The 49,528-nt window shown below is 60.5% G+C and carries 46 protein-coding genes, 5 tRNA genes and 1 pseudogene (1 of these 52 only partly in view); 32 read left to right on the top strand and 20 right to left on the bottom strand.

The genetic code is table 11. The features are described 5' to 3' along the window. The 3 genes and pseudogenes from GSQ75_RS19205 to bla form a co-directional block, all read left to right on the top strand. Nucleotides 1-246 (top strand): annotated as a pseudogene (locus tag GSQ75_RS19205) (sulfotransferase); the annotation flags it as partial. A gap of 33 nt (nucleotides 247-279) precedes the next feature. Continuing rightward, nucleotides 280-990, top strand: a complete 711-nt coding sequence (locus tag GSQ75_RS13440) for a glutathione S-transferase N-terminal domain-containing protein (RefSeq protein ID WP_158755376.1) — start codon at nucleotides 280-282, stop codon at nucleotides 988-990. Between the two features lie 130 nt (nucleotides 991-1,120). Beyond that, complete coding sequence (gene bla, locus GSQ75_RS13435) at nucleotides 1,121-1,993, top strand: class A beta-lactamase (protein ID WP_158755375.1); 873 nt, start codon at nucleotides 1,121-1,123, stop codon at nucleotides 1,991-1,993. Between the two features lie 12 nt (nucleotides 1,994-2,005). On the opposite strand, the gene GSQ75_RS13430 is transcribed toward bla, so the two are convergent. Continuing rightward, complete coding sequence (locus GSQ75_RS13430) at nucleotides 2,006-4,255, bottom strand: penicillin acylase family protein (protein ID WP_158755374.1); 2,250 nt, start codon at nucleotides 4,253-4,255, stop codon at nucleotides 2,006-2,008. 336 nt (nucleotides 4,256-4,591) lie between these two features. On the opposite strand from GSQ75_RS13430, the gene GSQ75_RS13425 reads away from it, so the two are divergent. Beyond that, complete coding sequence (locus GSQ75_RS13425) at nucleotides 4,592-6,274, top strand: hypothetical protein (RefSeq protein ID WP_158755373.1); 1,683 nt, start codon at nucleotides 4,592-4,594, stop codon at nucleotides 6,272-6,274. A 199-nt stretch (nucleotides 6,275-6,473) separates the two neighbouring features. Here the strand turns inward: GSQ75_RS13425 and GSQ75_RS13420 are convergent, their stop codons facing one another. Then, nucleotides 6,474-7,310, bottom strand: a complete 837-nt coding sequence (locus GSQ75_RS13420) for a DUF4097 family beta strand repeat-containing protein (protein ID WP_158755372.1) — start codon at nucleotides 7,308-7,310, stop codon at nucleotides 6,474-6,476. Nucleotides 7,311-7,414: 104 nt separating this feature from the next. Continuing rightward, nucleotides 7,415-9,490, bottom strand: coding sequence for a M13 family metallopeptidase (locus tag GSQ75_RS13415; RefSeq protein ID WP_158755371.1), 2,076 nt, complete (start codon nucleotides 9,488-9,490; stop codon nucleotides 7,415-7,417). Between the two features lie 211 nt (nucleotides 9,491-9,701). On the opposite strand from GSQ75_RS13415, the gene GSQ75_RS13410 reads away from it, so the two are divergent. Next, nucleotides 9,702-10,379, top strand: a complete 678-nt coding sequence (locus GSQ75_RS13410; protein ID WP_158755370.1) for an NAD-dependent epimerase/dehydratase family protein — start codon at nucleotides 9,702-9,704, stop codon at nucleotides 10,377-10,379. A 68-nt stretch (nucleotides 10,380-10,447) separates the two neighbouring features. On the opposite strand, the gene GSQ75_RS13405 is transcribed toward GSQ75_RS13410, so the two are convergent. Further along, the gene (locus GSQ75_RS13405; RefSeq protein WP_158755369.1) at nucleotides 10,448-11,173 is read right to left on the bottom strand and encodes an SH3 domain-containing protein; all 726 of its coding nucleotides are present in this window, start codon (nucleotides 11,171-11,173) and stop codon (nucleotides 10,448-10,450) included. 432 nt (nucleotides 11,174-11,605) lie between these two features. Between GSQ75_RS13405 and GSQ75_RS13400 the strand changes: the two genes are divergently transcribed. Together GSQ75_RS13400 and GSQ75_RS13395 are read left to right on the top strand one after the other, a co-directional pair. Further along, the gene (locus GSQ75_RS13400; protein WP_158755770.1) at nucleotides 11,606-12,382 is read left to right on the top strand and encodes an iron-containing redox enzyme family protein; all 777 of its coding nucleotides are present in this window, start codon (nucleotides 11,606-11,608) and stop codon (nucleotides 12,380-12,382) included. 68 nt (nucleotides 12,383-12,450) lie between these two features. Continuing rightward, on the top strand, nucleotides 12,451-15,210 hold the full coding sequence (locus tag GSQ75_RS13395) for an EAL domain-containing protein (protein ID WP_254058572.1): 2,760 nt from the start codon (nucleotides 12,451-12,453) through the stop codon (nucleotides 15,208-15,210). A 30-nt stretch (nucleotides 15,211-15,240) separates the two neighbouring features. Here GSQ75_RS13395 and GSQ75_RS13390 read toward each other — a convergent pair whose 3' ends face one another. Further along, nucleotides 15,241-17,040 carry an aminopeptidase P family protein gene (locus GSQ75_RS13390; RefSeq protein WP_158755368.1) on the bottom strand — a complete coding sequence of 600 codons (1,800 nt, stop codon included), beginning with the start codon at nucleotides 17,038-17,040 and terminating at the stop codon, nucleotides 15,241-15,243. Between the two features lie 145 nt (nucleotides 17,041-17,185). Between GSQ75_RS13390 and GSQ75_RS13385 the strand changes: the two genes are divergently transcribed. The 7 genes from GSQ75_RS13385 to truD are packed head-to-tail and all read left to right on the top strand — an operon-like array spanning nucleotide 17,186 to nucleotide 23,645. Further along, nucleotides 17,186-18,856, top strand: coding sequence for a CTP synthase (locus GSQ75_RS13385; RefSeq protein WP_158755367.1), 1,671 nt, complete (start codon nucleotides 17,186-17,188; stop codon nucleotides 18,854-18,856). Then, the gene (gene kdsA, locus GSQ75_RS13380) at nucleotides 18,853-19,689 is read left to right on the top strand and encodes a 3-deoxy-8-phosphooctulonate synthase (protein ID WP_158755366.1); all 837 of its coding nucleotides are present in this window, start codon (nucleotides 18,853-18,855) and stop codon (nucleotides 19,687-19,689) included. The genes GSQ75_RS13385 and kdsA overlap by 4 nt, the downstream gene beginning before the upstream one ends. Nucleotides 19,690-19,749: 60 nt before the next feature. Further along, complete coding sequence (gene eno, locus GSQ75_RS13375; RefSeq protein ID WP_158755365.1) at nucleotides 19,750-21,048, top strand: phosphopyruvate hydratase; 1,299 nt, start codon at nucleotides 19,750-19,752, stop codon at nucleotides 21,046-21,048. 18 nt (nucleotides 21,049-21,066) lie between these two features. Next, nucleotides 21,067-21,399: a cell division protein FtsB gene (ftsB, locus tag GSQ75_RS13370; protein WP_158755364.1), complete on the top strand. Its 333-nt coding sequence runs from the start codon at nucleotides 21,067-21,069 to the stop codon at nucleotides 21,397-21,399. Further along, the gene (gene ispD, locus GSQ75_RS13365) at nucleotides 21,396-22,091 is read left to right on the top strand and encodes a 2-C-methyl-D-erythritol 4-phosphate cytidylyltransferase (protein WP_158755363.1); all 696 of its coding nucleotides are present in this window, start codon (nucleotides 21,396-21,398) and stop codon (nucleotides 22,089-22,091) included. Before ftsB ends, ispD begins: the two co-directional genes overlap by 4 nt. Then, on the top strand, nucleotides 22,091-22,564 hold the full coding sequence (gene ispF / locus GSQ75_RS13360) for a 2-C-methyl-D-erythritol 2,4-cyclodiphosphate synthase (protein ID WP_158755768.1): 474 nt from the start codon (nucleotides 22,091-22,093) through the stop codon (nucleotides 22,562-22,564). Before ispD ends, ispF begins: the two co-directional genes overlap by 1 nt. A gap of 46 nt (nucleotides 22,565-22,610) precedes the next feature. Further along, on the top strand, nucleotides 22,611-23,645 hold the full coding sequence (gene truD / locus GSQ75_RS13355; protein ID WP_158755362.1) for a tRNA pseudouridine(13) synthase TruD: 1,035 nt from the start codon (nucleotides 22,611-22,613) through the stop codon (nucleotides 23,643-23,645). 89 nt (nucleotides 23,646-23,734) lie between these two features. Here the strand turns inward: truD and GSQ75_RS13350 are convergent, their stop codons facing one another. Beyond that, nucleotides 23,735-24,280, bottom strand: coding sequence for a Smr/MutS family protein (locus tag GSQ75_RS13350; protein ID WP_158755361.1), 546 nt, complete (start codon nucleotides 24,278-24,280; stop codon nucleotides 23,735-23,737). Nucleotides 24,281-24,420: 140 nt separating this feature from the next. On the opposite strand from GSQ75_RS13350, the gene surE reads away from it, so the two are divergent. Genes surE through GSQ75_RS13330 form a run of 4 tightly spaced genes read left to right on the top strand, consistent with a single transcriptional unit; the run spans nucleotide 24,421 to nucleotide 27,580 of the window. Continuing rightward, complete coding sequence (gene surE / locus GSQ75_RS13345; protein WP_158755360.1) at nucleotides 24,421-25,215, top strand: 5'/3'-nucleotidase SurE; 795 nt, start codon at nucleotides 24,421-24,423, stop codon at nucleotides 25,213-25,215. Between the two features lie 3 nt (nucleotides 25,216-25,218). Beyond that, nucleotides 25,219-25,914 (top strand): protein-L-isoaspartate(D-aspartate) O-methyltransferase, encoded by a 696-nt coding sequence (locus GSQ75_RS13340; protein ID WP_158755359.1) that lies wholly within the window; start codon nucleotides 25,219-25,221, stop codon nucleotides 25,912-25,914. Beyond that, the gene (locus tag GSQ75_RS13335; protein ID WP_158755358.1) at nucleotides 25,914-26,519 is read left to right on the top strand and encodes a VTT domain-containing protein; all 606 of its coding nucleotides are present in this window, start codon (nucleotides 25,914-25,916) and stop codon (nucleotides 26,517-26,519) included. The genes GSQ75_RS13340 and GSQ75_RS13335 overlap by 1 nt, the downstream gene beginning before the upstream one ends. 53 nt (nucleotides 26,520-26,572) lie before the next feature. Further along, complete coding sequence (locus GSQ75_RS13330) at nucleotides 26,573-27,580, top strand: peptidoglycan DD-metalloendopeptidase family protein (protein ID WP_158755767.1); 1,008 nt, start codon at nucleotides 26,573-26,575, stop codon at nucleotides 27,578-27,580. A 28-nt stretch (nucleotides 27,581-27,608) separates the two neighbouring features. Here the strand turns inward: GSQ75_RS13330 and GSQ75_RS13325 are convergent, their stop codons facing one another. After that, on the bottom strand, nucleotides 27,609-27,986 hold the full coding sequence (locus tag GSQ75_RS13325; RefSeq protein WP_158755357.1) for an Mth938-like domain-containing protein: 378 nt from the start codon (nucleotides 27,984-27,986) through the stop codon (nucleotides 27,609-27,611). 11 nt (nucleotides 27,987-27,997) lie between these two features. Continuing rightward, nucleotides 27,998-28,294 carry a YhbY family RNA-binding protein gene (locus GSQ75_RS13320; protein WP_077446100.1) on the bottom strand — a complete coding sequence of 99 codons (297 nt, stop codon included), beginning with the start codon at nucleotides 28,292-28,294 and terminating at the stop codon, nucleotides 27,998-28,000. An 81-nt stretch (nucleotides 28,295-28,375) separates the two neighbouring features. Between GSQ75_RS13320 and rlmE the strand changes: the two genes are divergently transcribed. From rlmE to GSQ75_RS13280, 8 genes are all read left to right on the top strand, one after another. Then, nucleotides 28,376-29,026, top strand: coding sequence for a 23S rRNA (uridine(2552)-2'-O)-methyltransferase RlmE (gene rlmE / locus GSQ75_RS13315; RefSeq protein WP_158755356.1), 651 nt, complete (start codon nucleotides 28,376-28,378; stop codon nucleotides 29,024-29,026). Continuing rightward, nucleotides 29,023-30,981 (top strand): ATP-dependent zinc metalloprotease FtsH, encoded by a 1,959-nt coding sequence (ftsH, locus tag GSQ75_RS13310; RefSeq protein WP_174236732.1) that lies wholly within the window; start codon nucleotides 29,023-29,025, stop codon nucleotides 30,979-30,981. Before rlmE ends, ftsH begins: the two co-directional genes overlap by 4 nt. A gap of 282 nt (nucleotides 30,982-31,263) precedes the next feature. Beyond that, a tRNA-Arg gene (locus GSQ75_RS13305) sits at nucleotides 31,264-31,340 on the top strand. Nucleotides 31,341-31,517: 177 nt separating this feature from the next. Further along, nucleotides 31,518-31,594 (top strand) — tRNA-Pro (locus GSQ75_RS13300). A gap of 28 nt (nucleotides 31,595-31,622) precedes the next feature. Then, nucleotides 31,623-31,699: transfer RNA gene (locus tag GSQ75_RS13295), tRNA-Arg, on the top strand. 15 nt (nucleotides 31,700-31,714) lie between these two features. Continuing rightward, nucleotides 31,715-31,791 (top strand) — tRNA-His (locus tag GSQ75_RS13290). 36 nt (nucleotides 31,792-31,827) lie between these two features. Then, nucleotides 31,828-31,903 (top strand) — tRNA-Lys (locus GSQ75_RS13285). Between the two features lie 118 nt (nucleotides 31,904-32,021). Beyond that, nucleotides 32,022-32,618 (top strand): hypothetical protein, encoded by a 597-nt coding sequence (locus GSQ75_RS13280; protein ID WP_158755355.1) that lies wholly within the window; start codon nucleotides 32,022-32,024, stop codon nucleotides 32,616-32,618. Nucleotides 32,619-33,040: 422 nt separating this feature from the next. On the opposite strand, the gene GSQ75_RS13275 is transcribed toward GSQ75_RS13280, so the two are convergent. Beyond that, on the bottom strand, nucleotides 33,041-34,075 hold the full coding sequence (locus GSQ75_RS13275) for an Abi family protein (RefSeq protein WP_158755354.1): 1,035 nt from the start codon (nucleotides 34,073-34,075) through the stop codon (nucleotides 33,041-33,043). A gap of 630 nt (nucleotides 34,076-34,705) precedes the next feature. Between GSQ75_RS13275 and GSQ75_RS13270 the strand changes: the two genes are divergently transcribed. Next, complete coding sequence (locus tag GSQ75_RS13270; protein ID WP_158755353.1) at nucleotides 34,706-36,391, top strand: MobA/MobL family protein; 1,686 nt, start codon at nucleotides 34,706-34,708, stop codon at nucleotides 36,389-36,391. A 45-nt stretch (nucleotides 36,392-36,436) separates the two neighbouring features. On the opposite strand, the gene GSQ75_RS13265 is transcribed toward GSQ75_RS13270, so the two are convergent. The 3 genes from GSQ75_RS13265 to GSQ75_RS19070 form a co-directional block, all read right to left on the bottom strand. After that, nucleotides 36,437-38,137 (bottom strand): AAA family ATPase, encoded by a 1,701-nt coding sequence (locus GSQ75_RS13265; protein WP_158755352.1) that lies wholly within the window; start codon nucleotides 38,135-38,137, stop codon nucleotides 36,437-36,439. Nucleotides 38,138-38,395: 258 nt separating this feature from the next. Then, on the bottom strand, nucleotides 38,396-39,445 hold the full coding sequence (locus GSQ75_RS13260) for a DUF4238 domain-containing protein (protein WP_158755351.1): 1,050 nt from the start codon (nucleotides 39,443-39,445) through the stop codon (nucleotides 38,396-38,398). Next, a complete protein-coding gene (locus GSQ75_RS19070; protein WP_216840684.1) occupies nucleotides 39,409-39,750 on the bottom strand; it encodes a hypothetical protein in 342 nt (113 codons plus the stop codon). Before GSQ75_RS19070 ends, GSQ75_RS13260 begins: the two co-directional genes overlap by 37 nt. Before the next feature lie 204 nt (nucleotides 39,751-39,954). Here GSQ75_RS19070 and GSQ75_RS13255 point away from each other — a divergent pair, with 204 nt between their 5' ends. After that, complete coding sequence (locus tag GSQ75_RS13255; RefSeq protein WP_158755350.1) at nucleotides 39,955-41,439, top strand: HEPN domain-containing protein; 1,485 nt, start codon at nucleotides 39,955-39,957, stop codon at nucleotides 41,437-41,439. 488 nt (nucleotides 41,440-41,927) lie between these two features. Here the strand turns inward: GSQ75_RS13255 and GSQ75_RS13250 are convergent, their stop codons facing one another. The 5 genes from GSQ75_RS13250 to bamE form a co-directional block, all read right to left on the bottom strand. Continuing rightward, complete coding sequence (locus GSQ75_RS13250; RefSeq protein ID WP_158755349.1) at nucleotides 41,928-42,662, bottom strand: ATP-binding protein; 735 nt, start codon at nucleotides 42,660-42,662, stop codon at nucleotides 41,928-41,930. Continuing rightward, nucleotides 42,656-44,167, bottom strand: a complete 1,512-nt coding sequence (gene istA, locus GSQ75_RS13245) for an IS21 family transposase (RefSeq protein WP_158755348.1) — start codon at nucleotides 44,165-44,167, stop codon at nucleotides 42,656-42,658. The genes GSQ75_RS13250 and istA overlap by 7 nt, the downstream gene beginning before the upstream one ends. A 325-nt stretch (nucleotides 44,168-44,492) precedes the next feature. Further along, nucleotides 44,493-44,861 (bottom strand): hypothetical protein, encoded by a 369-nt coding sequence (locus GSQ75_RS13240; protein ID WP_158755347.1) that lies wholly within the window; start codon nucleotides 44,859-44,861, stop codon nucleotides 44,493-44,495. Nucleotides 44,862-44,874: 13 nt separating this feature from the next. After that, entirely contained in the window at nucleotides 44,875-45,441 is a 567-nt protein-coding gene (locus GSQ75_RS13235) for a hypothetical protein (RefSeq protein WP_158755346.1), read from the bottom strand. An 11-nt stretch (nucleotides 45,442-45,452) separates the two neighbouring features. Then, nucleotides 45,453-45,806 carry an outer membrane protein assembly factor BamE gene (gene bamE, locus GSQ75_RS13230; RefSeq protein ID WP_158755345.1) on the bottom strand — a complete coding sequence of 118 codons (354 nt, stop codon included), beginning with the start codon at nucleotides 45,804-45,806 and terminating at the stop codon, nucleotides 45,453-45,455. Between the two features lie 188 nt (nucleotides 45,807-45,994). Between bamE and GSQ75_RS13225 the strand changes: the two genes are divergently transcribed. Continuing rightward, nucleotides 45,995-46,297, top strand: coding sequence for a helix-turn-helix transcriptional regulator (locus GSQ75_RS13225; RefSeq protein WP_158755344.1), 303 nt, complete (start codon nucleotides 45,995-45,997; stop codon nucleotides 46,295-46,297). 205 nt (nucleotides 46,298-46,502) lie between these two features. Here GSQ75_RS13225 and GSQ75_RS13220 read toward each other — a convergent pair whose 3' ends face one another. The 3 genes from GSQ75_RS13220 to GSQ75_RS13210 form a co-directional block, all read right to left on the bottom strand. Further along, nucleotides 46,503-46,763 (bottom strand): hypothetical protein, encoded by a 261-nt coding sequence (locus tag GSQ75_RS13220; protein ID WP_158755343.1) that lies wholly within the window; start codon nucleotides 46,761-46,763, stop codon nucleotides 46,503-46,505. Between the two features lie 67 nt (nucleotides 46,764-46,830). Continuing rightward, nucleotides 46,831-47,208 carry a hypothetical protein gene (locus GSQ75_RS13215; RefSeq protein ID WP_158755342.1) on the bottom strand — a complete coding sequence of 126 codons (378 nt, stop codon included), beginning with the start codon at nucleotides 47,206-47,208 and terminating at the stop codon, nucleotides 46,831-46,833. Between the two features lie 9 nt (nucleotides 47,209-47,217). Beyond that, complete coding sequence (locus tag GSQ75_RS13210; RefSeq protein WP_158755341.1) at nucleotides 47,218-48,123, bottom strand: RHS repeat-associated core domain-containing protein; 906 nt, start codon at nucleotides 48,121-48,123, stop codon at nucleotides 47,218-47,220. A gap of 350 nt (nucleotides 48,124-48,473) precedes the next feature. Between GSQ75_RS13210 and GSQ75_RS13205 the strand changes: the two genes are divergently transcribed. The 3 genes from GSQ75_RS13205 to GSQ75_RS13195 form a co-directional block, all read left to right on the top strand. Further along, entirely contained in the window at nucleotides 48,474-48,800 is a 327-nt protein-coding gene (locus tag GSQ75_RS13205; protein ID WP_158755340.1) for a hypothetical protein, read from the top strand. A 193-nt stretch (nucleotides 48,801-48,993) separates the two neighbouring features. Continuing rightward, a complete protein-coding gene (locus tag GSQ75_RS13200) occupies nucleotides 48,994-49,284 on the top strand; it encodes a hypothetical protein (RefSeq protein ID WP_158755339.1) in 291 nt (96 codons plus the stop codon). Between the two features lie 125 nt (nucleotides 49,285-49,409). Continuing rightward, nucleotides 49,410-49,528, top strand: partial view of a hypothetical protein gene (locus tag GSQ75_RS13195; protein ID WP_158755338.1) — the 5' portion only. The gene runs 109 nt beyond the window's last position; only the first 119 of its 228 coding nucleotides appear in the window; its start codon is at nucleotides 49,410-49,412; its stop codon lies off the right edge, out of view.

Below are 49,528 nucleotides of genomic sequence, written 5' to 3'. Positions count from 1 at the left end.
GATTACGAGACGCTGGTGGAGTCGCAAGAGGCGAGTTCGCGCCAATTGCTGGAGTTCTGCGGTTTGTCCTGGGACGATGCCTGCCTGCGTTTCGAGGACAATCCGGCGCCTGTCGCCACGGCGAGTGCTGTGCAGGTGCGCAAGCCCATGTACCGCAGTTCACTGAAGCGCTGGAAACACTACGAGGCGCAAACGGCCGAGCTGCAGAAGCTGTTGATCGACGCGGGTATTGCGCTCAGCCCGTAGCTCGCCATGATCCCGATGATGCAGGAGCACAACGTGTCCAACCTCTCCAGCTTCCCAATTACCATGCGCTGGCCGGCACAACATCCCGACCGTATCCAGCTGTATTCGCTCAACACGCCGAACGGCGTGAAGGTGTCGATCATGCTGGAGGAGACGGGGCAACCCTACGAGCCGCACCTCGTCGACATCATGAAGGACGAGAGCCATACCCCGGCGTTCCTGTCGCTCAACCCGAACGGCAAGATTCCCGCGATCATCGATCCGGCTGGCCCTGGTGGGCGGCCGCTCGGGCTGTTCGAATCCGGTGCGATCCTGCTGTATCTCGCAGACAAGACGGGCAAGTTCATTTCGGCTGATCCGATACAGCGCTGGGAGACCATCCAGTGGGTGTTCTTCCAGATGGCGTCGATTGGCCCGATGTTCGGCCAGGTCGGCTTCTTCAACAAGTTCGCCGGCAAGGAGATTGCCGACAAGCGGCCGCTTGAGCGCTATGTTGCGGAATCAAAACGCCTGCTTGGCGTGCTCGACACCCGCCTCGACGGTCGCAGCTGGATCATGGGTGACGACTACACGATCGCCGACATCGCCACGATCGGCTGGGTACGCAACCTCATCACGTTCTATGAGGCACGTGAACTGGTGGGATACGACAGCGACAGCTTTGCCAACGTCGCCGCATGGCTCGACCGCGGGCTGGCACGTCCAGCGGTGCAGCGTGGCCTGGAAATTCCCAAGCGCGGCTGATGCCATCGCGCCGGGTGACTGTCCCGGGATTGCCTCATCGCTAGCTGCAAAAAGCCAGCACCGATGGCTAGGGTGAGGCGGTTCGCTTACAACCACGCCGCTTTTCCACTTCCTGCACAAAGGTGATCGCATGAACCGTCGAAGCCTGCTGAAAGGCGCCCTGATGGGTGCCTCGGCACTCGTTCTTCGCCCCACGTTTTCCCTTGCTGCCGAAGCGGGTGGTGCCGCAGCACAGCTGGCTACGCTGGAACGTCAACGAGGCGGGCGGCTCGGTGTGGCCATTCTGGATACCGACAACGGCCGCCGCATCGGGCATCGTGCCGATGAACGCTTCCTGATGTGCAGCACGTTCAAGCTGCTGGCGGTGGCGGCGGTACTGGCACGTGTCGATCGCGGAGTGGAGCGGCTCGATCGGCGCATTGTCTTTGGCAAGGAGGCCGTGCTGGCGTATGCGCCGGTGACCAGTCAACGCGTCGGTGCGCCGGGCATGACGGTGGCCGAGCTGTGCCAGGCGGCGATCACTCTGAGCGACAACACGGCGGCCAACCTGTTGCTGGCCAGCCTGGGCGGACCTGCTGCGGTGACCGCATACGTGCGCAGCCTCGGTGACGACGTGACCCGGCTCGACCGGATCGAGCCCGAGCTCAACGTGGGCAGGCCGGGTGATCTGCGTGACACCACCACGCCGAGCGCCATGCTGGCGGACCTGCACACGCTGCTGTTGGGTGAAGTGCTGTCCGCGACATCACGCGAGCAACTGACCACATGGCTGTGCGCCACCAGCACCGGTACCGAGCAACTGCGTGCTGGTATGCCAGCCGGCTGGCGTGTCGGCGACAAGACCGGCAGCGGCGCCAACCGTGAAACCAACGACATCGCCATCATCTGGCCACAGAAACGCAAGCCGTTGCTCGTGACGGCTTACTACGCAGGGTCGACGGCGGATACCGGCGAACGCCATGCCGTACTGGCCGAGGTGGGCCGCATCGCCGCATCGATATAGCCGCATGCGTGGTCAATCACCTTGTGCGCCCGGATGATAGACGCGCTCGGTATGCCCCACGAGTTGTTCCGGCCAGAAGTAGACCGTGCGCAGGTTGCCGATGGTATAGCGCTCAGCCTCGTCGTTGAAATGTTTGGAGCCCGGATGGCCGCTCTCGCCGCCGGCGGTGATGGCACGAGCGCTGACCTTGGGCCCGAACTCGACCACCGCGACGAAGCTGTTACCACTGGTGCCGTAATAGCGCTTCGTCCCCGGCCATCGATGGGCACCAAAAGACGCGAGCGAGCCCCAGCGTGACGAGGTGAACGGCACCGGGATACTGGGCTTGGCATCATCGAACGGCTGCACGATATCGCCGTTGATGCGCTGATAGCGATTGATCTCGTCCCATGGAACGCCCCAGCTGCCGAAGTCTTTCTCAAGCCGGTCGGATGCTTCGAGCAGCGCGTCCAAGCGCACCTTCGGCCCTGCTTTCTCGGCCATGTAGTCGTAGATCGACAGGCCCTCGGCCGTGTCGGCCTTATCGACCTTGTCCCACAAGGTGTCGCCCCAGAACACGGCGAGCGAAGTCGGCATCGAGGCAATACCCCAGCGATAGTCCCAGTTGCGCAGCAGCGCGATCTGGCCGGCCAGCTTGTGCTTGAGCGGATCGCTGGTGGGCAGCGCGTCGTAGTCGGCCACGAGGATCGGGATCTGCCGCGCGAAGGCTGGCAGGTAGGAATCGAATGCGGCGGTGATCAGCGATGGCAAGGTGAAACCCCGCTGGCCGGTCAGCACGCGGGTGGCGTGGATGCCGCGAGGATTCTCGCCAGAGGTGTCCATGTAGCGGGGGTAATCCGCGCGCTTCGGGCTGTAAGGTCCGGCGGCGGAATAGGGCCAATCGTTGGTGTTGAAGATCCAGCCGTTCGGCGGATTGAGCAGGTGCGGTGCCTTGTCCAGTGGCAGCAGTCCTTGCCAGTCGGTGGCCGGATCGCTGCCGTCGACCGGCTTGGTGTAGTCGAAGCGGTCGTCGCGTTTCGGGATGAACTGCGGATGCAGATAGGCGATCTCGCCCTTGTCATCGGCGAAGATCGTGTTGTTCGACGAGTTGGCCTTCAGCTCGGCGACCTTCAAATAGCTGGCGTAGTCGCTGGCCTTCGTGCGCAGCCAGCTTTGCTCGAGTGCTTCGAGCGGCTTGTTCATCAGCGCGATCGCGATCCACTTGCCGTCGGCCTCGCGCACGATCGGGCCGTGATGCGTGGCATACACGGTGAAGCTGCGCTGGGCCATCGAGCCGTCGGCGGCGCGGTAGGGCACGCTGATCGTGCGCGTGCTGACCGGGCGCAGTTCCTGGCCGTAGCGATAGAACAGCTTGCCGTCCTTGTGCACGATCGTCTCGGCGAACTGGTCGACCGCATCGAGTCCGGTGGATGTGTGCATCCAGCCGATATGATGGTTGAAGCCCTGATAGATGAAGAACTGCCCCCAGGTGACCGCGCCATAGGCGTCGAGCCCGGCGTCGCTGGTCATCTGCAACTCGGAGCGGAAGAAGAACGAGGTATGCGGATTGATCAGCAGCAGTGCATGACCGTTGGCGCTGAGCTTGGGTGCTATCGCGATGCCGTTCGATCCCGTCGGTTCCGCCCAGCTCGACGGCGGCTCGGCGCGAGCCAGTGCTTGCCGGTCATGGCCGTAGAAGGCTTCGAGCTGGTTGAGTGATACGCGTTCGATATCGCCGCCGATGCTGCCTTCGCTGAAGCTGAGCGCCATCCACGGTTCGAAATGTTGGATGACACGTGGATGCACGTCGGGATGCGTGGCGAGGTAGTAATTCAGCCCGTCGGCCCAGCTGTTCATCAGCGCCTGCAGCCAGCTCGGGCTTTTGGCATAAAGCGTTTTCAAGGTGATCGGATCGATGAACAGCTTCATCCGCAAGTCCTGCCAGATCGCGGATTCACCTTCGGTCTCGGCGAGCCGACCCATCGCATTGAGGTAGTTGGTCTCGACGCGGTTGAAGTCGTCCTCAGCCTGGGCATAGGCCATGCCGAACACGGCGTCGGCGTCGGTCTTGCCGTGGACGTGCGCGATACCCCAGTCGTCACGGGTAATCGTGACCGCCTGTGCCTCGTGCTGCCAGCGTGTTTCGTCGGGCGTGCTCGCCTGGGCGGTGATCACAACGCCAAGCGCGAGCAGCGCGAGTATCGGCAGCAAATGCCGCGCATGGTCGGGACGCTTCGTGGAGCGTGCCGCCCGGGCAACGTCTTTCGCTTTGGGTGCCAACATTAGCTTTCCGGTATCAAGGTTCTTGGAACGAGGCGTACGCAGTCAAGAGAACGATCACAGACGTTATCGGTTGTGCCATGGTCATCTGCTAAAGGACATCCCATGCGGATTGCGCTGTTGCGCCCGAGCATGGCGCATCTTTCCGCGGTCCGGTAGATCCGCTGGCGCTGTGCCTCCATGAAACATGCGATGGCGCCCCGCCGCTGATTTCGATTACCAACGCGATCACACCACGCTTGTCGACGACGACTGTCAAGAGCCCGTCACCTCTCCCTAATACCGTGGCCCCGCTTTGCGTACGTGTTTGGCGCTTTCGTACCCACTCCGGAGATCACGATGACGAAGACCTTGTTCAGCCGTTCAAGCCGCCGGCAGGTTGCCGCGGTCCTGGCGCTTACCGTTCTCGCGGCCAGTGCCTCAGCTTATGCCGGTGATTTTTCGCAGGGCCGGGACTTTCATTACTGGCCGGGTAACCTGGTGGTCAGTCGCAGCGTCTACGACAACAAGCCCAGCAATGTGCAGGTCGGTATGATCCTGCCGGTGAATTGCGCAAACACCACCGGTGGTTGTGGCGCATCGACCGGTGCACCGTATGACGGCACCTATCCGTATGTGTGGAACGATGTGCTGTACGACGGCAGCTTCGGCATTACCGCGCGTATTTATCTCGACCAAATCACGCCTGGTGGCTCGCTGGTCGATTCGCTGGAAGTACCGAACAGCCAGCTCCCGGCTGCCATGGAAGGTGAGCTGGTCACCAGCTTCAGCTCGAAATCGGAACTCTCGCTGCACCTGTCACTGGATCACAAATACCTGACCTTCATGGGCTACGTCGCGCCGGTCAACGCGCTCGACGTGTCGAATGCGAACACGCCCGGCGCCGTCGACCCGACCAATCCTGACGGGCAGAACTTCTACCGTGCCGTGGCTACGGTAGACCGCGATGGCCGCTTCAATTTCACCGAGACCAATGCGTACAGCGGCGACAACGGCCGTGCAGTGATCCTGAATGATCGCGATGGCGCAAATTATTTCTACACCGCGGGCAATGCCGGCAATGGCAGCAATCCGCAGCCTGCCGGTGTCGTTCTGGGTGCTGGTGCGCAGTTCATCACCCCGGCAGGTATGCCCGAAGTGTCGCAGACTCCTGGTGCCAACACCCCGCTGGCCAGCTTCTCCGTCACCGTGCTGGGCGACAAGGCTGACAAGATCGGCAAGGACGACAATTTCCGCGGCATGACCGTGTTCAACAACGTGGTGTATTACACCAAGGGCAGCGGCAGCAACGGCGTGAATACGGTGTATTTCGTCGATACGACGGGCACAGCATGTCCGAAGGGAGTTGGTGTGCCGGTGGCCGGCGCGGCGCTTCCCACTGCAGCGCTTTCCTACAATGCAGCCACATTGTCGACTGCTGGCCTGCCGACCAACATGTGCATACTCGCCGGATTCCCGTCGACGCCGGTCAAGACGGCGACGACGTTGACCTATCCGTTCGCGTTGTGGTTCGCCGATGCGAACACGCTTTACGTGGCCGATGAAGGTGACGGCTACGCAGGCGGCACCGATCTGTATGCGCACGCCGCGGCACAGACCACGGCCGGCCTGCAGAAGTGGGTGTTCAACGCCACCACACAGAGCTGGACGCTGGCTTACACACTGCAGGCAGGTCTCGAGCTGGGGCAGCCTTACACGGTGCGCGACTACCCGACCGGCAACAACCCGGGCACCAACCTGCCGTGGGCGCCGGCGACCGATGGTCTGCGCAACATGACTGGTCGCGTCGATGCAGATGGTCACGTCACGATCTGGGCGACGACCTCGACCACCAGCGGTGGCGGCGATGTCGGTGCTGACCCGAATCGTCTGGTAGCGATCCGCGACGACCTGAAGAACACCAGTGTGGCCGGTGCCTCACAGGAAAAGTTCGTGACGCTGCGCTCGGCAGCCTTCGCGGAAGTGCTGCGCGGCGTGTCGTTCACCCCGGACTCGGATAAACGTCACGACGGCGGCCACTGAGTCCATCGAGGTTCGGGGTGTCGGTGCACAGGTACCGGCACCCCGAGATTTCTCCCCATCGGAAATACCGAAGCAGTCCGCTCATTCCATAGCAGTTGAAATACGGTCTCCGACTAAACGGTGTTTCCCGATGTCTGCGTGAGCAACTGATCGCGTGGCTGGCCGCCACGATCATTGGATCCCGGCAGTGTGCCCTGACTCAGTTGTCGTCACTTTTCGGCACGCTGACCTTGCCTTTGATGTTCGTGTAATGGACATCGCCGCTGCCGTTGGCGCCCACGGTGAAATCGCCACCGACACCATTGGCGTTGATGTCGCCGGAGCCGATGCTGCCGACCTTGGCGTCACGGCCGATGTTGTTGAGCGTGATGTCGCCGGAACCGGTAGCACCGACATTGACGCTGCCGTTGACGTTGTTGAAGTCGAGATCGCCGGAGCCGGCATGATCCGCCTGGATGTCGCCTTGCACGCTATTGACACGTACGTCGCCGGAGCCGGTTTCGTGCAGGTCGACACTTCCAACGTGGCGCGCCTTCGCATCAGCCGAGCCGAGTTTCAGGGTCAGGGCACCCGCAATGTGGTCCGCGATCAGGTCGCCCGAGCCGGAATTGAAATCCAGCGAGGCGAGGTTGGCTGCGTTGACGTCGCCGGAGCCGCTCTCGACGTTGATCGCCAATGTTGAAGGCACGCGCACCTGCAGTTTCAGATAGGCGTAGCTGGAGCCGAACAGGCTGAACGTATCCTCGTGATGGTCGTTCTGTGCGGCCACGGCGGCGCGATCGCCGTTGCGGCTGGTGCCGATCTGCACATCCTTCAGCCATGCCGCATTCGAAGCGCAGGCGGTGCCGCGCACCTCGACCCTGGTCAGGCCCGGGGTGCTCTGTATATCCAGGTCGGTGGAGCCCAGCTTCAGCAGCAGACTGTTCAGTCCGGCGGCATCGAGGTCGGCATTGCGCGGCGCGCTGTAACGGCATTCCATCGCACTGGCGGCGAGTGGCAGCGTCGTCAATAACAAGGCAAGGATGGTTTTACGCACGATGTCTACTCCCAGGGTTGGCAACATCCGTCAGATGCGCGAAGTGCGTCCAGCGTTTATATGGAATCCGCAGGCGGGCCCGATAGATGACGTTTGGCCATGCCTCACCAGATCCGCACGCGGTCAGCCGGCGCAACATACAGCTTGTCACCCGGCTTGACGCCGTAGGCGTCGTACCACGCATCGAGGTTGTGCACCACGCCGTTGACACGGAACGCGCGCGGCGAGTGCGGGTCGCTGGTGACCTGGCGACGGATCGCATCGTCGGTCAGCTTGCCGCGCCATGCCTGTGCCCAGCCAAGGAAGACGCGCTGGTCGCCAGTCATGCCGTCGATCACCGGTGCAGGCTTGCCATGCAGGGAGGTGTGATAGGCGTCCAGTGCCAGGGTGAGTCCGCCCAGATCGGCGATGTTCTCGCCCATGGTCAGCTCACCGTTGATGTGCACGCCAGGTAGCGGTTCGAACGCGGAATACTGCGCGCCGAGTTTCTTTGCACGTGCCTCGAACGCCTTTGCGTCGGCGGCCGTCCACCAGTCACGCAGTGCGCCGTCGGCGTCGATCTTGCGGCCTTCATCGTCGAAGCCGTGGGTGAGTTCGTGTCCGATTACGGCACCGATCGCGCCGTAGTTGATCGCCGGATCGGCGTTCGGATCGAAGATCGGTGGCTGCAAGATGCCGGCCGGGAACACGATGTCGCGCAACGAGCCGTTGTAGGCATCGTTGGTCTGCGGCGTCATCGACCAGTCGCTGCGATCCACCGGGCCATTGAGGCGATCCACATAGAATGCCCAGTCCGCGCTGGCCGCACGCGTCACGTTGCCGGTCAGGTCATCGTTGCGCACCACGACTTGTGAATAGTCACGCGGATGATCGGGATAGCCGACCTTGATCGTGTAGGTATCCAGCTTGCGCAGTGCCTCCTGTTTCGTCGGCGGGCTCATCCAGTCGAGTTTCTCGATGCGCGCGTGGTAGGCGGTCTTGAGGTTGGCCACCAACTGCTCGATCTTCGCCTTGGAGGCGGGTGGGAAGTACTTGTCGGTGTACAACTGGCCGACGGCCCAGCTCAGGTTGCCGAAGCAGTCCAGCCGTTCGCCGACGCCACAGTCGCCACCCGAGACGGCATGCACACCGCGCTTCCAGCGCACGGCCTGTACCTGCTGGCCGGACAGCGTCTTGTCGTGCATATCGAAATACGCGTCCTGGAACGGCTGGGACAGGTAGAACGCGGCGTTGTCGGCAATGCGCGCAGCCTGCCATGCCTGGATCGTCGCCACCGGTGTATGCGCATACAGCGCGGCGAGTTTCGGAAATGCGGTTTTCTCGCCGACCACGATGCGCTGCAGATCACCCAGCCGCTGCGCTTTCAGGAACGCCGGCCAGGCGAAGCCGGGCGCGAGCTGCTGCAGCTCGGCGATGCTCATCGGGTTGTAGGTCGCCACCGGATCGCGCTGCTCGACTTTGCTCCAGCTGGCCTGGGCGATCGCCGTCTCGAATGCAACCACGTCTTTCGCAGCTGCATCCGGATGGGTCCAGTTGGACAGCGTCAGCAGGGTGGTGACATAGGCCTCGTAGGCGGCTTTCTGTTTCGCGAATTCGGGTTTGAGGTAGTAGTCGCGATCGGGCAGGCCGAGTCCGCCCTGACCGATGTAGACAGCGTAGTGTTTCGGGTCCTTCAGGTCGACATCGATGCCGATGTTGAACAACGAGCCGTCGAAGTCGGTGTTGGTATGGCCCATCAGTGCGGCCAGCGCATCACGCGTGGTCGCATGACGCACGGCATCAAGTTCCGGCGCGATCGGCTTGGCGCCAAGCGCCTCGATACGCGCGTCATCCATGAACGACTGGTAGAACGCGCCGACCTTGTCCTGCAGCGTGGCAGGTTGATCCGTTGAGTGTGCCGCCGCCGACTCCATGATGGCGTGCAGGCGCTGCTCGGTCAGGTCGGTCATGGCCAAGCGCAGGCTGACGGCAGGCTTGTCGGCCGGGATCGGCGTGCGATCCAGCCAAGCGCCGTTGGCGTAGCGGAAGAAGTTGTCACCCGGCTTGATGCTCATGTCGGCACCGGCCTGGTCGAAGCCCCAGCTGCCGTACTGCGGCTTGGTACTTGTCGCATCGCCGGCATGAGCCGCACCTGCGACCAAGGCACCCAGACAGACCACGGCGAGAATCCTGCTGTTCATGACGACCCCGACATATGTGACGTGCCTTGGATGGTCGCATGTTTGAACGTGGTTGCCGGAGTGACTTTCGGCATGTTCCAGCGATATGTCCCGACCAGTATCCGGCTCAGCGATGGTTGACCCGTGCACCTTTCTCGCAAGGGCGAGGCCTCGGGACTCATCGTACGATCTATCCTGCATCTACCTTGAGCGCCATTGAAGGAACCGAGCCATGAACGTGTTGATCTTTGGCGCCACCGGCATGGTTGGCCGGGGCGTATTGCGTGAATGCCTGCTTGCCGGCGATGTGGCACGAGTGCAGGCGATCGGCCGTACGGCGACTGGGCAGTCGCATCCGAAGCTCCGGGATCTGGTGCACCAGAATATGTTCGACTACAGCACGATCGAAGCCGACCTCACGAACCTGGACGCATGCTTCTTCTGCATCGGCGTGACTTCGTCCGGCATGGCTGAGGCGCAGTACACACGGCTTACATACGAGCTCACACTATCCGCTGCGCAGACGCTGGCACGACTCAATCCGCAGATGACGTTTGTCTATGTTTCCGGCGCAGGTGCGGACAGCAGCGAAGTAGGCAAGGTGATGTGGGCGCGAGTGCGCGGGCGACTCGAAAACGCGTTGCAGCGCCTGCCATTCAAGGCGGTGTACGTGTTCCGGCCCGGCATCATCCAGCCGCTGCATGGTATCCGCTCCAAGACGGGTTCCTACCGCTGGTTGTACACGTTGACCCGGCCGCTGCTACCACTGCTGCGCATGCTGATGCCGCAAACGGTGTTGAGTACGGAAATCATGGGCTGCGCGATGCTGGCCGTAGCTCGGCACGGTGCACCCAAGGCGGTGCTGGAAGCGGCGGATATCAGCGAACTCGGGCGCTGCGAAACGGTTTGAGCGACGTCAGCGTTTGATGCGCGATGAGCCGGATGCACACTGTGCATCCGGCTCATCGCGACAAACGCCTATTGACCACCTTTGTCATCGGACGGCTTGGGTCTGCCTTGCTGTTGTCCCTTGGGTGGAGTGGCAGGACGATTACCGGCAGGACGGGCGGGCTGGCCGTTGCCCTGGGCAGGTCGCTGTTGTTGCGGTCGCTGATTGGTTTGCGGCCTCGGCTGCGGCTGCGGTCGGGTCACCGCCGGGCGGGGTTGCGGTTTTGGCCGGTTATTGGCCGGAGGCTGCGGACGCGGCGTGGGGCGATTCACGGGTGGCCGCGGTCTGGCGGGTGGCGGCCGCTGGCCTTGCCCTGGCCGGTTGATCGGCCGCGGTGGCGGCCGGTGCGGCATCGGGCGGTTGAACCAGGTGTTGCGTTGACTGTAGAACGGCCGGCTCCGGTAGTAATTATTCCAGTACGTGCCGATCACGAAACTGACGATGGGGATGCCGATTTGCGCGCCGTAGGCGGGCAGCAGCACGGGCTGATTCTGATACTGGTATTGAATGAAGTTGCCGGCTACCCAGCCGCGGCTACCAGAGGAGGAGGAGATGACGTCGCACCATTCCCAGCCGTTCGTGCAGCCCTGGACGGATACCCCTGTTCCGGCCGGGAGCTGGTCGACCAGGGGGTACTCCACGTCGGGGCCGGCACGCATATTCACGTTGCCGGTGACGTAGCCGTCCGCTGCATATACCGCCAGCGGGGCAGCCAGAAGAAGTGATGCCAAAGCAGACCAGACAAGTCGTTTCATGAAAGTGACCTCCAGCATATGTAATGAGAAATGACCGTCCACAAGACGCGTTCTCAATGCAGGCAGACGTCAATGCAGGCGATGCAGCTTCAACCTTGATGCAAGTGGATAAACCGAATTACGGCACGGCATTCGGGTAATACCAGCACATTAAAGCGTTAAGCCGGTTGCATTGACAGGGGGATGACGGCGGTACGCTGCATTTTCAGCATATGGTCAGCTCCCCTCCGTTCATCCCGCGTGACGATCCGGCCAGCGTTGCAGCAGGTGGTGCAACGCTGGCTTGGCGCCGCTGGGCAGCAGTCACCGATCACGAATTCAAGGGTTTCCGGCATGGCATCAGGATGCCGGGTACGACCGATTGCAGGCATCTACTGCGTCGGCCAAGCGAGGTAAAAATCAACTGAAGTGCTTAACTCCCAGGAGAATCATATGAATACCCGTTTCGAACGCAGTGGTCCGTTGACTGAACTGAGCAGCTACCCGCAGTGGGCTCAAGACATGGTGGCCGATTGCGAAAGTACTAAACAAAGCGTGGTGCGCCATGAGATGTGGGACATGATGAGGAGTGCCTCCCTCAGCCATGCGTCCACGACCAATTTCATGGTGGGTATCTGGCCAGTGATCGAGCGGTTTCCGGCCTACATGGCGTTGAGTCTGCTCAAGACCCGTTTTGGTCGCAGTCCCGGCGACAATCTGGCGCGACGCTGGCTGGTGCGTAACATCCGCGTCGAACAGAATCATGCCGAATACTGGCTCAACTGGGCCGAAGGTGCAGGTGTGGCGCGTGAGGAGGTTCTGCATGGACGGGCAGCTCACGGTACCGGGACGCTTGCCGACTGGTGTGAGGAGATTTGCACCGGCGGTAGTCTGGCCGCGAGCATCGCAGCCACCAACTATGCCGTTGAGGGAGCCACTGGTGAGTGGTCGCAACGCGTTTATGAGAGTAAAACCTATGCCGAAAGCATTCCGGCAAAGGAACGGGTTGGCAGTTTGCGCTGGCTACAGCTACATGCTGCTTATGACGATACACATCCGTGGGAGGCATTGGAGATAGTCTGTACATTGATGGGCATGACACCAGCTGCCGACGAAGTGACACATATCGGTGACTGCATCAAGCGTAGCTATACCAGCATGCGTATCAGCATGGATCACTGCATCGAGAAGCGCCGATATCTGGAGGCGCTTAGCGAGGTCGCTGCCTGACAGACGCGGTCGCGGCAAGGTTGTAGGCATGCATTCACAACGTATTGGCCGTTAAAGAAAGAGGTACGATGCGTAACGCGCAAACCACTTTGCAACGACCGTTGTCACGACGCCTGATGCCATTGGCGTACGCGTTGGTGGCAATTGTGGGGCTGATCCTGGCATTGACCTGGGGAGCCCTGCAGGTTCAGATCACTCTCGCCGGGTTCTTGAACGGCGAGAGTCTCTGGTCCAAGGCCCAGAAGCAGTCGGTGATTGATCTTGATGCGTATGCAGTCAGTGGCGCTGCTGCGGATCTCGACAGTTTCCGGCGCAACTACGCCGTCCTTGATTCTGATCGCTGGGCACGCGATGCCATTGCGTCGGGCAGGTTCGACCAGGAAAAGGTGGTGCAGGCATTCAAGCGTGGCAGCGTGATACCCGCTGCCATACCCGGGATGATTTTCATACTCGAGTATTTCCCTTCTGCTCCCCACATCAACGAGGCGCTGCAGGCGTGGCACTCGACTGATGACGCGATTGCTAGCCTGGACGACATTGCACGGCAACTGCAGGTCGCTCATGCGGGTGCTGGGTTATCGAGCGTCGAGCTGGAACGTCAGCGCGATCGCATTTATACGCTGAACAGTTTCATCGGCCCGCGCACCAACATCTTCTCACTGGAGATTGCGCGCGGCGCAACCTGGGTTGGTGCAATCCTGTTCGGCAGCGTGCTGGCTGCCGCATGCATTGCGATGCTTCTGTGGTTGCGGATGGCACGCCGTATCCTGGCAAGCGTTCGCGGCACCGAGGAGCGTTACCGACTGTTGTTCGACAGTGCGGCTGATGCAATCGTAATGGTCGATGAGACCAGCGGGCGGATCCTCGACGTCAACCGCACGGCATCGGTGTGGACCGGACGTGATGCGGATGAGCTGATTGGCGACCGCTTCGTTCATCTGTTCATGCAGTCCCTTGCAGGACAGTCGACGGGTCGTGCGGCCACCAATACGCTAATTGGCGTGGATGGCAGTAAACGGCCGGTAGAGACGCAAAGTAGCATTGCCACCTGGGGTGACCTGCCGGTGCGCCAAGCGATTATTCGCGACATTTCCGAGCGTGTGGCGATGGAGCAGGAGCGCCGGGTCGCCGCCGAGGCGCTGGCCAGCATTGCCGAAGGCGTGATCATCGCCGATGCGGATCGCCGGGTGATCTCGACGAATGCCGCGCATACGGAAATCACTGGTTTCACCAGCTACGCGTTGCAGGGCAGGCGCTTCGACGAAAATCGGCGAATGCCAAGCGGCAAGCCATTGCCGCAGTCGATCTGGGACGAGGTCGCGGCTGGCGACAACTGGCACGGCGAAGTGCTGAGTACGCGCAGCGACGGCAGCAAATATCCTGAGCACATGAGCATCAGCGTGATCCGCGATGCTGACAATCATGTGCTGTACTACGTCGCGGTGTTCACCAACATCCACGAGGCCAAGGCCAGTCAGCATCGTCTGGAGCATCTGGCGCGGCACGATCCATTGACCGGGCTGGTCAACCGGGCGGAGTTCGAGCGACGCTGCAGCGAGGCGATCGAGGTTGCCGAGCGCGAGCGGCTGGCGCTGGTGGTGCTGTTCATCGACCTCGACGCATTCAAGATCGTCAATGACAGTTACAGTCACGCGATTGGCGATCGCCTGCTGGTGAAGGTTGCCGAGCGCATACGTCGGCAGTTGTCAGAGAGCGATGTGGCGGGGCGCATTGGCGGTGACGAGTTCACCGTGCTGATCAACCGGCTCAGCCTGCGCGAGGATGCGCGTGCGATCGTCAACCGGTTGCTGGTCGCCCTGTCCGAGCCGCTGGTGGTCGACGAGTACGAAGTCGTCCTCAGTGCCAGTATCGGCGTGGCCGGCTATCCGCTGGACGGTATCGATGCAGCGGGGCTGATCGCCAACGCCGATGCCGCCATGTATACGGCGAAGACCGAAGAGCGCAACACGTTCCGCTTCTACACGCCGATGATGCATGCCGATACCCGCCGCCGCCTGCAACTGGCCAGCGAGTTGCGGCAAGCGCTGTCACGCAACGAGTTCCATCTGCTTTACCAGCCCAGTATCGAACTTCGCACCGGACGCATCGTGGCGGTGGAGGCGCTGTTGCGCTGGCAGCATCCGGAGCGTGGCGAAGTGTTGCCGGGCGAGTTCATCCCGGTGGCGGAAAGCCTTGGCATGATCCGTCGCATCGACGAATGGGTGATGCAGGCCGTGTGCGCGCAGATCCAGGTCTGGGATCTGGCCGGCATGCCGCAGATCCGCGTGGCGGTGAATATCTCGGCACGCTGGTTCGGCCATCCGGCGTTCGTCGATGCCGTCAGCCGCACCTTGCAGTCGCGGCAGCTGTTGCCAAAGCGCCTACTGCTGGAGATCACCGAGAGTGCGATGCTGCGGTTGGGCGACGATACCGAGCGCACCATGCGCACGCTGCACGCGCTGGGCATCGAGGTGGCGGTCGACGATTTCGGTACAGGCTATTCCTCGATGGCCTACCTCAAACTGCCGGCGGTGGCCTATCTGAAGATCGACCGCTCCTTCGTCACCGGCTTGCCTGGCGACCTGAACGATGCGGCGATTGCCGAGGCGATGCTGGCGATGTCCAAGAGCCTCGGCCTGACCACGATTGCGGAAGGCATCGAAACCGAGGCGCAGCATGACTTCCTGCTGCGCGCCGGTTGTGCTGAAGGGCAAGGTTACTTGTATTCATACCCGCTGAAGGCGGACGAGATCCTGCACCTGTTGTGCCCGAACCAGTCGCAGGTTCCGGTCAGCCGGCTCAGGCTGGTGCCACCCAAGCGCACCTGAGTTGCACGGGAAGGTGCCGGCAGGTACCGCCTACAGTGGCGCGCAGTGCCGGTTCAGCCATTCCAGATCGGCATCTTCCAGTAATGGGCTGAGCGCGGCGCGCACGCTGGCGTGGTAGTCGTCGAGCCAGGCGCGCTCTTCCGGGTTCAGCATGCTCGGTTCGAGGGCGCGGCGGTCGAATGGACACATCGTGAGCGTCTCGAACGCGAGAAACTCGCCGAACTCGGTCTGCTCGGCTTCGACCACCACCGCGAGGTTCTCGTGGCGGATGCCGTAGCGTCCGGGCTTGTAGAGGCCCGGCTCGATCGAGCTGATCATGCCGGGTACCAACGCGACCAGTGCGCCGCCGGCAACCGGTGGCCGGATGCCGTGCGGGCCTTCGTGCACGTTGAGGAAGTAGCCCACGCCATGGCCGGTGCCGTGGCCGTAGTCCATGCCGCAGGCCCATAGTGGCGCGCGTGCGAGTGCATCCAGTTGCGGGCCGCTGGCACCCTTCGGGAAACGAGCGCGGGACAGCGCGATCATGCCCTTCAATACCAGGGTAGCGTCGCGCCGCTGTTCCGGCGTGGTCTCGCCAAGCGCCAGCACGCGAGTGATGTCGGTGGTGCCACCGAGATACTGGCCACCGGAATCGATCAGCAGCAGCCCTTTGGCTTGCAGCGTGCTGTGCGACTCCGGCGTGGCGCGATAGTGCGGCAGCGCACCGTTGGCCTGGTAGCCGGCGATGGTGGCGAAGCTCTCGCCGACGTAGCCGGGCTGGGTCGAGCGCTCCTCGAACAACAAGGTATCGACATCCAGTTCGGTCAGCGTCATGCCAGCGGCGAGGCGCTGTTCCAGGCGGCGGAAGCCGCGCACCAGGGCGGCGCCGTCGCGGCGCATCACGTCGCGGATGTGCTCGAGCTCGGCTGCACCCTTGACCGCCTTGAACGCGATACTCGGGTTGGCGGCCTCGATCGGCGTAACGGTGGGTGCGATCGCCGCGGCGATCGCACTGACTACCCGACCGCTGTCTAGCAGCAGGTTGTCGGGCGTACCCAGCTCGTTCAAAGCCGAGCTGATCGAGGCGTAGTCGGCGATACTGATGCCATCAGCGGCCAAGGCGGCAACCAGGGCGTCGCTGAGCTTGGCGCGATTGACGAACAGCGTGGCGCGACCACCCGGTTGCACCAGCAGATGCGCGAGGAACACCGGGTTGCATTCCACATCACTGCCGCGCAGGTTGGTCAGCCAGGCGATGTCGTCGAGGCTGGACAGCAGGTGATGGGTGGCGCCGAGCTTGCGCATGGCGCTGCGCAGGCGGGTGAATTTGTCGCTGCGCGGGATGCAGGCGTAGATCGGGTCGTGTTCGACCACGGGCGCCTGCGGCAATGCGGGGCGATCGGGCCAGATCGCCCCTGGCAAGTCCAGATCGGTGCGCAGGGTGGCGCCGGTCTCGGCCAGGCGGCGCTCGATCTGGCGCTGGGTGGTCAGCGCCACGCTGTCGCCGGTCACCGTCAGCACGTCGTCGTCGTGCAGATGCTGCTGCAGCCATTCCAGATGTTCGGCGGCATGCGGCACGCGCAGCTTCATCAGTGTGATGCCGCTGCCGGCCAGTTGTTGCTCGGCCTGCGAAAAGTAGCGCGAATCGGTCCACAGCCCGGCGTGATCACGGGTGACGATCAGGGTGCCGGCCGAGCCGGTGAAGCCGGACAGCCATGCTCGTGCCTGCCAGTGCTCAGGCAGGTATTCGGAAAGGTGCGGATCGGCGGTGGGGACGAGTACGGCAGCGACGCCATGCTGCTGCATGGCCGCGCGGAGGGCAGCGAGACGGGCGGGGATGGGGGAGTTCATTCAGACATGCTAGCAGGGGGACAACAGTCGTTTCACCCGCCAAGGCGAGCGCGTATATGAACCAAAATGACGAAATATTCAAAGTCATCTCGCAGTGAAGCGCTTCTGCGGCTAAAATGCCTAATTTCCAGCACGGCTACTTTCCATGACCCCCCTGATTTTCGTCACCGGCGGTGTGGTGTCCTCGCTTGGCAAGGGCATTGCTGCGGCGTCGCTCGCTTCCATCCTCGAAGCGCGCGGACTCTCGGTCACCATGATGAAGCTCGATCCCTATATCAATGTGGATCCGGGCACGATGAGTCCCTTCCAGCACGGCGAGGTCTATGTGACCGACGACGGCGCGGAGACCGACCTCGACCTCGGTCATTACGAGCGCTTCGTGCATACCCGCCTGACCGGCAAGAACTCGATCACTACCGGCAAGATCTACGAGAGCGTGATCCGCAAGGAACGCCGTGGCGATTACCTGGGCGCCACCGTGCAGGTGATCCCGCATATCACCGATGAGATCAAGCACTGCATCCACGAGGCCACCCGCGGTTTCGACGTGGCGCTGGTGGAAATCGGCGGCACGGTCGGCGACATCGAGTCGCTGCCATTCCTCGAGGCGATCCGCCAGCTGCGCATCGAACACGGCCCGGAGAAGGTGGTGTTCATGCACCTCACCCTGGTGCCGTTCATCAAGGCCGCTGGTGAACTGAAGACCAAGCCGACCCAGCATTCGGTGAAGGAACTGCGCTCGATCGGTATCCAGCCGGACATCCTGCTGTGCCGCTGCGAGCAGGCATTGCCCGAGAGCGAGCGCCGCAAAATCGCACTGTTCACCAATGTGCCGGAGCAGGCGGTCATCAGCGCCGTCGATGTCGACATCATCTACAAGCAGCCTCTGTGGCTGCATCAGCAAGGGCTGGACGAGATCGTGGTCAAGCGCCTCGGCCTGGATGCCGGCCCGGCCGACCTGTCCAGCTGGGTGCGCACGGTCGAGGCGATGGAACATCCGAAGGACGAGGTCAATGTGGCCATCGTCGGCAAGTACGTCGAGCACAAGGATGCCTACAAGTCGCTCGGCGAGGCGCTTCGTCACGGTGGCATCAAGCAGCAGACGCGGGTCAACCTCAACTGGATCGATTCCGAGCAGGTCGAAGCCGAAGGCGCCGCCAAGGCACTCGGCAAGGTCGACGCGATCCTGGTGCCGGGCGGCTTTGGCAAGCGCGGTTTCGAGGGCAAGATCCTGGCCGCGAAATATGCGCGTGAACATGGTGTGCCGTATTTCGGCATCTGTTACGGCATGCATGCGGCGGTGATCGACTTTGCCCGCCATCTGGCCGGCCTTGCCGAGGCCGATTCCAGCGAGAACGACCGCAATACGCCGGATCCGGTGATTGCCTTGATTACCGAATGGACCACCGCGAGCGGCGACGTCGAGCAGCGCAGCGACCGTTCCGATTTTGGCGGCACCATGCGCCTGGGCTCGCAGGAATGCCGCCTGAAGGCCGGCACGCTGGCGCGTGAGCTGTACGGACAGGACGTGGTGCGCGAGCGTCACCGTCATCGCTACGAATTCAACAATCGCTACCGCCAGCCGTTCGAAGACCTGGGGCTGGTGATCTCTGGCAAGTCGATGGACGACCTGCTGGTCGAGATGATCGAGTTGCCGCAGCAGCAACACCCGTGGTTCCTCGCCTGCCAGGCGCATCCGGAATTCACTTCGACGCCGCGTGACGGGCACCCGCTGTTCATCGGTTTCGTCCGCGCTGCCCGCGAATACAAGGCTGTACGCGAAGGACAGCGACTGGCAAAGGAGTCGGTCGCATGAAGCTGTGTGGTTTCGAGATCGGGCTGAACCAGCCACTATTCCTGATTGCCGGTCCCTGCGTGGTCGAGTCCGAACAGTTGCAGTTGGACACCGCCGGCACGCTGAAGGAAATCACCGGCCGGCTTGGCGTGAACTTCATCTTCAAGTCCAGCTTTGACAAGGCGAATCGCTCTTCGGGCGAGAGCTTCCGCGGGCCAGGGTTGGAAGAAGGCCTGCGCATCCTGGGCGAAGTGAGGCGGCAGATTGGCGTGCCGGTACTCACCGACGTGCATGAGTACACGCCGATGGACGAGGTTGCCTCGGTGGTCGACGTGCTGCAGACGCCGGCGTTCCTGTGCCGCCAGACCGATTTCATCCAGAAGGTAGCGCGTGCCGGCAAGCCGGTGAACATCAAGAAGGGCCAGTTCCTCGCGCCGTGGGACATGAAGCATGTAGTCGCCAAGGCCAAAGCGGTCGGCAACGACGAGATCATGGTGTGCGAGCGCGGTGCCAGCTTCGGCTACAACAATCTGGTCTCGGACATGCGTTCGCTCAGCGTGATGCGCGATACGAACTGCCCGGTAGTATTCGACGCCACCCATTCAGTGCAGCTGCCGGGTGGTCAGGGTGCCACTTCCGGTGGTCAGCGCGAGTTCGTGCCGGTGCTGGCGCGTGCGGCGATTGCGGTCGGCGTAGCTGGCCTGTTCGCCGAGACACACCCGGATCCCAGCAAGGCGCTCAGCGATGGCCCGAACGCTTGGCCGCTGGGCAAGATGGAAGCATTGCTGGAAACGCTGATGGAACTGGACGCCGTGACCAAGCGGCATGGTTTCCTGGAGCAGACGCTTTCCTGAAATACCGGGCGCAGCGATGCGCTCTTTCATTATCATCACATCGAACGCAACGGACATCGCATGAGCACTCAGATCACCCGCATCCACGCCCGTGAAATCCTCGACTCGCGCGGCAATCCCACGCTGGAAGCCGAAGTCACCCTGGCTGGCGGCGGTTTTGGTCGCGCAGCGGTGCCGAGCGGTGCTTCCACCGGTTCGCGTGAGGCGGTCGAGCTGCGTGACGGCGACAAGTCGCGCTATGGCGGCAAGGGTGTGAAGCATGCGGTGGCGAACGTTAATAGCGTGATCGCCGAGGCGCTGAAGGGTTTCGATGCGGCCGACCAGAAAGGTCTCGACACCAAGCTCATTGCGCTGGACGGCACGCCGAACAAGAGCAAGCTGGGTGCCAACGCACTGCTCGGTGTCTCGCTGGCGGCGGCACATGCGGTGGCTGCATCGCGCGACGAACCGCTATGGAGTTATCTCTCCAACGGCAAGCCGGGTGCGTTGCCGGTGCCGATGATGAACATCATCAACGGCGGCGAGCATGCCGACAACAATATCGACGTGCAGGAGTTTATGGTATTGCCGGTTGGCATGCCGACGTTTGCCGAAGCGCTGCGCGCGGGCGCGGAAATCTTCCATGCGCTGAAGAGCGTGCTGAAGGGGCGCGGCCTGAGCACGTCGGTGGGTGATGAGGGCGGTTTCGCACCGAACCTGCGTTCCAACATCGAGGCGCTCGACACCATTCTCGAAGCGATCAACAAGACCGGTTACAAGATCGGTGGCGAGATCCTGCTCGGCCTGGATGCGGCCAGCTCGGAGTTCTACAAGAACGGCAAGTACGACCTGGCCGGTGAAGGCAAGCAGTACGGCTCAGCCGAGTTCGTCGACCTGCTCGCCAGCTGGGCCAAACAGTACCCGATCGTCAGCATCGAGGACGGCATGGCGGAAGGTGACTGGGACGGCTGGAAATTGCTGACCGACACCATCGGCGATCGCATCCAGGTGGTTGGCGACGATCTGTTCGTGACCAACCCGGTGATCTTCCGTGAGGGTATCGAGAAGCACATCGCCAACTCGATCCTGATCAAGGTCAACCAGATCGGCACGCTGTCCGAAACGCTGGAAGCGATCGCGATGGCTGACGCAGCGAAGTACTCAGCGGTGATCTCGCATCGCTCCGGTGAGACCGAGGACACCACGATTGCCGATATCGCGGTGGCCACCACGGCAACCCAGATCAAGACCGGCTCGCTGTGCCGCAGCGACCGCGTGGCCAAGTACAACCAACTGCTGCGTATCGAGGAGCAGCTCGGTGCCGCCGCGCGCTATGCCGGTCGCGACGCATTCCCCAACCTGACCCGCCTGCCGGGCTGAGCGGATAGTCGACTGCCCATGCTGCGCTGGATCGCCCTGGTTCTGATCCTGATCCTGATCGGACTGCAGCTGAAGCTGTGGTCCGGCAACGGCAGCATGCACGAAGTGGACAGCCTGCGCGTGGCAGTGAAGAAGCAGACGGACGAGAACGCCAAGCTGTTGCAGCGCAATCAGGCCGTCGGTGCCGATGTGCTCGATCTCAAGCAAGGCGACCAGGCCGTCGAGGCGCGCGCGCGCACCGAACTGGGGCTGATCAAGCCTGGTGAGACGTTCTATCAGGTGGTCGAGCAACCGGCCAACCCCGGTAGCGTGCCACCGCCATCGACCACATCATCTGCCGGTTCACCATGAGCACATCGATGTTGTGGTGCGTGGTGCCTGCAGCGGGGCGCGGTGCGCGGGTCGGTGGAAGTTGCCCCAAGCAATACCTGCCGCTGGCCGGACGACCGCTGATCGAGCAAACGCTTGAGCGGCTTGCCGCGCATCCGTGCATTGCCGGCTTGCTGGTGACGCTGGCTGCAGCGGACGCGCATTGGCCACGCCTCGCCATGCTCAATGGCAAGCCGGTACTTACCGCCACCGGCGGAACAGAACGTAGTGATTCGGTACTGGCCGGGCTGGATGCGTTGCCAGAGACGGTGGGCGCGGAAGATTTCGTGCTGGTCCACGATGCGGCACGACCCTGCGTACGACTTGCCGATATCAGCAAGTTGATCGAACTGGCCGGCGCGACAGACGGCGGTCTGCTGGGCGCGCCCTTGCGCGACACATTGAAGCGCGCTGATGCCGTCGGTCGCAGCGGATTGACCGAGCCGCGCGATCAGCGCTGGCGTGCTTTCACCCCGCAGATGTTCCGGCGTGGTCCGTTGTCGGCCGCTCTGCGCGAGGCGGCGCGGCGCGGGGTGAATCCCAGCGACGAGGCCATGGCGATGGAGCAGGCCGGTTTCGCGCCCTTGCTGGTCGAAGGTGCCGAGGACAACATCAAGGTGACCACGGCGGCGGATTTCGCGCTGGCCGAGTTTCTGCTCGCGAGGACAGCATGATGCGCATAGGCCAGGGTTTCGATGTGCATGCGTTCGGTGACGGTGGCCACGTCACGCTCGGCGGCGTGCGCGTGTCGCATCATCGCGGCGTGATCGCGCATTCGGACGGCGACGTGGTGATCCATGCGCTGTGCGATGCGATCTTCGGCGCACTGGCGCTGGGTGATATCGGCACCCATTTCCCACCCAGCGACGAGCGCTGGCGGCATGCCGACAGCCGCCAGTTCCTGCGCCATGCGGCGATGTTGATGGCGCAGCACGGCTACGCACTGGGCAATGCCGACGTCACGGTGATCTGCGAAGCGCCCAAGGTGGGTCCACACGCGCAGGCGATGCGTAAAAACCTCGCCGAGGATCTGGATAGCGAGATCGGCCGCATCAGCATCAAGGCCACCACCACCGAGAAGCTCGGCTTCACCGGTCGTGGTGAAGGTATCGCAGCGCAGGCCTGCGTTCTGCTCGAGCGGCGCTGAGCGCGGCCCGTTTCCATCTGAATGCCGGCGCGACCGGTGGAGTGTCATGTCCGAATCCGACCTTGCCCAAGCCCCGTTGCCATGGGCCCATGGTACGCCGCCCTTGCAGGCGCAATTGCGCAGCACACCGGAGGACTTCGTCGTCGAGGAAATCCTCGGTTACGACGCCGATGGCGCGGGCGAGCACGCGCTGTTGTGGGTGGAGAAGCGCGGCGCGAACACCGACTGGGTGGCGCGTGAGCTGGCGAAGTTTGCCGGTGTGTCGCAGATCGCCGTCGGTTATGCCGGGTTGAAGGATCGCCATGCCGTCACCCGGCAGACGTTTTCGGTGCAGCTGGCCGGCAAGCCCGATCCGGACTGGTCGGTGTTTCCGCATACGGATGTGAAGGTGCTGGCGGCGACGCGGCATTCGCGCAAGTTGAAGCGCGGCGCGTTGCGCGGCAATCGCTTTGTGCTGGTTCTACGCGGGGTGCAGGGTGATCGTGATGCAGCCGAGCAAGTGCTGCAGCAGATATCCGCACGCGGTGTGCCGAACTACTACGGCGAGCAGCGCTTCGGCCGCGAGGGTGGCAACGTGGCGCAGGCACGGGCGATGTTTGCCGGGCGTCGGGTCGAGCGCGACAAGCGTTCGTTCCTGCTGTCGGCCGCACGTTCGCAGATATTCAACAGCGTGCTGGCGGCGCGGGTCGAGCGCGATGCGTGGGACAAGCCGCTGGATGGTGAGATCTGGTCGCTGGCCGGTTCACGTTCGTGGTTCGGGCCGGAACCATTTACCGAAGTGCTGGCCGAGCGACTGGCGCGTGCGGACATCCATCCCTCCGGTCCGTTGTGGGGGCAGGGCGAGCTACCCACGCAGGGCGAAGCCGGTCTGCTGGAACGCGAGATTGGCGCGGTCTTCAGTGATCTGGCGGAAGGCGTGGCTGCGGCGCGCATGGATCAGGAACGTCGTCCCTTGCGTCTGCTGCCCAAGGATCTGAAGTGGCGCTGGCCGTGTGACGATGCGCTGGAGCTGTCGTTCGAATTGCCGGCCGGGGCCTATGCCACCGTGGTGGTACGCGAACTGGCTTACGAGCAGAAGTGAATGAAAAGGAGTGAGTACTGAGTGTGAAGCAAAGCCACGGGGCATTGGGGTTTTTACTCACCTCTCACTCCTTTTCACTCACTCCTGATCTAGCCCTTCAGCAACACCACCACCGCGCCAGTACCACCCTGGGCCGGCCGCGCCGAGGCAAATGCGATCACGTCGTCGCGCCGGCGCAGCATCCGGTCGGTGAGGTTTTTCAATACCGGCCCGGCGGCTTTCGAGCGCAAGCCCTTGCCGTGCACGATGCGCACGCAGCGCAGTCCGCCATGCTTGGCTTCGGCCAGGAAGGTGACGATGGTGGCCTGCGCGGCGGCGGCATTCATCTGGTGCAGATCGATCTCGTCCTGCACGCTGAACTGGCCGCGCTTGAGCTGACGCAGCAGCTTCGGCGAGTAGCCGTCGCGCAGGTAACTCAGCTCCTCGCCCACCTCCAGCGTGGCCGGATCGAATGCCATCTGCAGCAATTCGCCGGGCACCGCCGCCTCATCGGCTTCCAGCATGTGCGGGTGGGGCTTCGGTTTCGGCGCAGCCGGTGATGGCTCGACGCGATCGAGTTGGCGCACGTCGCCGATCGCCTCGCGAAACAGGCGGCTGTCTTGATCGTCGATGGGAACGGGCGTGCGGCGCTTCATGCCGCCATGGTAATGCGCGATGCCGACCGCGGCATGCCCGGCGCATGTGAATCCGCCGGGCCGCTACGGTAGACTTCGGTAGATGGAGCGCGCAGGGGACCACTGGCTGCGCACCCGCAAATACCCTCGAACGGATCAACATGCGAGTTTTGGTAAGTAACGATGATGGCGTGGATGCACCGGGCATCCGCGTGCTTGCCGAGCGCCTCGGCGCGGTCGGTCAGGTGACCGTGGTAGCGCCCGATCGCGATCGCTCCGGCGCCAGCAATTCACTCACCCTCGATGCGCCGTTGCGTGTCTTGCCGATGGGCAACGGTTATTACCGCGTGGCTGGTACACCGACTGATTGCGTGCATCTGGCGCTGGCCGGGCTGTTGGAGGAAGAGCCTGACATCGTGGTGTCGGGCATCAACAATTCGGCCAATCTTGGCGACGACGTGATCTATTCGGGCACGGTGTCGGCGGCGATGGAGGGGCGCTTCCTTGGATTGCCGGCGATCGCGGTATCGCTGGTCAGCCAGGATCACAAGGGCGTGCATTACGATTCGGCCGCCAATGCAGTGTTGCTGTTGATGCAGCGCCTGCTGGTCGATTCGCTACCAGCCGACACCATCCTCAACGTCAATGTGCCGGACCGGCCATGGGCAGAGATCAAGGGCTTCGAGGTGACACGGCTGGGGCGACGCCATCGCGCCGCGCCATGTATCAAGCAGACCGATCCACGCGGCCGGCCGATCTGGTGGATCGGGCCGCCCGGTGAAGTGGATGATGCCGGCCCCGGCACCGACTTCGATGCCGTGCGACGCGGGTTCGTTTCGGTGACACCGATCCACGTCGACCTGACCCGGTTCCAGGCACTGGAAAAGGTCAGCAGCTGGATGCAGACATTGAGCGACGGCATGACGAGCGGCCACACCCACGATGAGGCCGCCTGAGCTATGACTGTCTATCCATTGTCGGCGGCAGATCTCAAGGGCGAGGGCATGACCTCGCAGCGTGCGCGCGATCGTCTCGCCGCCAGCCTGAAAGAAGACGGCATCCGCGATCTGCGGGTGATCGATGTGATCCGCAACTTGCCGCGTCATCACTTCATCGACCAGGCGCTGCATTCACGCGCCTACGAAAATACCGCGTTGCCGATCGGCCACGGCCAGACCATTTCGCAGCCATGGGTGGTGGCACGCATGACTGAAGCGCTGCTTGAACATTTTGATTCAAAGCAGGGCATGCCGCAGAAGGTACTGGAGGTCGGTACCGGCTCCGGTTACCAGGCCGCGGTGCTGGCGGCGCTGGTGCCGCAGCTGTTCACGGTGGAACGGATCGAGGAGTTGCTGCGTCAGGCACGCCGCCGCTTTCGCCAGCTGGGCCTGAGCAATGTGCGTACCCGCCACGACGATGGCAAGCTCGGCTGGCCGGACGAGGCGCCGTTCGATGCGATCATCCTCACCGCCGCCGGCGACACCATTCCCACCCGGATCCTTGATCAACTGAGTCCCACCGGCGTGCTGGTGGCACCGGTGGGCTCGCCCAGCCGGCAGACGTTGATCCGCATGCGCGGCGACGGGCAGGGCGATTTCACCCAGGAAGAACTCGGGCCGGTCAGCTTCGTGCCCCTGCTTGGCGGGATCGGCTGATGCGCCTGTTCGGGGCGCTTTATGCGCGTGCGCTGGTATGGGCGCGTGCCCCGCGTGCGCTGTATTACCTGTGCGGGCTGAGTTTCGTCGAGGCCTTCATCTTTCCGGTCATGCCCGAGGTGATGCTTGCACCGATGATGCTGGGCAAGCGGCACAAGGCATTTTTCTACGCCAACATCTCGCTGCTTTTTTCATTGATCGGGGCGCTGGTCGGTTATGCGCTGGGACACTGGGCTTACGAGGCAGTGAAACCGCTGTTCAGTCCACATATGCAGCAGACCGTCACGATCTGGGTGGACAACCTGCGCAACGACATGAACCAGCATTGGATGGCGATGCTGGGGGCGCTGATGCTGGCAGCGCTGCAGCCGGTGATTCCGATGAAATTCGTTACCTGGGCCGCCGGCATCGTCGGCGTACCGGTGTTGCCTTTTCTCGCCTGCATTGCGGTTGGTCGCGGCAAGCGCGTGTGGCTCCTGGCACTGCTGATCAAGCTGTTCGGTGAGCGTGCGGAACGCATATTGCACAAACATATCGAGTGGATTGGCTGGGCCGCGCTGGTGTTGCTGGCGCTGCTCCTGCTTTGGTGGCTGTGGCCGCGTTGATTGCCAGCTAGCTGGCGGAGCGACTCTGCATGAAAAAGCTGCATCGTCTCGCTATGCTGATGCGCATGGACCGAACTCTTCAAAGGCTGCTGCCATTTACCGTGTCTCTGCTGCTGGTCGGCTGCGGCACCATGCGCAGTTCGGTGGTGGTCGAACCAGCACCGGGCACTGGCTATGATCGCGGCAGCACGACCGTGACGCCAGCCCGCACGCCGATTCCTGGCGGCAGTTATCAAGTCGCCAAGGGCGACACGCTGTATTCGATCGCTTTTCGCAATGGCGTGGATTTTCGCGACCTGGCGCAGTGGAACGGCATTGCCGTGCCTTACACGATCTGGCCAGGGCAGCGACTGACGCTATCGCCATCGGGCAAGGCTGCGATCGCGCATGTGACCGGCACGCCGTCCGCGTCGCCTGTCACGCCCCCACATGTTGTGGCGGCGCCTGTGGTGGCGGCGGCTCCGGTATTCCAGACAGTGACGCCAGCACCTGCCACGTCTGCGTCCATCGGCACTGCTCCGGCATCACCTGCACCGTTGCCGAAGCCTGGGTTGCCAGCGCATCCCGCCGTGGCAGCAACGACGACGACCGTGGTGCCGGTGGCGGGCCTGCCTACGCCGGCACCAGCGGCCCTGCCGCCGCCAGCCCCGCCGGCGCCACCGGCTGCCAGCGGCCCCGCACGCGCCGTCAGTGGAGTGAACTGGCGCTGGCCGGCCGAGGGCAGTCTGGCCAGCCGTTTCCAGAGTGGCGATGCGATTCCCGGTATCGAGATCGCCGGCAAGCAGGGTGATCCGGTGCGCGCCGCCGCCGATGGCGTGGTGGTCTACAGCGGCAACGGCCTGGTCGGCTACGGCGAACTGGTGATCATCAAGCACAACGACAGCTTCCTGTCCGCTTATGGTCACAACAGCAAGCGGCTGGTTAAGGAAGGTCAGCGAGTCAGTGCCGGCCAGCAGATTGCCGAGATGGGCTCCACCGGTGCATCGCGCAACGAACTGGAGTTCCAGATCCGCAAGGACGGCAATCCGGTTGATCCGCTGGGTTATCTGCCATCGCGCTGAGTCTGGCTGCGCAGGGTGGCGAACGCGATCAGCCGGAAGGCAGGATGAACCCGGCTACCACGCGACGCCCTTCACCCGCCAGCAGGTTGTAGGTGCGTGCGGCAGCGGCGTTGTCCATGACTTCGATGCCGACGCCCTTGCGCAGGAAGCCGGCCATGAATGCGGCCGCTGGAAACACCTGGCGCTCGCCGGTTCCAAGGATCACCAGCTCCGGCTGCAAGGCCAGCAGGGCTTCGACATGGGCGGCATCCAGTGTGGCGGCTGTATCGACCGGCCAGTGCTCGATAGCCCGGTCCGGTGCCAGCAGGAAGCTGTCCTGGAGCTCGCGATCGATCAGGGTGACGCTGCGGGCGCCGACGCGACGCACGAACAAATAGCCTTCGGGACGGTCGAGTGACAGGTCCATCCGGCAGCCTCTCAGCGCGGCAGGGCGATTTTCGGCTCGTCGTCGTTGCGGCGGAACAGCACGACAACATGGCCGATCTGGTGGACTTCTTCGGCCTTGGTGCCATCGACGAGCACGTCGATCTGCGCCTGCCGTTCATCTTTGTCACCGCCGGAAAGCTTCACCTTGACCAGTTCGTGAATGTCCAGCGTCAGGTTCAGTTCCTTGACCACAGCCGCGGAGGCCCCCTTGTTGCCAAGCAGGATGAGCGGGCTCAGATCGTGGGCGAGGCTGCGCAGGTAACGGATCTGAGAGGAGGAAAGGGCCATGCGGTGGTGCTCGATTCGCGGTAAATGAACGGCAAAGGGTATCATGCGGCATCCCGATCCCCAATCTGTGACCCCAACGACATGGCCCGCAGCAAAAGCAGCGCAGTCTGGCTGCGCGAACATTTCAACGACGAATACGTCAAGAAAGCCCAAGCCGAGGGCTTGCGTTCGCGTGCGGTCTACAAACTGGAAGAGCTGATCGAGCGTGACCGCCTGCTCAAGCCGGGCATCAATGTGGTTGACCTCGGGGCCGCACCGGGCAGCTGGTCGCAGCTGGTGCGCAACCGCCTGGGCGATACCGGTAAGGTGTTCGCGCTGGACATCCTGCCGATGCAGAGCATCGCCGGGGTGGACTTCCTGCAGGGCGATTTCCGTGAAGAAACCGTGTTGCGCGAACTGGAGGCTCGTTTGGAGGGGTGCAAGCTGGATCTTGTGCTGTGCGATCTGGCCCCCAATATGAGTGGTGTGGCGCTGGCCGATCAGATCCGTGCGATGGCTCTGTCCGATCTGGCGCTGGATTTCAGTCGGCAGTGGCTCAAGCCGGGTGGTTCGTTCCTGATCAAGTTGTTTCAGGGTGTTGGCTTCGACGATTACTTGCGCAGCTTGCGTGCGGACTTCACCCGCGTAACCATGCGTAAACCAAAGGCCTCGCGCGCACGTTCGCGTGAGGTGTACGCACTGGCGGTGGGCCTCAAGCCTTCGGCAGTGTCACCGGGCGAGAACCGTGCATGAATGAAACAGCGAAAAATGTGTTGCTCTGGGTAATCATCGCGGTGGTGCTGTTTGCCGTGTTCCAGAACTTCAATCCGCGAGGCACATCCTCCTCGGACCTGCCGTACAGCAGCTTTGTGCAGAGCGTGGACAACGGCAACGTATCCACCGCGACGATCAGTGCCGATCAGCCCGCCACGCTCAGCGGCAAGCTGAAGGATGGCAGCGCCTATCGCACGGTAGCCCCGATGCTCGGCTTCTCCACCAATGCGGTGGTCAAGCAGATGCAGGACAAGGGCGTGGAAGTTCGCCAGGATCCGTCCGAGGGCTTCTCGCTGATCGGCCTGCTGATCAGCTGGCTGCCGGTGCTTTTGATCGTTGGCGTGTTCATCTGGTTCATGCGCCAGATGCAGTCCGGCGGCGGTGGCCGTGGTGCGATGAGCTTTGGCCGTTCGCGCGCCAAGCTGCAGGGTGAGGATCAGATCAAGGTCAACTTCAGCGATGTCGCCGGTTGTGACGAGGCGAAGGAAGAGGTTGGCGAGCTGGTCGAGTTCCTGCGCGATCCGGGCCGGTTCCAGAAGCTCGGCGGCAAGATTCCACGCGGCGTGCTGATGGTCGGGCCGCCCGGTACCGGCAAGACCTTGCTGGCCAAGGCGATTGCCGGCGAGGCCAAGGTGCCGTTCTTCGCGATCTCCGGTTCCGACTTCGTCGAGATGTTCGTCGGCGTCGGTGCCAGTCGCGTGCGCGACATGTTCGAGCAGGCCAAGAAGCACGCACCGTGCATCATCTTCATCGACGAGATTGACGCCGTCGGCCGCCATCGCGGTGCCGGCCTCGGCGGTGGCCATGACGAGCGCGAGCAGACGCTCAACCAATTGCTGGTCGAGATGGATGGCTTCGAGGGTACCGAAGGCATCATCGTGATCGCCGCGACCAACCGTCCAGACGTGCTGGATCCAGCGCTGCTGCGGCCGGGCCGCTTCGATCGTCAGGTCGTGGTGGGTCTGCCCGACGTGCGCGGTCGCGAACAGATCCTCAAGGTGCACATGCGCAAGGTGCCGACCGCCAGCGACGTGAACGCGATGACCATCGCGCGCGGCACGCCGGGCTTTTCCGGCGCCGATCTGGCCAACCTGGTCAACGAGGCGGCGCTGTTCGCGGCGCGCGAGAACGCCCGCGAAGTGCGCATGGTTCATCTGGACAAGGCGCGCGACAAGATCCTGATGGGCACCGAGCGTCGCTCGATGGCGATGAGCGAGGACGAGAAGAAGCTCACCGCGTATCACGAGGCTGGCCACGCCATCGTGGGCCGGCTGGTGCCCGAGCATGATCCGGTCTACAAGGTGACGATCATTCCGCGTGGTCGCGCGCTGGGCGTCACCATGTATTTGCCCGAGGGTGACAAGTACAGCATCAACCGCGTGGCGATCCAGTCGCAGCTGTGCTCGCTGTATGGCGGACGTGTGGCCGAGGAGTTGATCTTCGGTGCCGACAAGGTCACCACCGGTGCGTCCAACGACATCGAGCGGGCTACCAAGATGGCGCGCAACATGGCGACCAAGTGGGGCTTGTCCGACGAGCTCGGACCGATCACCTACGGCGAAGACGAGGACGAGGTGTTCCTCGGGCGCTCGGTGACCCAGCACAAGAGCATCTCCAACGAGACCGCCAGCAAGATCGATGAAGTGGTGCGCGGCATCCTTGATCGCGCCTATGCGCGCAGCAAGGAACTACTGACCGCGAATCTCGACAAGCTGCACACGATGGCTGAGCTGCTGCTGCAATATGAAACCATCGATGCGCACCAGATCGACGACATCATGGCCGGCCGCGAGCCTGGGCCGCCGGCGGACTGGACAAAGAATGCGTCGACTGGCGCCACCCCGCCGCCACCGCCACCGAAGGGTGATGCGGGTTCCACGGTAGGCAAGGTGGGTGATCCGGCAACGCAGAATCGTTCGGGGCTCGAAGGCTGATCCGGAGTTTGGACGGCTATAACCTGCGACTGTGCAGGGATCGAGAAGGCGGCTTAAGGCCGCCTTCTTCATGTTTGCAGGCCTGAGTCTTCATCATCTGACGTTTATCGTGCGTGCTCGGCAAAGTCATGCACAGGGCCATATTTGCATTGCGTTGTTACGTGAGATGAACAATTTTGACGAAAAGTGTTGACGCACGAGGGCGGAGTCTGAATAATTCCGCTTCTTGCTTCACCGCTTCGATGCCCAAACATCAAGGCGGCAAGCTGAAAAGTTTTCAGTGCGCCCGTAGCTCAGTTGGATAGAGTACCTGGCTACGAACTAGGTGGTCGGGAGTTCGAATCTCTCCGGGCGCACCATTTTATAAAGCGAGGCGGGGTGCTTGCACCCCGTTTTGTTTTCACGGAGTAGTTGATTTTTTCTCTGCGAAAACGATGGTCAAGAAACAAAGGTGTGCTTCGATACGGATTGACTGAGCGAGGCGTCACCCGTAACATTTCAAGGCTCCGGTGGTGATGCTGTCGGGGATTCGAAAGCGGGGTATAGCTCAGTCTGGTAGAGCGTTGCGTTTGGGACGCAAAAGTCGGGGGTTCGAATCCCTCTGCCCCGACCAGCGACGCAGCCTACGGTCACAGTAGATTGCGCCTGTAGCTCAACCGGATAGAGCATCGGCCTTCTAAGCCGACGGTTGCAGGTTCGAGTCCTGTCGGGCGCACCAGTTTCAAGATTTATGGTGGGTGTAGCTCAGCTGGTTAGAGTCCCGGATTGTGATTCCGGTTGTCGTGGGTTCGAATCCCATCATCCACCCCAGTTTCAAGCCTGGTTTGCAGGTACAAGCAAGTTCAGGGGCCGTTAGCTCAGTTGGTAGAGCAGTTGACTCTTAATCAATTGGTCGAAGGTTCGAATCCTTCACGGCCCACCAATCAAGAACAGGCACTTAGGGCGACCTAGGTGCCTTTTCTCTTTCTGGGGTATCGGTCCATGGCTCCGGCATGGCTCCCTTCGGTGCACGAATGGGATGAGTTTGATACGGTGCGGGCATGCCCAAACGCGTCCCTGCCATTCCTGATGACATCCTGCGGCGTGAGGTCGGCCACCTCGCCGATGACGTGCTCCTCTTGCCCGTCCAAGTTACGTTGCTGACCGGCCTGAGCGTCGGACAGCTCAAAGAGCGCCTTCGCACCCGACCACCCCAGCCGCCGCACCCGGAGCCCCGGGAGAGGCCGAGAGAAGCCCTTTGGTATTCACTCGGTGAAGTGCGCCGGTTTCGAGCTCATCGGATCGAGCGGGCCGCAATGAACGCCGAACTGGCCAAACTGGGTTTCCGAGCTGGTTTCGCCATGTGGCTTAATAACGGCACCGCTCAATCAGATCCTTGGCCCTTCGCCCTCGTTGGTCCTCACAAGCGTCCAGTCGACGCCTGGGCCACCATTCGTGGGGAGGTCGTTATGGGCCGCGGGGACCGCATCAGCTGGCTGACCCTGCCTGAATACCTCGACGCCCGCCAGAAGGCTGCACTGGCCCAACAGCGGGCGGAGGATCGTGTGAAGGCCATTGGCACGGCCAAGGCACGCGCCAAACGCAGCCTCACCGGAACTGATTTTTCGGCTCGGGCCAGGAAACGTGCACGACCTTAAAAGGAGATGATGAGTCTCAGGGCTTGTTTGTTACGGCCAGCGATGCCAATGGTGGAGGTGGCGGGAACTTCAGAAGCCCTGCCCCAACACGCTGTTCCTGAAGGTTTTTAGCTCCAAAAACAGGCGAAAAAACGATACTCAAAACGGTACCTTTTCAGATTACCATCGGCGCGGATGCTGATGCCAGTCATCCACGACGGCCAGCGTCAGGGCCAAGCGGCTGACCGTTGCCATACGGGCATTTTTAGGGTCTGGGTTCGATTGCGGTTTCAGGAACTGAACTGACCCGCTGTCGTCAGGATACCTTTGGTCGCACCATCCGGCCGGTCTTGCACCTCATGTGGGCCATCATCACTGCGTGGTCGCCCTGCGCAAGGGTTCCTCATCCATTTCATTTCTGCTTTCCACGGCGCGCCAGCAAGTCAGTGCCAGAAGGGGTCAGCCAGCCAGTTAGAAGGGAAACCCATCTGGTTTTTCATGGCAGCTGCGGTTGGATAGGTGACAAACAGCGCCTGTAGGGCTGCTGCGATGTTGTCGGGGATTTGTTGGTTCTGAAGCATGATCCGCATCATTACCAAATGAAGATAGATGCGATGGTTGTTTGGCGATTTGCCGGCGATGGCTGGTGAGAGGTGACGCTGAACGTTGGACGGCACGCCCATGTTTCGGCTCCACAATCGATTGTGGTGGGCGCACCAGTTGCGTAAATTTCTCAAATACTCGACCCACCGTTCCAAGTCGGTGATGTTGAACGCGCCCCATTTTCTAGCCATCTTGTCTAACTCGTTCAAGGATCCCCTGGTGGGCCCGGCGAACGGTACTTTATCGAGGCCCTTCATCAGATACAGAAGCTGCCCCAACGTAAAGGTTTCTGAGGCCATCCAAAATGGAGGCAGAAGGTAATGCTTCCCACGGGCAGGACTGTGATATTTCCTGCGAAAATGTTGGCTGAACTCTTCGTTAGAAAGATTGACCGAACGCACGATCTTCTTGATGGTTTCGGTTGGCGTTTGGGCATAGATGCGCTCGTTCAAATACCAGAACGGATCTTTGAGAAAGGCACCTACGTGGGCGTCGAGGCTATGGCGAAGGGTGACCTCGATGATGCCAGTCAGGGCCATAACCAGTGACCGCAGATCCCGGTCAAAATCTTGAAGTTCGCAAGCGCCGACGAATGTTGCACCACCCTGAAACTGTTTGAAGTCAGGCGGTGTAAGAAATGGGCGAAGGTAGACCTTGAAGCGATAGTAGTTGACGATGCTCAGCACGTTTTGGGCATGCGGAACAGAATGAACCGTCAGGCCGGAAGCCTGAAGCTTGGTTATGAGGTCGGCAGGCGTCAAATAGGGCTTGGTGTAAGGAACTAGCCCTTCGCGTCGGATATGCAGGCTTGGTAGATGCCGTTTGACGAGGCGTCGAACCGACGCGCGAATACGCTTCCCTAGCTTGCGTGCCACGCGCGTCCCCGTTGCACCGAACCAAAAAAGAAAGCCTGCGACTCCTTTCAGTACTCGGCTTTTGAAGGCTTAACTGAAAGTGTGCAGGCGTTGTTGGAATTAATACTACGCGTGGAATTGGGTCTTGTCAATCATCGGGAGACGCATCGATGGTTCACGTTTATTAGATGTTTTTTCTTCTTAAATCAATTGTTTAGACTTTAGATATTAAGCATTGTAGCTCCATTCTCTCCTCCTGCTCTCCTGCTGGGCCTTCGACAACCCTAGTTTTGCCCTAGGCTGAGGTCCGCCTGGGGTCCAGCTGTGTGCGAACTATTGGTCACCCATTCCGTACTAGACCGCGGCGCAACCGCGTTTTCAAACAGTCGATAGCCCAGAGCGCGTCTTCACTGTTGTTCCAACAGGCCGCTCACAGCACCCGCCAACACTAACCGTCCAGCCAAAGCCAGAGGCGCCACCGCCGTGGTCAGCTGACCGACGCCACAAACCAGTATCCCTTGTGTCAAGGAGACTTGACATCCGCCGATGGTCTGGTTTGATGGTGCTGGGGCGAGCAGACACTCACGTGTCCGGTCGGCCAGCCATCAGTGTTTTGGGTCATGGATGACCACACGCATTCAAGGATGATCTATGCGACATGCTCGCCCCCACCTTCAAACCCACGGTCGCTCGCAGGGACATTCCGCCGTCGCAGGCGCGGCTTACAGGCTTGGCCTCCGCCTTTACGACGAACGCACGAAGACCTGGCATGACTTCCGCAGACGCAAGTTGGGCGAGGAGATCGTTGCTGCCCTAACCCTTGCTCCCGAAGGGGCGCCGGATTGGGCCACTGATCCCGGACAGTTATGGAACCGGGCCGAGGCGGCCGAGTTGAGAAAAGATTCTCAGGTGGCCAGGGACTATCGGATCCCGGTGCCCTTTGGTCTCTCAGATGAGCAAGCCACCGACATGGCAACGCAGATGGCTCAGTTCATTGTTGATCAGCTGCACACGGCCGTGTCACTCGGACTCCACCGAGATGCGGATGTGGATGCCCTGGGAGCGGTGAAGCCGAAAGAAAAGCAGGGCTACCACGCACACATTTACATTCCGACCCGTCGGCTCGAACAACTGGAACAAGCAGAGGGCGATGGCACGTCCAAATCCGATTGGGGGTTACACACCAAGTTTGCCTTTCTAACGGGGCGGCGTTCGTCGTCGGATTTTGTCGAGCGGTTGAATGCTCGGTGGGCTGAGTTGGCCAACGAGTTCACTGCCGCGAATGAGTTGCCTGCGGACTACACCCACCTCAGTTACGCCCGGCAAGGTCTGCCCTTCGTGCCTCAGCCGACGCTGGGACAAGCAGTCGTTGCGATGGAGCGCAAAGGTTTTTTCACGCGAAAGGGAAACGCGGTTCGGGACATCGTTGTTCCTTCCGAGATCCACAAAGTTGCCAATGGCGCCGCGATGGATGCGCAACATCAACAGGCGGTCGCCGATCTTGCCCGGGAAATGGGAAAGCTCGTTCGGCCGAATGAAGCAAGCAAGCCGTTGGTTACTCCGGGCCGCCAAGCGGAATCATCTCGGGATGAGCAGGCGGACGGCCCGCCGACAGCGCCGAGCCCGCTGCCGAAGCCACCCATGACCGCACTGGCTGGATCCTTGGTGGCGCGGTTTCACGCGGCTGCACCGGCGCCGACGACGCCTGAAGAACGGCGGTTGTTCATTCGTGTTTTGAAAATTGCGGCCGTGGTCGAACGGGTGCTGGCCGCATTGAATGACTTGGCGCACAGGTTCCGTAAGCACGCGGAAGACCTGGGCCGACGCATGGCGGCGAAACTTGACACGGATTACCAGCTCGATGGGTGTAGGGCTCAACGCGCGTCGGCGAAAGAAAAGCTTGAACAGTGGGAGGCGAACCACCGGTGGCAAGTCGTCACAGCCCGCGCGTTTGGCGCTGACGGCATCAAGCCAAAAGCATGGCAATCGTTGATTGGAACGTTCGAGGCCTGCCAACGCCGTGTTCAAACCATGAAAGCCACCCTGCGCTCGCATCAGGTGTATTTGGATAATTTCGCCGATGACGAAGCCCAGTTGAGGGTGCAGCAGGCTGATACGCGCCAGCGATTGAGGGCGGCGTTAGGGACGATGGTCGCACTCGATCAGGGTTCGGTCGAGCCGCTGCTGTCCGTGACAAGTGGGGTCGAGCTCGAATGGCTCAGGGCTCACTTGCCGGATATGGGGACAACGATGGATGGGGTGCCACAAGGTTCGGAGCCCAGCGAGGCCGTGGCGCGGTTACGGCCTGTGGGGCGTCGAGTGGTTGGAGCGCCTTAGGTTAAGGATGATCGACACTGGCCCACAATGAAATCGGACGGTTTTCTACATGAGCACGTCTGGCAAATGGGGTCTCAAAGCTGCAATCACCTCTTCGTCATTTCTGCGCAAGCGTCTTCGAGCGCGCTCGATGTATGAAGGGATCGTTAGCCCGAAGTATCCGGTTGTGCGACCAACCATACCTTTGTGATTGAACACGCGAAGGATACCTATGTAGTCGCGATGCTCAATTAGGCGCTCTGCTTCTCGAAGATGGCCCTGAAAGATCGTCGGAACATCAATGGAGGCACCCAACGTATTTAACCATGTGGAGATCTGTTCGATGTTCCCCGATCCATCGAAGCGTCCGAGGGCCAAGGTAATGTCACGTCTAGTTAGTTCCAAGGCGTGTTGCTGTTTCATTCGGGAGAACTCGCTAAAAACCATCTCCACTGTTAGCTCAACAGCATTCGCTGGGGCGTCGAGTTGCTTAGCAAGAACATTCAGAACGGCTGGGACGAGAAAAAGGTTTTCAATCTCAGAAACCTTGAGGGCATATACATTGGAGTTCTGGTATCCATTGATTTGCCCGTCGGAAAGATGGTCTCGATCAACTATGCCAACGCAGTCAATGTGATGAAGGTCGTGTGTTTCACGAAAAGCCTTAGTCGCAGCGAGGACAGTGGCGCATCCTCCAACCGGTCGAATGTAAAGCCCTGGGAAGGCTGCACGGCAGACATCGTAGTCAATGGACTGATAGTTTCCCTCCACAAATGCAACGGGACGGCGACTACCTAGAATTTCCAGGTAAGTTTCCTGCGGGATACTTTCCGATTGGGGGAGTTCGAACCAGTCGAAGTTGCTGCCATCCGAGCTACGCAACCAAATTTTCGTCGCATCAGCACGACCTTCGGCAAACGCTAAGTCATGAGTGATGTAGATGAACTGGCAGTCATGTCGCTCTGCTTCTATGGTGTCCCATAGTTTCTGCTGTATCGCGCGATGTAAATGAAGTTCGGGCTCATCAATGACAATGATGGTGTTGGGCGAAGCACAGAGGCATTGTCCCACCAAGTAGAACACTGCTCGTTCGCCGTCACTCATTGCCGCAGCCGAATATGGCTTCGCGTCCGTCAGTGCCTGCCGGACAACGACTTCACTGCTTTCAAAATCAAGTGTCCTGTGCGGCAGGACAGACTCCCAGACGCGCTTGACCCTATCTAGGATAGTTTCTGGCGCGTCGATGCGGTGGTCGGTGCTCTTATAGCGCTTATTGAATTCAATGAGCTGCCCGTAATTTTCGGAAAAAAGGAGAACAAGAAGCTTGTCGTAGTCGGAGAGTGGGGCGTATGCAATGGTGTCAGGGCTAACGTTCCCGTATCGGCTGGTTAGCTTTTGAGATTGCCTGTTCCGTTCCCAAGTGGGCACATCCCAGTTGGGTGGACGCTCTGCCCATTGAAAGCGGTCATGTGCATCTCTTAGACCGATGGGGCTTGCGATTTTTGGAAAGCTTAGCGAGCGTTGAGCGGGTATGCGATGCACAAGCTCGTGATAGGGGCTGACGGTTTCGAACCATACTCCAAGCCTCGTTTTCCCCGAGCCGTTTGCCCCCAAAACCACTATGCTCGGTGAGCACCTTATGCTGGTTCGCACTTGACGATCATTGGTTGATGCAGGAAATACCACGAACCTTTCGTAGTGATCTGCAATGTCGGCGAAATCCGTTGATGAGGAAGTCGCGACGAATTCTTCCGGAGACGTTTGCACGTTGTGGTTCCCTTTGGGTCTTGGTGCTCGACTGGCTTTACCAGGTTGCCGTTAAAGGCCACGTAGCCTCAGTCTGAAAGCCGAGGGCTCAGTCTGTCATATTCTCATTGACGCACATCTCGTAGTGCGAGTGCTCGACCACATCATCGTCAGCGCAGAGAAAAGCGTGAGCATGGCGGCCCGAGGGCTGATGTGAGACTCCAGATCCATCTTTCAGACCAAGGTGCAGTTCCCACCAAAGCGATCAGTTCAGTGCGCTCATGACGCTGGAAACGGCGTTTCTGGCTCAGAGTCTGGGGATGCCAGAGAGATCAAGTCGGCGACAAGGTTGCCGCCTATGCGTGTTCCCTGTTGACGATTTAGAAAATATCCAAACTCCTCGTCGGAGGCGTAAATCTGCCGCCCTGCATTGACGATGACCATTCCGTTGATTGCGACGACCATCTCGGCGGGAACCACGCAGGCCTGTTCGTCTCCATCAAACACCCCCGACAAGGCGAGCCTGCGAGAAAGTGGAAACACCACTTCGGTCCCACGCAGCGCAAAGCCAGGAGGTGAACGCGGCTCGCGTTCCTGCGTGCCATCCCACTTCAAAACGACAGGATGATCACACGTGATAAACCCGCCCGAATTGGTGCTTGCGACAAAGACAGTCCATTTTCGAGCGATCAAGTAAGGCAATATTTCGTCAAACAGTTCTAGCTCGGTGATGACGTGCTCGGTTGTTGGAACTCCTATTTCGTAGTCGCCTTTGGCGACGAAATCACGCATCTCCTCATAGCTATCCTTGTCGCTGTCTATTTCCACATAGCCATCGGCCGTGGCCTTTTTAACCGTGGCAGACCATCGTTCCCTGGATGAAAGGAGAAGGTCCATGATGATTTCCGCCTGACGTTCTTTTGCACCTCGCATTGTTTCCCGCATGCGGGGATTTCTGACCGCCAGCATCGCAATGAGATTTAAGACCAACACGCGGTCATCTTCATTGGAGATGTTACCGGTGGCTTCAATTCGGTCTAGGGCGTCACTAACGCGCGTCTCAAATCCGGAGAACGCAGATTCAATTGAGTTGGGGTGATGTCCATCAACCTCAATGCGGTTGAAGTCGCGTTCGGCAGCAACTTTGGAAGGCGGTGCCCGAAATGATTTCCTTGTTCTTCCATCGACCACATAGAGCTGGGAGTTCTTGTTTCGATCCGTTGTGAAGCCTTTGAGGTAGCACTGCGGCACCCAGTGGTGTTTCCTAGCCTCGCCTCCGCTCATGGCTTCGATCACCGTTCCGAGTGATTGGTCCGGCAGCCCAGACATTTCCGGTAAGGTCCCCAACGCCCTTCTCGGACACTGCCCAACAAGCATCCACATGCCGGGCAGCTGAGGCTCTTGCCCTCTTTCCACCGCCAGATCCGGGTGGCCTGAATGGCAAAGAGGACCAGGCATGTCGCAGTGGCGACAAGGGTGATCAACCAAGGAAGATCGAGGGATGGCGTGGGGGCAGCTATTTGGGCGAAGGCGTTGTAGAACGCCGAAATACCCATCGCTATCGGAACAGCAATGATCATCGGCAGAAAACAGATCGCCAGCAGCCGCACGCACATTTTATCGACATTTGACATGGAACCCCCTAAATCGTCCGCCCACGTATGGTGTGGCAGGGCGTCTGTGTTGGACAAGTCATCCGACATCGTAAGTCAGAGCAATCTCAGGGATTGAGATTGCGCCGGCTAAAATGCAGCCGTAGACACTGGGCCCCAGATCGAAGGATTGGGCGCCTTTCAGGATGAAGGATGAAGATCCAAGCGAGTGAAGGATAGGTTCAAATGGCCAAGACAAATCGCAAGCAGTCGTCGCACCATGGTTCGTTTTCCTTGCCTGATGGCAGGACTGTCTTCGGTGAGGTGCTGATTGAGGGACAAGACACTACGCTTACGTTGAAAGATGCCTCAAAAATCGGTCTCGGCTATGGAAGGCAACACATCCACGGAATGAGCGTAGATGGGCATCACATCACGTGCGTGGACTGCCTCCATTTGGGGGAAGGAAGCACCTCGCAAGGGCGCTTGACCAGCCATTACACGAAACTGTTCCCGCACTTGGTTGTAGTTGGCGCGGTGCATCTGGATCCGGATGCCGCGACGGTCACCAGCGTGTCTTTCACAACTAGCGACTTGAAGACACTGTTTCACGATCATGACGCATTCGGCTTGGTGGTCAATGCTGCGGCGATCATGGATGTGGTGCTGGCGGAGAATCGCAAGCATCGGCCGATCGAAGTGGGCGAGGGGCCTGAAGTCCACTACTACACTGGAAAAGATCCCGCGTTGGACATGGATAGCGCCATTGGAAACTTGGTCGTCAGTTATGAACGGCGCACGCGGGTGGGCGGTGTAGATGGTATTCAAGTCAAAAGCGACAGACGCTTCCAGATCAAACCAAGCGAGCCAATCAGTCTTTCAGATGCCCTCGATCGCATCGGCGTCGTAAGACGCTTCTTGTCATTAGCCGCCGGTCGTCCACAAAAAATCATTGACGTCCGCATAAGGACGACGTCTGACACTACTCAATTTAGTCCTCTGCAGGTGCATTGGACCTATGGCCCGAAAGGGCCGCGTGGTGATCTTCATGCGCCAGATTCTTTTGATCGGCCGTTTGATCCCATTGCGCACCCTGACGAGTTCGTCGAAGTGTTTCGAAACTGGATCGGCCGTGATGACAAAATGCGAATTCCACGGACTAGATTGCTGACGTGTCTACGAAAGACCAACCGGTATGACCCCGACCGGCTGGTGGCGGCTGCAAACGTGTTTGACCTGCTTCCGTCGGAGGCTTGTCCATCGGTCACTCCTCTGCCAGCGGAGATGGTCAAGTTTAAGGACGACGCTTTGAAGCTTCTTAAAGATAGAGGTTTTCCAAAATCGCCAGAAAGGGACCGTGCGCTTGGCGACATTGGGCGATTGGGGAAACCATCTCTGACAAGCAAGGTGCTACATCGCTGGACGACAGCCAGCAAAGACATCCCAAACATGTTTCCGGACATCGATTACGTGCTCAAACAGGCGGTGAAGTGCCGCAACCATTTCGTGCACGGACCATCGGACTCGTTCGAATACGAGCGTGCCGAGCCCTTCATATTCCTCTTCACGGATGCGTTGGAGTTCGTGTTTGTATTCGCAGATCTGGTGGAGGCCGGTTGGAACCCCACTCAGTGGCGCGGGCGTCACTATTCAGATGGCCACATGTTCAGTCGATTTCGGATGATGTATCCGGAAAACGCTGCAAGGTTCAAAGCTGCGATGGAGGCGTGACGGTCACCCTGTCGTCGTGGGCATCAAATCCAATGGCATGCACAAGTCAAACCGCCGTAACTGGCCAGCCTGTGCCATTATGGCGGCCAGGGTGTTCCAGACTCGTGTCCCACCCCGACCAGAATATCCAGGTGGATATTCTGGTGCATCTGGCCACTCAGTCTGAAACAACCTGGCCACTTGCACGCAAACCGCTTGAAAACAGGGGTTTCTTCGAGGAAGGTTTTTTTGATCTTTCTTCCCTTATAGATGGTTACGCTGGTCGCACTGGCCGCCAGTCTGGAACTGTCTGGCCACCAGAATGGTGCGCTGGCCAGCCTCGCCATCCCCCGTTTCTCACGGGAAATCGCGGGCTTTCAGGCCCGCATGTCGCGGGCTCGGTTTGGCCAGAAGGAACCAGACCTGGCGGCCAACTGGGTCAGACTCAATGAAATGGACACACGGACGCTGACGTGGCCCACCGCATCATGGGACAACCAGCCAGCGGCTCAGCCGCGGCGAGGGGTCTTGGGGCCGGCCACGCGCTTCAAGACGATCGGTTTGGCTTGTTCAAGCAGCCGGCCAAAGATGGCATCAGCCGCGGTGGCATCTTCAAAATAGCCATCCCAATCTTCGACGGCATTGGGGGAGGCGACCATCACCGCTTTGCCATGACGCTCGCGCCCATCCAGCAGTTGACGCAGCCAATGGCTCTCCTCGGTGGTGGCTCGCTCGGTGGCGAAGTCATCCAACACCAGGAGTTTGATCCGGCCCAACCGTTTGAGAAACGCCGCCAGCGTGCCGGCGCTTTTTTCGATGGCACACGCAGCGAGTAACTCCGGCACGCGCCAATACTCCACCGACAATCGGGCGAACGTGGCCTCACGTGCCAGGGCCGCTGCAAGATACGTTTTGCCTGTGCGGGTCGCGCCGGTGAGGATCACGGTTTGTCCGAGGCGGATCCAATCGCACGTCGCCAGGTTGCCCAACACCTGGGCTGACAGGCCGCGAGCTGAGCTCACCCAGACGTCGCCCATGGCGATGTTCGGTGGCAGGTCGGCTCGCACCAGGAAACACCGCGTGCGTTTGGCTGCCGATGCCTGCGCCTGAGCGAGCGCCAAAGCCAACACACATTCGGTGTGTGGCTTCCCTCGATTGGCCGGATCGTCCACCCACTGCTTCAAGCGCTCGGCCATCGGCCCCAACTTCAAAGTCTGCAACGCTTCCACGGTCTCGGTCAGCATTGCACTACCTCCGCGTGATAACGGGCGCCGCGTGCGTTGGAGTTTCGAGGTGTCGCCGGTTGTTTCTTGGCCGCTGACGCGGTGTTGTCGAGCAGGCGTTTCAGGGTGGTGATCTTGGGTGAGCGCAGATCCAGCGATCGGCGCGCGGCTTCATCGAGTGCAGCGGTGCCGTGGGTGCGCGCCAACGAGCGCAACGTGTCGCACGCAGGCAATCCCAGGAAGGGCTGCGGTCGATCCAGTTGATGTTTGGCGAAACGAAGAACGTGTGGGCCGGCTTCTTTGGCCCATGCCAACATGCCTTCCGGCGACCGCTCCCCCTGGGCCCGGTGCGCTTCCGGTTGATGGGAGGCCAAGGTGGTGTGGCCACCCATCACGGCGCTGCGCACATGGTGGGCCACGCACTGCCGCCCATGCATGATGTCCACATGCTTCTCGGTCACGCGCGCATCGAGACGCTTGCCAATGAGGCCATGCGGCACAGAATAAAAATGCCCAACGACGGCCACGTGGTAATCCCTTGGCACCGTCGGGATCGTGACCCATTCTGCATACACATACGGATGCAGAGGGAGCGGTTTGAGTGCGGCACGTTCCAGCGTTTCAAAGCGTGCACGGCGACTTACGCCATCCTTGACCATGGGGCGATCGTTGGCTTCATCCAGGAGCTTGGCGATTTCGGCGTTCAACTCTTCCAGCGAATAGAAGTGCTGGTGGCGCAGGCGGGACAGGATGCGCTGTTGTGCAAACTTCACGCCGGCTTCCACCGAGCCTTTGTCGCGGGGCCGATAGGGGCGGGCAGGCAACACGGCCATACCATAGTGCCGGGCAAGGTCCGCATAGGTGCGCTGGATGGTCGGTGTGCGACCAGCCGTCACCACGGCTGATTTCAGGTTGTCCGGAACGATGACTTCGGGCACACCGCCAAAGTAATCGAGCATGGCGACATGCGCGCGGATGAAGTCCGGCACCTTCTGGGATGGCGTGCATGTGGCAAACATCAACGAGCTCGCGCCCAGCACACCGACGAAGAGTTCGACGTGCACTTTTTCGCGGGTCTTGGGATCTATGTAGTGCGGCCGCAAACCGGAGTAATCCACAAACAACCGTTCGCCGGGTTTGTGGTGTTGCCGCATCACGCTCGGCAGCGTCGCGCGGTAGCGGTTCAACCGTGCAGCAAGATGGGAGTAAGAGAGCGTGTTGTGGGGATCCTCGCGGCGGTAGTCCTCCCACAGCAGCTGCAAGGTCATGCCTTTGGGTTGGAGCTGTTCATGCAAGAGGGCGAGGTCTGGCGCGCGCTTGGATTTGCCACCGTTCGCCGGACGGTTGAAGAGTTGGTGGAGGCCTTCGGGGTCGAGTGTCGAGACGGTCTCCCACGACAACCGCTTGGTCTTGGCGATGTTCCGGTACCGTCCCACGGTGGTCTTGGAGATACCGGCCGAGGCACCGATTTGGCGGTCCGTGAGAGAGGTGGTCAAGATCAGGCGAACGGCATCAAACTGTTTCATAGCGAAGGTTTGCAACTCTTGGAAAGGGGCCGTTTTGTAGTTGAAAACTGGGCCCTGTCAAACGCCGGAAATTACGGCTCGGCGAATCGACAATCTGATGAGGTTCCTCGGTCAGATCGCCCTAAAGCCCCAGCAAAATGTGTGACGCACATCGTCATTCGCGATATTGACGCGCGGTTTGTTTGTGAGAAATTCAGTCCCGTTTTGCCGGAACATTTACTGGATCGGATGAATGAAAAAGCCGCCCATTCGGGCGGCTTGGGGGCGTTAATTGAGGTCGCCTCCCCTACCTCTGAGGGCCCGTTGAGGTCACCCGTTCGATCAATCAGTTGCTGAGCACCTTGCTCAGTCGCTTGTGATCCCACGAGGACACTTTCCCGTTGTCCGTTTTCAAGTCATCCCACTGGATCGCGTTGCCATCGTCGATGACCTCAGCGGTCATGGTGAACTGTGGCGAGCGACGATCTGCCGAAGTGATTTTGAGGTTGGTGCCGTTCTGTGTGTAGGTCACTTGCCGCTCGGTGTTGCCGACGTCCATGGACATCGCAGAGGACGTTTGCACGTGCATCTCAAAACTGCGGTTGTCACTTCTGTAGTTGCCGCTGATCTGTGCCACTGACTTGCTGCATCCGGCGACCGCCAGCGCAGCAGTCACCGCCAAGGTCAACACGAAGCATGCTTTGTGTGAAGTCATGGGAGCTCCTGGATCACGAATGGATGAAGGTTTCGAGGCGGGCGTGCCACTCCACCGCCTGTGCATGGTTTCTCTTCGCGGCGCCAAAGCCCCAGTTATCGCTCCACTCGTTGAACCGGACACGGATGGTGGGATGATCCAGGCTGCTGGTGTTCAGATCGATGCAGTTTTTGCACGACACCACGCCGGTGGCCACGCCCCGGTAGTGCCGCGTCAGATCGGTCCAGCGGTGGTTCCAGCTGCGGATCTCGTCCTTGCTCAGCACCCAGACTTTTCCGCGATCGTCCTTGGCCCAGACCCGGCCCGAGTTCGCGTCAATCGCCAGATTTTTGCACCGATGTGTGGCGGTGAATGGTTCTTGCCCGGACGGTACCGGCAAGGCGGTGGCCGTCGTTCCCTTCCTCAGCGCTTTGAAGAGGGTTGGCCACAAGAACCAGACACCAGACGCGGTCAGGATCCAAACTAGAAACCACAAGACGGGTGATAACCCGACGTGAAAAGGCAGAAGCATGGCGAGGACCGGGCGCAGGATGTAGCCGGCCACCACGGCGATCAGTAACCGCACGATCGGATGGTTCATGGCGCGTCTCCTTACTGCTTCGTTGCTTGGTTGTGGACGTGAGACAAGCGGCCCGATGCATCGAAGGTCAGTTCAAGGATCTGGCTGGCCATGGTGCTTTTGCCACCGATCATCGAAGCGAGCGGCACGTAGCTCATGGCGTTGGATTGCGTGGATGTGAAGGAGTAAACCCAGGTGGTCGCGCCGTCCTGGTTAGACACGGTGTCTGGTGATCCGAGCTTGGCTTGGACATCGGCTTCGGTGGTTGTGCCGATGTGGAAACCGCTGACTGCCGTGGGGTCGAACGGGCGGCCGGTGGTGGTGGCGCAGGCGGCAAGGAGCAGAGCGGCCAGAGCGGATGCCGCGAGCCGAAATGAGATCTTCATGGATGGTTTCCCCTGTTTTGTGCAAGCGGATGACGGAATACATCCAGGGCCACCCGCCCGATCCCTGGCGTGGCCAGAGTAGCGTCCATTTTGACTGTCTAGTTGAACAGCGACTAAGCAAGTAGTCGCTACAGGCGTAACGCTTTGACCGGTATAGCTTTATGGCCTGTCCAGTTCCGGAGCAGGTCATGGCCACATCGAAGAAGACGACAGCCCAGCCGGCGAAATCACTGTATCGGCCAGAAAATCAGATCGTGTTGGGCGTTCTTCGCGCACTGCGCGAGCGCACGGGCTTGAACCAAACGGAGTTTGCATTGCGGCTCGGTCGGTCGCAGACCTACGTGAGTGCCGCCGAACGCGGCTCGCGGCTGGATCCGTTGCAAATCCGCGACTGGTGCCATGCGTGCGGCACGGATCTGATCGGCTGGGCCACGGAAATCGAGAAAGCCCTGGGTGGACGCAAGGCTACTTCCCGCAAGGGGAAGGTATAAATAAACAAGCCGCCTTGCGGCGGCTTGGTCGGTGCATCAGCGGTCATGGTGCGGCGGGGCCGCCGCGACCGCCAGGACTTGCCAACGACCCTATGATCGTGTGTCCGGCTGAGTGTGTCTGTCGGAATACGCTGACATTCGTGTGCTTGCTCGACCGGTGTGGTGGTGTAGGCGTCTGCCTTGAATGAGTAGTCGGCGCGCACCTTTACGAATGTGGAACCTTAAGGCCGTTTTCGTGGCATGCAACTAGGATGAAACGACGAAGAACGTCTCGTGAGATCCATGTTTTCTCGGTGAGGTGAAAAACCCAACCTAGAATTTTTTCGTGTGTGTTACAACTTGATAGGGCGATGTTGTATTCGTTGTGCACGTTTATGACGATATGGCCATCCTTGACTAAGACAGTCTTGGCTAGCTCTTCGAAGTGCTTTTTGTATTTCTCGAAATCTGGTTCTTCAAGGGTCATGATCTCTCCTTGGTGAGTGCTAACAACTGATCGCCAGCCTCAATCTGACCGCGAGCCGTTGCCCCGTTTAAGCTGCCCCATTACAAAAGATGGACACCACTTTTTTCCGTTCAACGTCGTATTTCATGTTGATGATCGAACAGCCGCCATCGAAGATCTTGGGGCTCTGTGCTGGGCTTACAATCTGGACCCCCGCGTGGTTGGGGCTAAGAACATAGGTTCCCATCAACAAACGATGTCCATGCGTCACTTGTCCGTAGTAATAACGCCTATACGAACGCAATGAGGTGTTCGCGGGCATCGTCAGGCTTGCCTCAACGGAGCCAATAAGTTTTTCGGAGGGCCTCCAATTTGTTGGACCCTGTGCCGAGGCGCTGAAGGCCAGGAGTGCAAGGGAAAACAGGAGCGCACCGCGAGTGGTCTTGATGTCGTGATGGGTGGCCATGTGTGACATTTACTGTCCGTTGCTTGCTGGTGGCGGTGGCGGCTTCGAATCGTAGTAGCTAGGCCGAATGGGAACATCGTGTTCCTGCCGAACCATGTTCTCGTTTGCCATCGAATGCACCTCGCTGGGCGGGGTAGTCCCAGGTTTTCCATCCCCTTTGTCGTAGCTTTGGACCCCTTGGTCAATGGCACGTGCATGGCCCAATTCGTGAGCAACTCCCACAAACTCAGGCCGCGAGGTGCTGCCGGTGGCATCCTTGCCTCCCGTTGTCTGAGTGGTGTCAATTCGGACATCGGAGCCCGTTCCCTTTCCTCCATTCGCCGATAGCCCCGAAGGGTCTGCCTGCGTTTGGTTACCTGCTCCAGGTTTTACTTGGATAATATTGATGATGTTTGGCGTGTTTTGAAGTTTTTCAATCAAGACATTCCCACCCTTTCCCGCCTGAATTGTTTTGATGTCGTTTTGCATCTGACCCGTAAAAGTCGGATCACCAACAATCTGGATGATTTTTCCAGTCGGGTCGATGTTGAGGATGGGATTGTTGTTCCCATAGTCGTATCGGTTGAAATTGAACGTATTGGCCGCGCTTGGCGATACAGGATCAATACTGAGAAACCGCCCCACAGCAGGGTCGTAGTATCGAGCCTGCATATAGACCAATCCTGTGTCTGGGTCGTTCACATGCCCCGTATACCCAGGGCCATTCGGCGCTGTTCCTAATGCGATGCTGCCATACGGTGCATAGTCAAACGTGGCAGTGATGTTGCCATGCACGTCAGCCTCAGCGAGAGGCGTGCCCTGTGGATCCGTGTAAACGTAAGTGACGGTGCCTTGTTGCGCGCGTAACGCGCCGGCAAACAGGAGGGCCGCGATGCAGCCCACACTAAACAAAATCTTTCCCTGACGACTGCCCATGTCTATGTTCCCCCCGAACATTCCATGCCCCGATGAAGTTGGCTCAGGAAGACTACAACAACCACGTTGGATGTGTCAGAGCGTCGCAAGTCGGATAGCCGACAGCTACTCGATGCAGAAGGGTGATTAACCAGATCAAGAGCGGCCCTACGGTCGGCTTCTCCGGTCAAGGGCCGGTCGGAGCCCGGGTCCTCGCCTTCGGCTGCGGGCCGCACCAGCTCCTCCCTGTCCGCTGCGCGAACCCTCCTTGACCGCGCCTCTCTTCGGGCCACGGCGGCTGCCATCGGCCGCAGGCGAACGCCTGCTGCCTTTCGTTGAAAGGCCAGCAACCACGAAGAGGAAGCAGAGCCATGGCTCGCACGCGGACCGACGATCAGACACATTCCCTTGAACAACTCCGCCAGTGGCTGCCGAAGGGCACCAGGGTGTTCACCATCCTGCGTGCCGTGTCCCGATCGGGGATGAGTCGAGAACTTTCTGTGGTGGTATGGCAGCCCGGGTCAGAGCGTCCGATCCACCCGAACCATCACGTCTGCCAGGTGCTCGGCTTACGTCGCGGCAAGGGCGATGGGGTGGTGATCCAAGGGTGCGGCATGGACATGGGGTTTCATCTGGTTTACGAGCTGGCGTATGCCTTGTATGGCAACAGCGATGCGCTTACGCAGGAGTGGCTGTAGGTGGAGAGCGTCAAGCGCCTACGGTTCAATAGGTGGCGGCGCTAAGAGCCGATCACATCGTGTCGCCCTGATAACGAAAATAGTCGGCGAAGGTGTTTTTGTTCAAACAACCCCGTTTTATCTCCATGTCGGCAAACTTGGTTCCAAATTCGTGACGCTACGCTAAGGGCACAAAAACCAATGGAGCTCACTCATGCTTTATCTGTTTTACCTTCAAACCCTGTTTTACCGCTTCCGGGCTTGGTTCCGTCCCTACGTCCGCTGGGCCATTGCTTATGAAATGGTGTTGGTGTCGGCCAATGGGCTCTTCTGGGGCCACTGGGCGACACCTCTTGCGGACATCGCTCTCAACAATCCCGGGGCGCCACATGTCTATGCCGCGTTGGCTTGTGCGCTCGTATTCAAGTTGATCGCGGTGGCCGGTGGTGTGAGGCTGTTTGTGTTGCGCAAAGAGTGGGTGGAGGTCGGTACTCCGAGGGAGTAGTGGCCGGGCCTCCCTGCCAGAACTACGCAGCAGCTTCTCGCTGCTGCGGTAAGCTGAAAGAAGCCCAGCAAGTCGTGCAGGCACCGCAGCAGAGTGTTCCCAATGAGCAGACAGGGGATTGAACGATGAACAATCAAGAGATCGCAGCAGAATTAAATCGGGCGCGGGTCGCTGTTGAGACCCTGCACGGACAAGGGTTTCAGCAACAGGTTCATATCAACTTGTCGCCGATGGGTCCGGCCGA

It is taken from the genome of Dyella sp. S184 (assembly GCF_009766065.1).
Taxonomy (GTDB): Bacteria; Pseudomonadota; Gammaproteobacteria; order Xanthomonadales; family Rhodanobacteraceae; genus Rhodanobacter.
Note: the sequence above shows the minus strand (reverse complement) of the source record. Positions and strands in the feature narration are given on the sequence as shown.

Coding starts and splice junctions, on each gene's coding strand:
- bla (WP_158755375.1), top strand. CDS start 1,121: ATGAACCGTCGAAGCCTGCTGAAAGGCGCCCTGATGGGTGCCTCGGCA.
- GSQ75_RS13430 (WP_158755374.1), bottom strand. CDS start 4,255: ATGTTGGCACCCAAAGCGAAAGACGTTGCCCGGGCGGCACGCTCCACG.
- GSQ75_RS13425 (WP_158755373.1), top strand. CDS start 4,592: ATGACGAAGACCTTGTTCAGCCGTTCAAGCCGCCGGCAGGTTGCCGCG.
- GSQ75_RS13415 (WP_158755371.1), bottom strand. CDS start 9,490: ATGAACAGCAGGATTCTCGCCGTGGTCTGTCTGGGTGCCTTGGTCGCA.
- GSQ75_RS13410 (WP_158755370.1), top strand. CDS start 9,702: ATGAACGTGTTGATCTTTGGCGCCACCGGCATGGTTGGCCGGGGCGTA.
- GSQ75_RS13405 (WP_158755369.1), bottom strand. CDS start 11,173: ATGAAACGACTTGTCTGGTCTGCTTTGGCATCACTTCTTCTGGCTGCC.
- GSQ75_RS13400 (WP_158755770.1), top strand. CDS start 11,606: ATGAATACCCGTTTCGAACGCAGTGGTCCGTTGACTGAACTGAGCAGC.
- GSQ75_RS13395 (WP_254058572.1), top strand. CDS start 12,451: ATGCGTAACGCGCAAACCACTTTGCAACGACCGTTGTCACGACGCCTG.
- GSQ75_RS13390 (WP_158755368.1), bottom strand. CDS start 17,040: ATGAACTCCCCCATCCCCGCCCGTCTCGCTGCCCTCCGCGCGGCCATG.
- GSQ75_RS13385 (WP_158755367.1), top strand. CDS start 17,186: ATGACCCCCCTGATTTTCGTCACCGGCGGTGTGGTGTCCTCGCTTGGC.
- kdsA (WP_158755366.1), top strand. CDS start 18,853: ATGAAGCTGTGTGGTTTCGAGATCGGGCTGAACCAGCCACTATTCCTG.
- eno (WP_158755365.1), top strand. CDS start 19,750: ATGAGCACTCAGATCACCCGCATCCACGCCCGTGAAATCCTCGACTCG.
- ftsB (WP_158755364.1), top strand. CDS start 21,067: ATGCTGCGCTGGATCGCCCTGGTTCTGATCCTGATCCTGATCGGACTG.
- ispD (WP_158755363.1), top strand. CDS start 21,396: ATGAGCACATCGATGTTGTGGTGCGTGGTGCCTGCAGCGGGGCGCGGT.
- ispF (WP_158755768.1), top strand. CDS start 22,091: ATGCGCATAGGCCAGGGTTTCGATGTGCATGCGTTCGGTGACGGTGGC.
- truD (WP_158755362.1), top strand. CDS start 22,611: ATGTCCGAATCCGACCTTGCCCAAGCCCCGTTGCCATGGGCCCATGGT.
- GSQ75_RS13350 (WP_158755361.1), bottom strand. CDS start 24,280: ATGAAGCGCCGCACGCCCGTTCCCATCGACGATCAAGACAGCCGCCTG.
- surE (WP_158755360.1), top strand. CDS start 24,421: ATGCGAGTTTTGGTAAGTAACGATGATGGCGTGGATGCACCGGGCATC.
- GSQ75_RS13340 (WP_158755359.1), top strand. CDS start 25,219: ATGACTGTCTATCCATTGTCGGCGGCAGATCTCAAGGGCGAGGGCATG.
- GSQ75_RS13335 (WP_158755358.1), top strand. CDS start 25,914: ATGCGCCTGTTCGGGGCGCTTTATGCGCGTGCGCTGGTATGGGCGCGT.
- GSQ75_RS13330 (WP_158755767.1), top strand. CDS start 26,573: ATGCTGATGCGCATGGACCGAACTCTTCAAAGGCTGCTGCCATTTACC.
- GSQ75_RS13325 (WP_158755357.1), bottom strand. CDS start 27,986: ATGGACCTGTCACTCGACCGTCCCGAAGGCTATTTGTTCGTGCGTCGC.
- GSQ75_RS13320 (WP_077446100.1), bottom strand. CDS start 28,294: ATGGCCCTTTCCTCCTCTCAGATCCGTTACCTGCGCAGCCTCGCCCAC.
- rlmE (WP_158755356.1), top strand. CDS start 28,376: ATGGCCCGCAGCAAAAGCAGCGCAGTCTGGCTGCGCGAACATTTCAAC.
- ftsH (WP_174236732.1), top strand. CDS start 29,023: ATGAATGAAACAGCGAAAAATGTGTTGCTCTGGGTAATCATCGCGGTG.
- GSQ75_RS13280 (WP_158755355.1), top strand. CDS start 32,022: ATGCCCAAACGCGTCCCTGCCATTCCTGATGACATCCTGCGGCGTGAG.
- GSQ75_RS13270 (WP_158755353.1), top strand. CDS start 34,706: ATGCGACATGCTCGCCCCCACCTTCAAACCCACGGTCGCTCGCAGGGA.
- GSQ75_RS13260 (WP_158755351.1), bottom strand. CDS start 39,445: ATGTCTGGGCTGCCGGACCAATCACTCGGAACGGTGATCGAAGCCATG.
- GSQ75_RS19070 (WP_216840684.1), bottom strand. CDS start 39,750: ATGTCAAATGTCGATAAAATGTGCGTGCGGCTGCTGGCGATCTGTTTT.
- GSQ75_RS13255 (WP_158755350.1), top strand. CDS start 39,955: ATGGCCAAGACAAATCGCAAGCAGTCGTCGCACCATGGTTCGTTTTCC.
- GSQ75_RS13250 (WP_158755349.1), bottom strand. CDS start 42,662: ATGCTGACCGAGACCGTGGAAGCGTTGCAGACTTTGAAGTTGGGGCCG.
- istA (WP_158755348.1), bottom strand. CDS start 44,167: ATGAAACAGTTTGATGCCGTTCGCCTGATCTTGACCACCTCTCTCACG.
- GSQ75_RS13240 (WP_158755347.1), bottom strand. CDS start 44,861: ATGACTTCACACAAAGCATGCTTCGTGTTGACCTTGGCGGTGACTGCT.
- GSQ75_RS13235 (WP_158755346.1), bottom strand. CDS start 45,441: ATGAACCATCCGATCGTGCGGTTACTGATCGCCGTGGTGGCCGGCTAC.
- bamE (WP_158755345.1), bottom strand. CDS start 45,806: ATGAAGATCTCATTTCGGCTCGCGGCATCCGCTCTGGCCGCTCTGCTC.
- GSQ75_RS13225 (WP_158755344.1), top strand. CDS start 45,995: ATGGCCACATCGAAGAAGACGACAGCCCAGCCGGCGAAATCACTGTAT.
- GSQ75_RS13220 (WP_158755343.1), bottom strand. CDS start 46,763: ATGACCCTTGAAGAACCAGATTTCGAGAAATACAAAAAGCACTTCGAA.
- GSQ75_RS13215 (WP_158755342.1), bottom strand. CDS start 47,208: ATGGCCACCCATCACGACATCAAGACCACTCGCGGTGCGCTCCTGTTT.
- GSQ75_RS13210 (WP_158755341.1), bottom strand. CDS start 48,123: ATGGGCAGTCGTCAGGGAAAGATTTTGTTTAGTGTGGGCTGCATCGCG.
- GSQ75_RS13205 (WP_158755340.1), top strand. CDS start 48,474: ATGGCTCGCACGCGGACCGACGATCAGACACATTCCCTTGAACAACTC.
- GSQ75_RS13200 (WP_158755339.1), top strand. CDS start 48,994: ATGCTTTATCTGTTTTACCTTCAAACCCTGTTTTACCGCTTCCGGGCT.